Below are 54,366 nucleotides of genomic sequence, written 5' to 3' on the forward strand. Positions count from 1 at the left end.
TCATGCAGCTTGTCCAATAATCCATCAGATAGTTTTGCTTTTGTATGGCCGTACGGCTCCCAATCCTCCCGTTCCAGATCAAGCCCCGCAGCAATTTCTTCAATTGGTTTTAAATCAGCATCCTGCGCAATTTCGATGTCCGTTTTCATTTAATAACGCTCCCCTCCGGATCAATTAATTCCAGTGTAACTTAATGATTGCATTTTTAACATACTTTTCCCATATTTCATGAAGCGCTCTCATAAATTTTTGCCTATCTGTTGTTATTCTGTAAAACAGCGAAATAAATTGAGGCATTTTCTTGACTGAAAGCCTAAAATAAGCTATATTGGATACAAGCAAAGAAGATGTATGGAATCATTAAAGACAGGCAGCTTCTATGGAAGTGGATGCAATAGTGATCCAGCACTTCTGTAGAGCTGCTTTTTTAAATTCTGTTTGTCTGCTTTGTATTACCACGTTTTACGTGAAAAGTTTTTAGGAGGATTAATTACAATGGAAAACGGCGTAGTAAAATGGTTTAATGCGGAAAAAGGCTATGGCTTCATTCAGGTGGAGGAAGGAAATGACGTATTCGTCCATTATTCCGCTATCCAGGAAGAAGGCTTCAAAACGTTGGAAGAAGGTCAGAATGTTACATTTGAAATTGTTGAAGGCGATCGCGGCCCACAAGCTGCAAACGTTGTTAAACAATAATTGATTTGACCATATATGCAAAGCGGTAATCTTTCATGGTTACCGCTTTTTTTGTAACTTCAAAAAGTATAAATTCGGGATCCTCTTTTATTATTGAAATTGGCTGGTTCAGTGAATTCTTCAAGTCAGGTTCCCCACCTCTGATCCCTGGGGAAATCGAGACTGGGCATGAGTTTTTCCTGCTGTCGATCGCCTTTCATGAACCATCGGTGTAAAATAGATTTTATCCGTGATGCAAAATCCCGTGTTATAAAAATTATATGTGGCCAAAAATATGAAAAACCAGGGATAACAAGTACAAGAAAGTTATCGCTGGTTTTTCGTCTATGTTGCTCTGGTTAAAGCTTTTTCTTCCTGCAGTATTCTGACTCTTAATAACAAAAGGTGACAAACCGGGAATAGCAAAGCCGTCAGCTGTGCACCAACAAGCATCGGTATGACGAACAGTTCAACCCCCACAACGATATAGTTGGGATGTTTGATATATTTGTACGGTCCTTTTTTGATTAGAGCGACTCCAGGCAGCACAATCACTTTTGTATTCCAAAACTTTCCCAATGTATGAATGCACCATACCCTTACAGCCTGTGCCACCAAAAAAATAATCAGCAGAAAGTAGTTCACATTTGTCAATACATGCTTATTGATGGAAGTCTCGATAATGATGGATATAAAAAAGCAACAATGAAGCATGATAAACCATTTATAATGCTTTTCTCCTTTTTCAATGCCTCCTATACGTTTCATCCATTTTTCATTGCTTCTGGCAATCGACAGTTCGACCAGGCGCTGGATGATAACTGCCACAATAAAAAACCACATCCAAGTCGTCATGATTTATCCCACTCCAATAACAGTAGTTCTGAGCTGAATCCCGGCCCCAAAGCTGACAGGATACTTAACGTTTTGGGTTTAATCGCTTCCTGCATCCATTCATGCAGTACATACAGAACCGTTGCCGATGACATATTGCCATGATGTCGCAATACGTTATAAGAATGTTTTATCTTTGCCTGTGGAATCTCTAAAACATCCTCCATCGCTTCCAGCACTTTTTTGCCTCCAGGGTGCGCAATATAAGTGTGAATGGTTTGCCTATTCACATTCACTTCTTTCATGAAAGTGTCGTCATGATGCTTCCAAAAAGAACGTACAAGCGCCGGAATGCTCTTGGAAAAAATGACTTCCAGACCTCTGTCTGTTACATGCCAGCCCATTATGGAATGACTGTTTTTCTTTGTGAGCGAGCTTGTTTTGACTATTTTCGGCTTTATGCTTTTACTATATGGTAAATAAGTGGAATTATCCCCCATTACCAATGCCGCGCTGGCTCCATCACCGAACAAAGCAGTACCAACAATATTTCTTTTGCTGACGTCATCTTTTTGAAATGTCAGGCTGCACAATTCGCAGCAAACAACCAATACATTCTTTTCCGGATGTGCCGTAATCCAGTCAAATGCTCGCGACAGACCAATGGCTCCACCGGCACAACCGAGCCCCCAGAGCGGCATCCGTATGATATCCTCCCGAAACGGACGTTCGCTCATGATAAATGTATCCAGCGATGGAGTGGACAGCCCAGTGCTGGATACAAATATAATCAGGTCGACTGCTTCATATGGAACAGGATCTTCTAAAAACTGTCCATTGGCCAAACAAGCATCGATTGCTTGCAATGAATAGCGGATTGAAAGCTGCTGATAGAGGTCATTCTTTTCTTCAAATGAGTGGTCTTTTTTAAACCAGTCTGGTTCGACCGCAAACTGTCTCCTGTCAATTTGTGCATGGTCGAAAACACGCAAAAGCCGGTTAACTTGCTTTCCTTGCCCATTATTGAAAATATCTTTGACCAACGATTTAATATTCATTTGTCTTATGTCGTAAGGTGGAATCCCTAAACCAACAGAACTGATCAATTAATGATTCCCCTTTCAAACAGGGAAAAGATATACTTTCACGGAAATACCTGTCATGTGTTTTCTTTAATTAGTTTGGCTCTTTCCCGCAAATCTATAACAAACATTTTCACAGAGTTTTCAATTTGATTGACAAAGGATTGATAATTCCACTGATACGCGTATTCTTGAACTTAAGACAAAGCAAAAACCAGGGATGACAGGCCCTGGTTTTTGGCTTAAGATGATTTTTTTTATGCATCGCAGCAATACTCAAAGATGTTAATGCTTTTTTCCGAAATACTGATAATAGTTGGTTTGGATGAATCCGTTGAAAAGTTTTCGTTTCTTGGTGGCTTTTACACCATATTTTTGTTCAAATGCATGAAATGCCGTTAATATATAAACACTCCATGACGGGTGTTCTTTCATAATATTGCCCAGATCCTGATATATCTCCGCAGCATCATTCCGATCTCCTATACGTTGTCCATATGGCGGATTGCCGATTAAATAACCATTTTCTTTTCGGATGGTCAGGTCGCTTACTTGCATTTGTTTCCAGGAAATCAGATCACCGAGCCCGGCTTCGGTCGCATTTTCCTTGGCAATATCAATCATCTTGTGGTCAATATCCGACCCGGTTATATCAAGTTTCTGGTCATAATTCGCTTTATCTTCCACTTCTTCAAACGCATTTTCCCAATACCGGTTATGAATCCATTCCCAATTCTCGGAAGCAAACTCACGGTTAAACCCGGGAGCGATATTCTGACCAATTAAAGCAGCCTCGATCGGGATTGTTCCTGATCCACAAAAAGGATCCGTCAACGGATAATCAGGTTTCCAATTAGTCAGCATGATCAACGCTGCCGCCAATGTTTCTTTTAATGGTGCCTCCCCTTGCCCAACACGGTAACCGCGCTTATGCAAACCCGCACCGGATGTATCAATGGTTAACGTGGCGATATCTTTATGGATAGCGGCTTCAACTTTGTATAATGAACCCGTTTCAGGCAGTTTTCCGGCAACCCCATATTTTAATTTTAAACGTTCAGCAATCGCTTTTTTAACAATAGCCTGACAATCCGGGACACTATGTAAAGTGGATTTTACGGATTTTCCCGAAACAGGAAATTCACCGTCTTCCGTTATAACATTTTCCCACGGCAGCGCTTTTGTAGCTTCAAATAATTCTTCAAATGTAAGCGCTTTGAATTGACCAACTTGCAGTTTGACACGATCGGCACTACGCAGCCATAAGTTACAGCGGGGAATAGCTGATACAGGTGCATTAAACGTGACCTTTCCATTTTCAACATTCACATCATATCCCAGCTTTCTTACCTCTGCTGCCACAACCGATTCCAGTCCCATAGCAGCTGTTGCGATTAATGTAATATCATTGGACATATGTATTTCCTTTCATTTCTGAATTAAAGCAGTATTAGTTTACCACAATGACGTACAATTAAAAAACCTTTCTGAAAGGATCAGAAAGGTTCCGGTTAACCATTTTGGACCATTGAATACTTGATAAGCCATGTTCTGTACCGTTGTACTTCTACGGTGGTCAGCCTTGTACATCGGTCGTAATCATCTATCTACGGGTATTAACATGAATACCCGTCCCTCTTTCGGTTCATTTCCCTAATCAAGGGTGCCCCTACCAAATTTTTGGGTTGCTCACTCGCGGGGTTTACCGCGTTCCACCCGGACTGTTTCCAATCCGGCTGCGTCACTGTGGCACTTTCAAGTGTACTGATCCATGTCTTTCGAGTTAGGATGTTCCACTGCCGTTAACGTTTGACCGTTACCTTGACTTATGATTTCGTCAAGCACGAACACTACAGGCATCGCAGCCTGTGTGAGCATGGACTTTCCTCTGTATATGAATATATACAGCGATTACGCAAGTATTCAATTCATATCTAAAAAGATTATACCATATTTAAATGGCTTCTTCACTGGTAATTTAAAACATCATTCGGAATCGGCGTATTTGTTGCCGAATACAGCTTTTTCAAGATTGGAAACACGTTTTAAAATATCATAGTTGACTTGATGGTTTGGTGTTGCTTGGCGGCTCCTGGTCTGATCGGATTGTTTTCTGAGACGCTCATTTTCCTGTCGTAGTTTATCGATTTCCTGATTGAAGACTTCGTAGTCCTGAATAATTGTATCGAGAAACTCATCAACTTCTTCCTGATTGTAACCGCGCATTGCGGTCTTAAAATCTTTTTCCAATATGTCTTTTCCTGTAAGTTGAATCCGGTTTGTATTCATCTTCAGTCACCTCTGATTTTTCTTTTCATAGTCAAGAAAAAAGCATGTCCATTTTTATGTGTATTGCTATTCGTTTTCATATATGCACCATTTCTTCTGTTTTTAGTATAACATGATTCCTAACAGTTGTCTTATTGGATTGACATGGGGGTGTGTTCATCTTTATCGTTAATTTCGGTCCAAATATTTGCTTTCCGTGGAATCGCGCCAAGCTTCCCACCTTGATCTCATTCTTTGCTGCTTTTGGTGTCTTGAACCTTCCCGTCATGAGTTCCCGCGTCTTTCACTTCAAAAGCACGAAAAAGAGAAGCTGATTGATCAGCTTCTCTCGCCCATATCCTCTGCCTGGAAGGAAAATGGCAGTAATTCTTCCATTGTGACTGTTTTGGTTTCACTATGTATATCGGCTAAATGAATTGACATGTTGCTGTCAAAAAATTCACTCATCACTTGCCGGCAAGAACCACATGGTGGAACAGGACGTTCAGTATCAGCCACAACGGCCATCTCAGAAAAATCATGAGCACCATCAGCAATGGCTTTAAAAATGGCCACCCGTTCCGCACAGCAGCTGACGGGATATGCTGCATTTTCGATATTGCATCCCGTATATACTTTCCCTGAACGCGTTAAAACTGCTGCACCGACAGGGAATTTTGAATATGGGACATATGCTTTATTTTTAATATTTTTGGCCTCTTTGAGTAAATTCTGCTTATTCATACGCTTCTCCTATCTTACATAAGTGCGACGTTATTATAATCGAAATCGGCTTGATTTGTAAAGCGTTTAATCCTCCGCATGTAAGGGTCAGTAACATGCCAAAAAAACAGCGGCTGACTGACCCTGAATGCCCGATTCTACTCGGGCCTGAACGATGCAGGTCACAAAGGCGTTGCAACACGACGCCAAGTACTTAGCCTGTGTTCCTTAACCAGTCGGAAAAAAGCACCCGACTGAATGATGTTTCGCTTTATCCGCCTGGCAGATCAGATAACAGCTGGTCAAGAATGAAGTGTATGGAGTGATTCAATTCCATATACCGTTTCCGCTTGACATCAACATAATAACTGTTCATCAATAGTAATTCCATATTTTCACGTGTTGATGCAACCTGCTGCGGATGAAGATTCACCTTCCGTTCTTTGACAGCTTTGAGTGCATTCTTCTCCCATTCAGCAAGCAGTTCATAAACAGGTTCAGTACGTTCTTTCACCATTTGAAAAAATTGCTTGTCTTTTTTACTTTCTGGAGGATTATTTTCTTCATATATATTCTTTAATTGTTCAAGATGCTCCTTAAGGGCTTCGGTTTGCTGCATTAAATTCATAAAATATCCTGACCTTTACAAAATATTTTAGCTGACAAGCATATTTTATCATTCAGTTCGTTAAAAAGCACCCGTTACGACAGTCTTTTTTGCGATTGATTGGGGATAAACCGATTGTGCACTAGCTTCTTTCTTTTCATTCGCTGCTTTTGCTCCAGTTTGTTTATGGTATATGCAGTATGATAGAGGTCCTGGTGGCAGGTCTGAAATTCCTCCTCGATGGTGTTATCGGTCGCCATCGTAATTTTTTGATCGATTAAACGCAGCTGGTCAGTTATTTCAGCCAATGCATCTGTGAAATCGTGCTTCCGGTTCTTCCTCGTTTTTGTGTTGACTGTTGTTATTTCGGTCATGATACTCACCCTCATATTAAGATTTGTTATTCACTATTTCGGGATAGTAGGCCGCTTCCCTTCCCCTTCGACAAAACTAGAAGAATAACGGCAAAACAAGTGTAAATTCACTCACGTATACACAAACTAATGACAAAGGAGGTGATTGTCATGGATAAAAAACCATCACAGGAGAAGACTGAAAAACATCACCGCAAAAAAGAAAATCAAAGCCGCAGCAAAAAATTGGACGGCCCTAACCGTCCTTCAACCTAATCAATGCAGATAAGGATTTGTCCTGTGGCAAATCCTTTTTTATGCGAAAATATCTCTTAAATGATAGTAAGCATAAAGCAGTTTGCGTCTGTTATAAAACGTTTTTTGAATGCCTGGACTTTGTCGATCTCGGCAAAGGTTTTCAGTCCATTTTTGCTTGATGCCCCCGCTTTTATACCAGTCGCTCCGAATATTATCCTGATGGCTGATAACCGGATAAATGGTGCGTAAGAGAGGTGCTTTATCCATTTTGATGCCAAGAAAACGTTCATAGTCCATTCTTGACCCCGTATGTTCAACAGAACGTGCAAAGTCATACAATGCGTCATAAACGGTGGGGTTGAACATGATTGATGCAATCTTTTTCCCAAGCACAATTCGTTTATCGATATTCGTAAAGTCATGTACGAACGCTCCATAGAGTGTGGCTGATCTGATTGGCAGCAGAACAGCATTCAATGACAGAATGTCCTGTAAAAGATATGGCGGACGCAAAAACACCCGATACTTAAAATAATCCTGTTTAATGACAGGGCCATGGATCACATTCTGCTCATTGATAATCAGCGAAATCATCAATCGTTGTGTGTCTTTGTGCTTCCAGAAATAAGTCCATTCCTTTTGCATGAAACGGGACACATGAAGTTCCGGCAATAAATGGAACATCGGTTTGCTTAATTTCAAAGAAAGCTTATAAATCAGCAGCTGTGGATATGCATCGGAAAAAATAAGCCAGTTGGCGCGCTCATAGGTCATAAATAGACGCTCCCGCTGGGTATCTGACAGGATTGTCCGGAATGGCGGCAAGGCTAAATCAGTCATGTTCCAGCCTGCATTTCGCGACACCATACTCGCGAGGAAAGCCCATTTTATTTCAGGAAAAATCGTATAAAAGTTTTGATAGGCTTTTGTACGGGAAATGTTATCAAAGTTGTGCGCTTTTGTCTCAGATACTATATAATGGACATAGTCGCGTTTTTCCCGTTCAATCATCATATGAAGACCCCGTTTCATAGGATTTATAGTCAATTGCTGCATTTTTTGATATGATACTGTAATAAACTAGGGGGAGAATAAATGCGTTACCCAAATGGCCAAAAAAGAAAGAGTATCCAAAAGGCATCCAGGCAAATCCGTTCAATCGGGTTCGGTAACCGCGGCATGACATTGGAAGCGGATATCAATGCCACGAATGCCTTTTATCGGGATACAGATAAGGCAGTGATCCATAAAAAACCGACACCGGTACAGATTGTGAACGTCCACTATCCAAAAAGAAGTGCCGCTGTCATTACAGAGGGATACTTTAAACAGCCCTCCACAACCGACTATAATGGTTTGTACCGTCATAAGCATATTGATTTTGAGGCAAAAGAAACCAAAAATAAAACGAGGTTTCCACTTGCAAATATACATGGCCATCAGATTGATCACATGAAATCAATCGTAAATCACGGTGGTATTTGTTTTTTGATTATACGGTTTTCCATCTATAATGAGACATATTTGATGCCTGCTGACACGTTTTTCCCATATTGGGATAAGCAATTTAATGATGGGAGAAAATCGATTCCATACGAAACGATTCAACATAAAGGCTACAGCATTCCATTTCATTATCAGGCAAGGGTTGATTATTTAGCCATTGTCGACCAGCTTTACTTTTAGATTGGAGGAGAAAGCGTTATGGCAACAAACGGCCAATCTCGTACAGCAAGACGAAGACAAAAAAAAGCTGCAAAAAAACCATTATGGAAAAAGATTCTAATGATCATCGGTATTGCCATCTTGGCTATTGGAATCGGTGTTGGCGGACTGTTCACCTATTATATTGCCACAGCACCGGAAATTGATGCATCTAAACTGGATTCACCATATTCATCAAAAATATATGACAAGGATGGCGAACTGTTTGCCGATCTGGGCGCCGGTGAACAGCGAACAAAAGTTGAATATGAAGAACTGCCGCAGGTGTTGATTGACGCTGTTCTTTCAACCGAGGATGCACGATTTTTCGAACACCCCGGTATTGATGTATGGCGGATTGGCGGCGCTTTGGTTGCCAATGTGACAAATGGTTTTGGTTCAGAAGGTGCCAGTACGATTACTCAGCAGCTGGTTGAACAATCCTTCCTGTCACCGGAAAAGAAAATCAGCATCAAAGTTCAGGAAATGTGGCTGGCTCTACAACTGGAACGCCAGTATTCCAAAGAGGAAATACTGGAGATGTATTTGAATAAAATTTTTTACGGAAATGGCGCATATGGCGTTGGCAAAGCGGCAGAGGTTTATTTCGGCAAAACGGACCTGAGTGAACTGACGCTGCCTGAAGCAGCTATACTTGCCGGTTTGCCGCAGCGGCCATCTGCATATAATCCGTTTAAAAACCCTGATTTAATGAAAGATCGGATGAACACAGTTCTAAATTTGATGGTCGAAAATGATAAAATTTCGGAAAGTGAAGCTGAAAAAGCGAGCCAAGTGGATATCCCTTCACTGCTCACTGATGATACACCCGATCCTGTACGATATGAGGCATTTTTACAGCAGGTACGTAAAGAAGTTGAAGAAAAGGTCGATGGTGCGGATATTTATACAGATGGACTGGAGATCCATACAACACTCGATACCGATGCACAGGAACACGTTGAATTTTTGCTCTCCGAGGATAGCTCGATAAATTATCCGGCACCTGTTACCGATGAGGAAGGCAATGAACATGAAATGGAAGCGGGGATGACTGTACTTGATACTGAAACCGGCGCAATCCGAGCAATTGGCGGTGCCCGCGGCGGCCTGGAAAATGATGGGCTGAATTATGCGACGGATATAAGCCGTCAGCCGGCCTCAACGTTCAAGCCGATAATCGACTATGGTCCCGCCATTGAACATCTCCAATGGTCAACGTATCATCAGCTGAATGATGACGGCCCATATGATATTGCTGGTTCCGATGCCCAGATTAACACATGGGCCGGCCAGTACTACGGCTGGGTATCGATGCGGTATGCTCTGCAGCAGTCTCTGAACGTCCCGGCTGCCAAAACATTAGAGGAAGTCGGCATGGATACAGACAAAGAATTCGCGGAAGGTCTGGGCATCTCGATTGGAGACACGCCAATGGGGATAACCGATGCAATTGGCGGCGGACAAATTGGAACAAATCCGCTTGATCTTGCAGGCGCCTACCGAGCATTTGGAAATGGCGGTGTGTACAATGAGCCATACGCTGTAACTGAAGTTGTTTTCCCGGATACCGGAAGAACTGTTGATTTAACACCGGAACCTGAAGCAGCCATGTCCGAGTCTACGGCATATATGATCACTGACATGCTCAAGACCGCCATTACAGATGGAACCGGTGCACAAGCGAATGTTCCCGGCCTGCCGGATGCCGGTAAAACAGGTACCAGCACACACGATGAAGTAGAAGGTTCTCCTGATTCCTGGTTCACCGGGTATACGACGAATTATACGATTTCGATATGGACCGGGTACAATGACAACAGTATCACGTTACCGGATACGAAAATTCCGCACGCGTTATACAAAAATACCATGACCGAACTGTCCAAAGATATTGAAACGCCTGACTTTACACAACCTGACTCTGTTGTTGAAGTGCCGGTGGAAAAAGGGTCAAGACCTGCTAAACTGCCAAGTGATTATACACCTGAGTCTGAAATTGTAACCGAATTGTTCGTAAAAGGAACCGAACCAACCGAGACGTCAGAGCAATTTGATCAGCTTGACCCAGTGGAAGGACTGGAAGCAGCCTATGATGAAGAATCGGATACCATACAGGTTGAATGGGATTATGATTCAGATGAGGAAGTGTCCTTTGAAGTGAGCGCAAGTGTGGATGGCGGTCAGATGCAGGGTCTTTCGTCGACTGATGAGACGTCGATGGAAATTTCCAATGTGGAACCTGGGACAACGTACGAGATTCAGGTTGTCGCCGTAACAGATTCAAGTACCAGTGAACCTGCGACAACCACCGTTCAAGTACCAGGTGATGAAGAAGATGACGCGGAAGAAGAGGAGAATGGAGAAGAAAACGGAGAAGGAAACATTCCGGCGGTCAGCGGTCTCAGCGCCAGCCCATCCGGTTCGACGATTGATGTTTCCTGGCAATACAATGGTCCGCCTGCACAGTTTGAAGTCGTTGTGACACAAAACGGCAGCGAAATACAGCGGCAGACGGTACAGTCCGCAGGAATTATTATTGAAGGTGCTCAGCCAGGTGCTTATAACATTACGGTCACACCTGTCGGGCAAAATGGTGCCAATCAGGGTGTCAGAGGAGAACCGAGCAGTACCAGTGCCCAAGTCAATGAAGACAGCGGGGAAACTGGTGGTAATAACGAAGAAGAAAATGAAGAAGAGAACGAAGAAGAAAACGAAAACGGTAATGATGGGAATGGCGGTCAAAATTAATCGCCGTTAACCACAAAGAGGCAGTCTCATATTACTGAGACTGCCTCTTTTCGATTAATTCCCGGCTTTTTCCGCTTTTCTCATCCGCTTCTGCCCTTCCCGGCATAAATCAAGCAGCGGACATTCCGGACATTGCGGGTTTCTTGCCTTGCAATGATATCGCCCGAAGAAGATCATCCGATGATGGGTATCAGCCCACTCTTCTTTTGGCACTTTTTTCATCAGGGTCTGTTCGACTTCCAGAACGGAATCTTTCCAGCGGCAGATCGCTAATCGTTTGGCAACACGTTCGACATGTGTATCAACGGCGATCGCTGGTTCCTTAAACGCAACAGATGCTACAACGTTAGCGGTTTTCCGCCCTACTCCGGCAAGCTTCATCAATTCCGTTTTTGTTCTGGGCACTTTTCCATCATAGTCATCAATCAGCATCTGACAAAGTTTTCGGATATTTTTCGCTTTATTGCGGTAAAGACCAATTGATCTGATGTCCTGCTGCAACTCTTCTAAAGGAACTGCCAAATAATCCTCAGGTGTTTTATATTTTTTGAATAATGATGCCGTTACTTTATTAACCAAGTTATCTGTACATTGGGCAGATAATAACACAGCAATAACAAGTTCAAAAGGATTGTCGTGGTTCAGTTCACACTGTGCTTCCGGGTACATTTCCTTCATGACATCCAGACAGTGCTGAACCTGTGACTTATTAAGCATCCACTATTCCTCCTCCAGCCAGTTATAATAAATGGATGTATCCCGTTTTTTGGGCTTATTGTCTTTTTTAGCCGCCTGCTTTTCATGGAAAGCTTTGCTTGCATTACGTGCCTGTTCAACGGTATGAATCCCTTTCTTTTTCCACTCCCGGAGAATCCGGTCAATATATTTGAAATTAAGCTTCCCCATCAGCACAGATTCCCTTAACGCTGCTTTTATAAGCGCAGGGGCAAGTTCGTCTTCATCAAGCCATGTATTGATCATCTCAATCTCAAATGGTGACAGTGGTCTGCCAAACTCCTGTTCAAACAGTATAAATATGGTGCCATCACCTTCTGCCTGGTCTTCCTGCTTTTCTGCAAACAGTTTTTCCCAGAGCGGGTTGAGGCTGTATGATTCAGTAATCTGATTCGCTTCATTTTTCAATTGCTCAATCGATAAAAAGTTTTTCTGAATCAATCTGCGCAATATATTGGCACATTCTTTTTCGCTGATTGTCAAATGACTGGCCAGGTCGTTTGGTGTGGGAAAATCATTTTTTTCCTGTTGAAAGCGCAGCAGCTGTATAATGACCATGACTTCCTGTTCCTTAAGTCCCAACGTTGTAAATTGATCAAGTAATTGAACAGGTACTTGTATCTGGTTTAATAAAATATCCTGAAATGAAATGAATCTTGTCATAATGCACACCTCATTTCCAGTATAGCATGTTTCTTTCAGCTGCAGATGTTAAAATCCCTTGCTTTTTGATCGGCAAGGGATTGTGATGAAACGATCAATTATTAAGGATACAGCCGGTTCAGCAGTCTCGGAAATGGAATTGTTTCACGAACATGATCCACTCCGGCAATCCAGGCAACTGTCCGTTCAAGGCCCAATCCAAAACCTGAATGGGGCACGCTCCCATATTGGCGCAGTTCCAGATACCATTGATAAGCGGGACCTGTCAGATCATGTTCTTCATAACGCTGTTCCATGAGCTTAAAGTCATCAATGCGCTGTGATCCGCCGATGATCTCTCCATAACCCTCCGGGGCGATAAGGTCTGCACACAATACAACTTCCGGCCGCTCAGGGTGTGGTTTCATGTAAAATGCTTTTATATCAGCAGGGTAATTTGTGATAAATACTGGTTTTTCAAAGCTTTCAGCAATAGCTGTTTCATGGGGCGCACCAAAATCCACTCCCCATTCGATGTCATCAAAGCCTTTTTCCTTAAGTAATTTTATGGCATCGTCATAGCTGATTCTTGGAAATGGCGCCTTGATAGACTCGAGTTTTGTTGTATCCCGTCCAAGTGTCTGCAATTCAAGACGGCATTTTTCAAGAACAGATTGAACAACAAAACTGACATATTGCTCTTGGATTTCCAGACTTTCGTCATGATCAACAAAAGCCATCTCCGGTTCAATCATCCAGAATTCAATTAAGTGTCTCCGCGTTTTTGACTTTTCTGCACGGAATGTCGGGCCGAATGAAAATACTTTACCAAAAGCCATAGCCGCTGCCTCCATATACAGCTGGCCGCTTTGTGACAAATAAGCTTGCTCATCAAAGTATTGTGTATGGAAAAGTTCAGTCGTTCCTTCTGCTGAAGAACCTGTCAAAATCGGCGGATCTACTTTCACATATCCGTTATCATTAAAAAATTGATACGTTGCCCGAATGATTTCATTCCTTATTTTCATGATGGCATGCTGACGGCTCGAGCGCAGCCATAAATGCCGGTGATCCATCAGGAATTCCGTTCCGTGTTCTTTTGGTGTTATCGGGTAATCAACCGCTTCCTGAATCAGCTCAATGTCACTCACCTGCATTTCATAGCCGAATGGCGAACGTGTATCTTCTACAATCGTTCCTGAAATGTACATTGAGGATTCCTGTGTCATATTTTTAGCGAGCTGAAACACGTCGTCTGTCACATCATTTTTGGCTACTACGCCTTGAATAAACCCGGTACCATCCCTTAATTGCAAAAAAGCGATTTTACCGCTTGATCGTTTGTTGGCAAGCCACGCACCAATGGTCACAACTTGACCTTCGTATGCTGGTGTTTGTGAAATCGTTGTTTTCAAAATATTCCCTCCAAAACTATGATTGATGGTTTAGAACAAAATGTTTAATGCGTTTTGCGGCTTCTTTTATTTGATCGACTGAAACAGCATAAGACAAACGGACGTTTTCCGGAGCACCGAACCCGGTTCCGGGCACTAAGGCAACTTTTTCTTCCTCAAGCAATGCTTTCACCCAATCATCAACATTATCAAAGCCATTCTGACTGACAGCTTCCTGTACATTCGGGAACATATAAAATGCGCCTTTAGGTTTGACACATGATATCCCTGGTATATCTTTTAATAAGTCATAAAATAATTCAAGCCGTTCATTGAATATATTCCGCATTTCGGCATTGGGATCTTCATCTTTATTATAAGCGGCTAAAGCTGCGTATTGGGCAATTGATGTTGGGTTGGATGTCGAATGAGATGCCAGGTTGGTCATGGGCTTAATTATCTCAGCAGGTCCGGCGGCATACCCAATCCGCCATCCTGTCATCGCATGTGATTTCGACACACCATTAATAATGATGGTATTATTTTTCAGTCGGCTGGAAATTTCAGCTATTGAAACATGTTTGTCATTCGTGTATATCAATTTTTCATAAATTTCATCTGATACAATCAAAATATTATGTTTTAAGCAGATGTCGCCTAGCTCCTGCAGTTCTTGTTGATTGTACATCATGCCAGTCGGGTTGCTTGGCGAATTAATGATAACTGCTTTTGTTTTTGGTGTAATAGCTGCTTCAAGCTGCTCTGGTGTTATTTTGAAATCATTTGCCTCTTCTGCATTGATGAAGACCGGCTTTCCTTCAGCCAGTTTAACCTGTTCCGGATAACTTACCCAGTAAGGTGCAGGCACAATTACTTCATCCCCTTTATTTAACAGAACCTGGAAGAGTGTATATAGAGCGTGTTTAGCACCTGTTGTCACAATGATTTCATCGGTTGTGTAGGTAAGTTCGTTATCGCGGATGAATTTATTCGCAACCGCTTCCTTCAGCTCATTTATACCACCGGCTGGTGTATATTTGGTAAATCCCTGTCGCATAGCTTTTTCTGCAGCATCCAGTATATACGCCGGGGTATTGAAGTCAGGTTCACCTGCACCAAGCCCGATAACATCATATCCCTGGCTTTTTAACGCCTTAGCTTTCGCGGTAATCGCCAATGTCGATGATGGTGTTAATGTTTTCACTCGATTTGCAAGTTCCAATTTAATAGTCACCTTCCTAGTCAAAATAACTGGTTGTAACGAATTACTTCAATCATTGAACCGTCCTGAAAAGATAAATATGCCATTACATAGTAACCTGCATTATCTTCATATGTTATTTCCCATGCCGGCTGTTTTCCGTCATTCGAAATGACTGCTGGCTGTATATCAACCAGTGTACAGGCATCACACCGGTCGTTCCAATTGGCTCTAACCTCTTCTTTGGCAATTATATCCGACTGCTTGACACTTATTATATTGGCCGGGTTTCCATCAAATGGATAAAAAACAATCGCAGCCGCATCATTTTCGGTCTCCCCGTAAACCGTATAATATGCATTTTCACCGTGAAACCGTTCAATTTTACTGATTGTATTCAATTCGGTTTCCTCAAGCACGTGTGTTTCTACCTGGTCAAATGATGCTGTGCGATTATCCTGGATAGTCAGATACAGATAAATTCCAAAAATAAGACATGCAACAATCAGAAAGCCAATAATTCCCGACACCCATTTCAGCCATCCGGGAAATGTTCTCTGTGAAAATCGATTATTTCTCATTTGTCTCATCCCATGGTCGGTAAAATCCTGATTAGTATAGCCATTAATTGTCCTCCATGTCATAATTGCTGCTATTTTTATCATATTTTGCTACTTATATTGCTGCTGGTCACGCCCACACTATAAGTAACGTTGAAATTAAATAAGCAGTACACACTATATAGTATAACAAGCATTGCGGCAAATTGTTATTGATTTCAACAAAAAATTTCCCGGCCCCATACCGCTGGATACTGATGCATCGACTGGTGCATCAGTATTTTTTTAAGAATTCGCGTCATGCGTTTTCTTCTTAAAACCATTCGTTTGCTTTTTTCATGATGGCGTGTGTCGAATCATGTGTTATTGGCACATCCGGAATTGATTCGGTGAAATATTTTCCGTAACGGGCTTTCATGATACGTGCATCACAAACGAATACAATCCCCCGGTCATTTGTGGAGCGGATCAGTCTTCCAAAACCTTGTTTAAACCGGATAACGGCATTCGGCAATGCCAATTCAAAAAAAGGGTTTTTACCTTCATTTTTGAATTGATTCGATTTTGCTTCATACACTGGATGATTCGGAGGCTGGAATGGCAGTCTTACGATCATGAGACATGATAAATCCTGTCCCGGAATATCAACGCCTTCCCAGAAAGAACTTGTCCCCAGAAGTATTGATTGGCTGAATGTTTGAAAATTCTTTTTCAGCCGGGATCTGCTGCCGCTGGATATCCCCTGGGCTATCAGCATATATTCGCTGGTATCAATCGTGTCCCTTAACAGATAGTAACCTTTGCGAAGCATGTCATACGACGTAAACAAAACGAGCATTCGGCCATTTGTAATCTGAGCCAAAGATATAATGGCTTCACACACTGCGTGGACGAAATCATCCAGTGTGCTGTATCTGACATCAGGAAAATCGTCCGGAATCATGAGCTGCACCTGATTCTGATATGAAAAAGGTGAACTTATTTTAGCCGTGATCAGATTTTCCGGTGACAATCCGAGCCTGTTTTGACTGAATGAAAAAGAATCACGTATCGACAATGTCGCACTTGTTAAAATAACACTTTCCTTTTGACTGAAAAAGTCGTTTGCCAGCAATGTGGATATATCTGTCGGTTCACTGTACAAATATACAGCATTTTTGGCACCATATGCTTCCATTTCAATCCATTTCACCTCAGCATGGGCACTATCCGTCAAAAACAGCTGTTCCAGCCGGTCAATAATGGATTGGAGTTCTTCCATATGTGCTTTCAGATCTTCCGAATAATGATCGTTTACGCTGGATTCAACCTGTTGGTTTAATGATGAAAGCAAATGGATCATGTCGCGCAGGTAAAAGGTTAGTCTGTTCACCATTTCGATAATAGTATTCCATTGTGCGGGGTCTTCTTTATCACCATCAAACCGATATTGAATTCTCCCGGTATCACTTAACGATTTATTTTTCTGTTTCTGTTCGACAACATATTGGAACAGCATCCGGAAAAAATCATCCACTTCATATTTCGTTTTTCCAATAAGATCATCCCATAACGTTTTTGAAAAACTATCCGCATCATTGATCGGATGATCCAAAAGCAATTTTCCGATCAAGTCATTTTCGTCTGTTCTGCCTATTTGACTGAGCGTGTTTTGTACGTGGACATAATGCAGCCTCAAGCCATAATGTTTGGAAGCAGTTTCTTCCAGGTGATGTGCTTCATCAATGATTGCTTTATCATAGGATGGCAGCAATTGATAATCATTAAACATGTCTGTACATAATAAAGCATGGTTGGTAATTAGAATATCCGCTTTCTGTGCTTTTCTGCGGGCACGCTGATAATAGGACCGTGAAAACCAGGGTGATGACGGATCAATGATGCCCTCAGTATCTGTAGAGATTTGCTTGTAAAAAAAATAACCACTCGATGGCAGCTGAATCTCATCGATATCTCCCGTCTCGGTTTCTGTCAGCCATACGAGAAGCATGGCTTTCGTTAACGTTACATCATAATTATCCGTCTGTTCAGAAGCGAGTGCACGTTCAAATTTTTCAAGGCTTATATAATGCTTTTTCCCTTTAAGTAACGCGACATTAAAAGGAAATGATACAAGCCGGTTGATCAAAGGAATCTCCTCATCAAGCAATTGTGATTGCAATTGAGTCGTATAAGTGCTGATAACGATTTTTTTATTTTTGGTGACCGCTTCATAAATTGCCGGAAGCAAATAAGCCAATGATTTGCCTGTACCGGTTTCTGCTTCAATCAGTGCGTGATTTTTTGTCTGAAAGGCGTCAAATACCGTTTCAGACATTTCACGCTGTCCTTCCCGTTTTTCATAGTTGGGCATCTGTTGTTCCATGGTCCCATCAGCTTCATAAATAGCGTCAAGATAGCTGCCGAAAGATGTATCGATTTCCTGTTTTTGGGTTTTGACATCAGTCACTTCCTTTATAGCCAAACCTCTATAGATATCCATTCCTTCATTTTCATCACTGGAAAAGGCAAGTACCTGCTGCTGTTCGGACAATATAGCATGCAAATCTGATTTCAGACCTTTTTCCAGGCTGAGCAAATGGTTTATGGTTTCATAAGGCAGTTGTTTGAGCTTACGCAATAATGTCAACAGTAATTTTGCCGTCATATGAGCATCAGTAATCGCACGATGTGGCGCATCATGCGCAATACCCAGATAGTCTGCGAGTTGTCCCAATTTAAAACCCGGTGCCTGCGGGTAAAGGATACGGGCGAGTTCCACCGTGTCCAATACCGGATTATGCAGTTCAGGAAAATCGCTTGCTGCCAGCTCCTCATTCAGAAAGCCTAAGTCGAATGGCACATTATGGGCCACCAGGTAACTATTTTTAAACATGGCCGTTATTTCGGCAGCTTTGTCCCGGAGGACGGGGGCTTCACGAACGTCTGTATCAGTTATCCCTGTTAAATTAGTTATAAAAGGCGGAATCGGTCTTTCCGGATTTAGAAAAGTCGAATATTCTTGAGTAATGCCATTCTTTTCAATGACAACAATTCCAACCTCGATAATTTTATCAGGGTTCACCGGTGAATGTCCTGTCGTTTCCAAGTCGATTACAACATACTTCTCATTCATATTGCCACCTTACTCTCAATTAAACGTATTACAGAGGTTGTTCAAAAACTCCGACAAACATGACGCGTCGAATAAAGGATCTTCGGCCAAATACCGATAAGTCGCACAAACTGCTAAGTCACCACATCTATTGAAAGCTCTCATGTGACAATTTCTTTCTTTGGAAAAGAAGACACATTTCCTCCGTGGATGTCGTTTCAAGGTGATTTCCTTGTGTTCAAAACGATGCCACCTCACTTGCAGTCAAAGTTCACGACAACATTGGTTTTTTCTTCACAAAAACCATTCAACTTCTCCCGAATAAATTTTTCGTACGCCATCATTGTCGGTTTGCACAAGCAACGCACCATCTTCCGCAATGCCGGTAAAAGTTGCTTCCAGTTTTTCGCTGTTTGTACGAATCCGGATTGTCTCGCCAACCTTGTATCCATATGATTCCCATTTGTTTTTTATATCGGAAAAACCATTGCGGATAAACGCATTATAAGACCTTTCAAAATACAGCAATATTTGCTGAATGATTTGTACGATTGGTTGTTCCTCGCCGGTTTCCAATTTAAGCGAAGTAGCCTTTTGGCTGATCGATGAGGGAAAGTCTTCATCCGAGTGATTGACATTTATGCCAATTCCAGCAATAATATATTGGATCCGGTCCTGTTCAGCCTGCATTTCAGTTAAAATACCGGCTGTCTTTTTATGATTGATTAAAAGATCATTAGGCCATTTGATTTTTGGTTTTGCTGTTGTGCAATTTGTTATGACATCAGCCAGCACTGTGGCGGTTAGTAATGTCAGCTGTGGTGCAGCAGCAGGATGTATGGATGGGCGTAATAAAATACTCATCCAAATCCCCTTATTCCGGGTTGAGTACCACTGCCGTTCCATCCTCCCTTTTCCCTGTGTCTGTTCATCAGCAATAATGACAGTCCCATGTTCGGCATTGTCACGCGCAGCCTGATGAGCAACTTGCTGTGTGGATGGTGTCGTTGTTTTATGTAGGATATGCTTTCCCAGCCAGTTAGTTTTCAGCCCCCATGTTAGCGTGTTTTCACTTACTTTATCGGGTGATTTCACAATCCTATAGCCTTTTCGGCGAACACCTTCAATGTTATAACCATCTTTTTCCAATTCTTTCATATGTTTCCATACTGCACTGCGGGATATATTCAATTTTTCCGAAAGATACTGTCCGGAAACATATTGATGTCCGCTTGTTTCTAAAAGTTCAATTAATCGGTTACGTGTGGATTCCATTTTGTCCATTCCTTCAATACCTTTTCGTTATTCCTTAGATCCCCTGTAACGACTTTCATTTCCAGTCGCTTTAAAATATTTCCTATCCACGGTCCTGGTTGTCTGTCTGGAAAAAGTTTACATACGTCTTCACCATTTATCGCTAAATCCTGCTTCGAATGGATTGGGAGTGATCTTGCAATTTCCTTAACCCTTTTGATGGATAAGTCGTCATCAAACAGCATATTGGCCAGCACAGTAAAATCATTATAACTGTCCGAATGCAAACGGTACACGAGCCACCGATTCAACCCGTCATGCTTATAATGGTATAATGCTTCATCCAGAGATTCCGCTTCAAATTTGATCTTGTTGGAACACTTCCATCCTCTTATCCATGTATCAATTGTTATGGCTGGATCGATAAAATGAAACATGGCCATAACCGCCCCAAAAGACTGCAAAGGCTTGATTGGATTCGGCAGCCGTTCCAAAATGCAGGGGTTATCCGCTAAAACTGGCAGATGCTTCGCTAAGTTAATCATTTTAAAATAATACATACCGGTTTCGATATATGACCCTGCAAAAAATTTCGACGTTTCCTGCTGGATTCGTTCCACTGCTATTGAATTCAGTTCACTTAAAACAGATTCCATCGCTTGCAAAGTATGTTGATCAATGGAAAAACCAAGCTGACTCGAAAATCGGACTGCACGCATGATGCGCAAAGGATCCTCGTTAAATCGGTCATAGCCCTTTCCGACAGTCCGGATGATACCTTTTCGCAGATCTTCTTCGCCATTAAATGGATCAATCATTTTTCCGGATTTGTCCATTGCCATGGCATTTACGGTAAAATCACGCCGTTTTAAGTCCTGCTCAATCGATTCAACGAATTGGACCGAATCAGGATGCCGCTTATCTGTATAGTCATCGTCCACCCGGAACGTTGTTATCTCATATGACTGATGTTTGTGACGCACGATGACGGTTCCGTGTTCCACACCTACAGGGATGACTTTGCTGAAAATATCTTGGATGACGTCCGGACGGGCAGAAGTGGCAATATCGATATCGCCAATTTCCCGGTTCAGCAGCAGGTCCCGGACACACCCACCGACAAAATATGCCTGATGGCCATATGTTTCAATTCGTTCCAAAATCTCGATTGCTTGTTTGAATTGCTTGGTCAATCGCACAGTATCACCATTTTCAGTGTTACTTGATCAGCTGATCATACAAATCAATATATTGCCGTACAATATCCTTTGAATAGAAATGGGTTCTTGCATGTGTTAACGCATTTTCGGAAAACTGATGTAACAATGATTCATTTTGCAGTAACTCAGTTGCATGTGCTGCAGCCTGTTCGGTATCACCCGGTTCGACGATAAATCCCGTTTCATTATGTTTTATCACTTCTGGAATTCCGCCGACATTTGTACCAATACAGGGCACTTCACATGACATTGCCTCCAAAAGTACAAGACCGAAACTTTCTTTTTCAGACATTAATAATTTTAAATCGGATATCGATAACAAATCACTGACATTTTTTTGTTTGCCTAAAAATAATACCTTGCCAGTGAGCCCAAGCTTTGATACAAGCTGATACATTTCCGAGTATTCCGGGCCATCCCCGACTAACAGCAGTTTTGCACGTATTTTGTCCTGAATCTGTTGAAATGTATTGATAACATCCTGGACATGTTTTACTTTACGGAAATTTGAAATATGAATGATCACTTTATCATCCGGTTCAATACCATACTGATCCCTGATAGACATGACAGGTTTTTTCGTATATTCCGCTTCATTGACAAAATTATAGATCACATGAATAGCTTTATCAGCACCTACTGTCTCATGGGTCTGTTCGACAAGACTCCTTGAGACTGCGGTGACAGCATCCGATTGCTCAATACCATGTCGGATCATTTTCTTCAGGGAATGGTCAATGCCCAGCACAGTGATGTCAGTGCCATGCAGGGTTGTCACAATTTTTACATCGTGTTTGGCAATATCTTTAGCCAGTATAGCACAGATTGCGTGCGGCATGGCATAATGAACATGCAGGATATCAAGTTTTTCTTGATCAATCACTTCTGCCATCTTATTTGCCAGAGCCAAGTCAAATGGCGGATATTGAAAAACCGGATAATGATTAAGCTCCACTTCATGATAATAGATATTGGGATGGATTCGATTTAAGCGGAACGGGAGACTGGATGTTATAAAATGAATTTCATGTCCCGCTTCAGCCATCATCATGCCCAGTTCTGTGGCAATGATTCCCGATCCGCCAACCGTCGGATAGCATGTAATTCCAATTTTTTTCATGTTTTCTTACCTTCCTGCCGATTTTGTTTTACAATGTCACGCCATTCAAAATCGCCTCTTGCCAGCGCCTGTATCATGATTTCGGCTGCTGCAAGATTGGTTGCAAGCGGAATCAGATGGACATCACACAATCGCATCAGTGCACTGACATCCGGTTCATGCGGCTGTGCAGTCAGCGGATCCCTGAAAAAAATGACAGCATCCAACTCATTACTGGCAATTTTTGCACCGATCTGCTGATCACCACCCAGCGGGCCAGACTGAAACCGGTGTACCGGCAGTCCGGTCCCCTCAGCAATTTTTTTACCGGTTGTCCCTGTCGCAAACAGCTGATGTTTCTCCAACACATGTTTATACGCGATCGTGAATTGGATGATATCCTGCTTCTTTTTATCATGTGCAATCAATGCGATATTCATCGTAACTCCGCCTATTCAAGAATATTTTCCAATCCATAGACAAGTTCATTTAATTCCATCACTTTAGTGACTGATAATTTTACACCTTCCATAAATGATGCACGATTGTAAGAATCATGCCTAATTGTCAATGTCTGACCCGGACCGCCGAAAAGCACTTCCTGATGGGCAATCAGGCCTGGCAGACGAACGCTGTGAATATGGATTCCATCTGTGGAAGCTCCTCGTGCACCTTCAAGCGTTTCTTTCTCATCAGGATGCCCCTGCTGTTTGCTCTTTCGAGTTTCCGCTATCATGTTAGCGGTTTTGACGGCCGTACCGGAAGGCGCATCCAGTTTTTGATCATGGTGTTGTTCAACAATTTCAACGTCCGGTAAATATTTTGCCGCTTTTTTGGCAAACGCCATCATCAGCACTGCTCCCACAGCAAAATTAGGCGCTATAATGCACCCGGTGCCATGGGTGATCGATAAATCTTCCAAGGCATCGATTTGTTCTTTTGAAAAGCCTGACGTTCCCACAACCGGCCGTATATCATATAACAACGCAAGTTTTGTATGTTCAAAGCCAACTTCCGGAACGGTTAAATCGATAAATACATCCGCATCAATTTCCTGAAAACATTGCTCAGGATCTTCAAATATTGGAACATTCAGCGCAGGCAGCGACTCAATATCTTTTAATGTTTTACCGTCATTGATACGATCAATGCATGCTGCCAGTTCGAACGATGCTTCATTATGTACCATCCAAACAGCTTCTGATCCCATTTTCCCGCGTGGTCCGGCTATAATAATCTTAGTTTTCATGGTTCATACCTCCTGTTGAGTGGCTACTGAATCTATTTTTCCTTGCGCGTCCAACGATTTTTATCACGTGTTTCGATTTTGCCCATGGAACGTTCAAATGCTTCGGATAAATCAATATCAAGTGAATTGGCAAAACAGGTTAAAACAAAAATAATGTCACCAAGCTCTTCATCTACCGTTTTCTCTTTTTCGGATGTTTTCTTCGGTTTTTCGCCATAATAGTGATTGACTTCACGGGCCAATTCACCGGTTTCTTCGCTCAGTCGGGCCATCAAGCTTAATGGGGAAAAATAGCCTTCTTTAAACTGACTGATATAATCGTCAACCCGTTTTTGAATCTCTCCTGTTGTGTAATGTGGATGGTTTGCTGTCATTCAAATCCCTCTTTATTTAAATGTAATCTCTTTTTATGTTAGCTAAAAGGTCGTATTTTGACAAATCATTGGGCTTTTGATTTTACGGATAATTTGGCTATAATAGAAAAAGTATCCACATGTATGGGAGGTTCAGTTATGATATTCGGCTTAAAACTAAAAAATATCGTATTGATTTTATTTGGATCTGCTATTTTTTCATTTGGTATTGTTCATTTCAATATGCAAAATAACCTGGGTGAAGGCGGCTTTACCGGGATAACATTGCTATTTTATTTTTTGTGGAAATGGGATCCGGCCATTTCCAATTTTGTGCTTAATGTCCCGGTGTTTTTTATTGGATGGAAGTTTCTTGGACGCAATACATTCATTTATACGGTGATTGGGACATTGGCCGTTTCTGTATTTCTGGCTATTTTTCAGATCAATCCATTTGCAATTGACCTGGAGTCTGATATGACCTTGGCAGCACTGTTTGCCGGAGTGTTTATCGGTGTTGGCCTGGGTATTATTTTTCGCTATGGTGGTACAACAGGCGGTGTTGATATCATTGCTAGACTGGTTAATAAATACGCCGGGTGGAGTATGGGCAGAACAATGTTTCTCTTTGACTTACTGGTCATTTCCACCTCCATTGCCACATATCTTGACATGGTGCAAGGGATGTATACGCTGTTAGCTGTCTATATTGGAGCCAGAGTCATTGATTTTATCCAGGAAGGTGCCTATACAGCACGCGGAGCAACCATTATCTCCAGTCGAAGTGACCAAATAGCCGAGTCCATTATGAAGGAGATGGATCGGGGTGTAACGGTGTTGGATGGCCGCGGAAGTTTTACCGGCGAAAAACGGGATGTGCTTTACTGTATTGTCGGACGAAATGAAATTGTCCGGTTAAAAAATATCATTAATGATATTGATCCCCACGCATTTGTTGCAATGAGTTCGGTTCACGATGTCGTTGGGGAAGGCTTTACATTAGATGAAAATAAAAATCCGCTTGAATGAGCGGCAGACCAATACCAACTCCTCCACTGCCGTAACCCGTCTTCATAACTATAATCGGGTACAGGATGAAAAAAAGGGGCATCTAATTTTTATAAGATGATGCCCCCCTTTTGCCTGTATCTTTCGATTATAGCAGTGAGAAGGGATACATACTTAAAAGGGATGGCAATGAATGCCATCCCCGCATTTTTCAAATTGATAATAATACCGTGCAGTTATTCGTTGCTTGCAGCGTAAATCAGGATAAACCGGATCAGTTCAGCAACAGCTACGAGTGCAGCGGCAACATATGTTAATGCAGCGGCGTTCAGTACTTTCTTTGTTTCCCTTTCTTCATTATTTCGGATAACACCTGTTGATACAAGCTGGGCCATCGCTCTGTTGGAAGCGTCGAATTCAACAGGCAAAGTCACTAATTGAAAAAGCACAGCCGCCGACATGAAAATGATTCCAAGCAAAAGCATTTCGCTCATACCAAAAATAATCCCCGCAAATATGAGAAAAAACGAGAAGTTGGAGCCGGTGTTGGCAATCGGAACCAATGCATGTCTGAATCGCAAAAATGCATAATCCTGTGCATCCTGGATCGCATGCCCCACCTCGTGTGCTGCAATGGCAGACGAAGCCATGGATTGTCCATGGAAATTATTGCTTGAAAGGTTCACGGTTTTCTTTTTTGGATGGTAATGGTCTGACAGAAACCCTTTCGTTTCACGGACCTCTACATCGTAAATACCATTGTCGTTAAGGATCTTACGTGCGACTTCAGCTCCGGTCATACCGGATGATGTTGCTTTTTTGGAATATTTTTTATACGTATTTTTTACTTTGGACTGAGCCCATAAAGGGATAATCATCAACAGCGCAATATAAATCAAATATCCGCCGAGACCACCTAGCATGTTCATTCCTCCATCATTTAAGATATCTTGTAGCTTTCTAAGGTCAATTTTAGTCAAAAATGAACCATTCGTCAATTATTTGAATCGTCCTCTGTTTCCTTCTTTTTCTCTCCTTTGTATTTTTTCCAGCCGACGTAAGATAATGTAATGGCTATCGATCCACCAACGATTCCTACCATCCAATAAAAGGGAATCATGTTTACACTGGAGCCGGCTTTTGCTGTCAATGTATAAGGGTGATGTGCTGAGGCGATGATCGGTGCTGACAGTTGAATGAATATGTATATCCCGATTGCGGTCATCAGCATACGCTTTATGAATTTCATGGAGGTCACCTCACATACCATCTTCATCACTAATGTATGTGCGGATAAACCAACATATTACTGGTCATGATCTTGAATTTTTCGATTTAGTCGTCAATACATATGTGATCCATATCGATGCGATGCTCAGCCAAAATGTGAAATAGCCAATTTCATTCATGTATACTGTTAATGATGAATATGTCGGCATTTGGCCAAACACATAATCAATGACATCATTATGGAGTGTCCAGACGGCCGCAAAGACAATGTGGCGTAATTTGATTGCATAAAAGGGGGCATACAATATTCCCTGGATCGCCATTGCCCCATGGGAGAACATCAGCATATAGCCTGTCCAGCCCAATGATCCCTCAATTAATAGGGTCAGGAAATTCATGACAACTGCCCAGATGCCATATTTGAATAGTGTCATCAAGGCAAGTGCTTCAATGTATGGTATATTTTTTTTAATCAGAAAAAAGAATAATACAATCGTAAAAAATAAACTTGCAGTCGGACTGTCAGGAACAAACATCAGAAAAATATCTGACGTTTCGGATAATTGATGGCGATACCAGTAAAAACCGTAAACAGTTCCCAATAAATTAATGAAAAACAGAAGGAATAAAAACCATTTATCAAGAAGTATGTATTTAATCATTTAAAAATCCCTTCTCCACCACTTATATTAAAAACACCTTCACCAAATCTGTTTGGCAAAGGTGTTTTCAAACCATATTATTGTTCTTCATTCACCGAAACAATGAATTCAGCAAGTTGATTCAGTTCTTCTTCAGAGCCTGAAAACTGGTCCGGCGGCATTGAACCGATACCATTCTGAGCGATGTCTTTAATTTCATCAGCTGAACGATCGATACCGATTAATGACGGCCCGGCGGCTCCACCTTGAAGATCTTCACCGTGACAGCTCATACAGTTACTTTCATATACGGCATATCCCTCAGCATCCTTATCAATATTGGCTTGCTCTGATGGCGGAACTGGTTTATTGGATTCAGCACGGCCTGCCCAATCGACACCTGATGCTGATTCATAAGTAAGCCAGATAACTGAGGTCAAAGCCAAAAGCATCATACCCACTGCAATTGGACGCTGGTGTGGCCGTCTGCCCGGACCTTTATCAAGAAAAGGTGCCAGCAGCAAACCGCCGAATGCCAAACCAGGGATGATAATGATGCCGAATAATATATATGGCCCACTGGCAAAGTCGTATTTTAACAACTCATATAGGAATAAGAAGTACCAGTCCGGCAAAGGTATATAACTTGCATCAGTCGGATCGGCCATTCCTTCGAGCGGGGATGGGTGTGCTAACGTCAAACATAAAAAGCCGACTAAAAACACGGATCCGGCCAGCCACTCTTTTAATAGGAAATTGGGCCAAAATGCTTCAGTCCTGCCGGGATATTCTGAGTAATCTTTTGGTATATTCGGTTTGCGTTCCGCGGAGATTCGGGAATCCCCGACGAACTTCATTCCCTTACCCTTATGCACAGCTTAACCTCCTCTTTTTATAGTGGTCCGGATATTCCTTGTTTACGGATTAATATAAAGTGTACACCCAATAAAGCGAACAAAGCAGCAGGCAGGAAGAAAACATGGATGGCAAAGAATCGTGCCAATGTCTGTGCACCGACAATTTCGTCATCTCCAGCCAGCAATGTTTTTAATTCATCTCCAATTATCGGTACATCCGCTGCAATGTTCAGACCAACTTCTGTTGCAAAGTATGCCTTATTGTCCCATGGCAGCAAATAACCGGTAAACCCTAAACCAAGGATGATGAAGAATAAAAGTACGCCAACCATCCAGTTAAGTTCACGTGGTTTTTTATATGCGCCCTGGAAAAATACACGCATTGTATGTAGCAATAGCATAACGACAACAACACTGGCGCCCCAGTGGTGCATACCGCGTACAATCTGCCCGTGTGCAACTTCTGTCTGCAAATAGTAAACAGAGCGCCACGCATTTTCAATGTCCGGAACATAGTACATGGTCAAAAACATGCCCGACAGTATTTGGATAACCACTACGAAAAATGTCATTCCGCCAAAACAATAAACAAATGCGGAAAAGTGATGGGCCGGATTAACATGTTCCGGAACTTCGTGGTCTGCAAGGTCACGCCATAAAGGGGTGATATCGACACGCTCATCAATCCAGTCGTAAATTTTTTGCAGCATTAACTGTTACGCCTCCTCTCTCGGTTGTGCTTTACCAATATACAACATTCCGTTTTCAATTTTGTGCTCATAAATATCCAAACCTGCTGTTGGTGGTGTTCCCGGAACGTTCATACCATCCTTATAATACAGTCCATCATGACATGGGCAGTAAAATCGCTCCGGATGTTCATCGCTGCCTTCCCATGAAACAACACAGCCAAGGTGTTTACAAATCGGGGAAAGTGCAACTACCTCACCATTGTCATCTTTATAAACCCATGCTGTTTGGCTGACAGTGGATTCATACCAGCCATCAACTTGTTCAACTTCCCAGTCTATACGCTGAGGCTCTGTTGTAATATCTTCTTCAGCCAGCTTAACATTGGTAAAATCACCTTCAGATGACCCTTTCTGAAGGACGGGATCAATTGCCATCCTTAATGGCGAAACCATCAATCCGGCTGCCATAAAGCCTCCTACACCTGTAAGTGTGTAATTCAAAAATTGTCGACGGGATACTGGTTGTTTGTCATCACTCATGATTTTCCCCCCTCTATACATTTTTCACGGACAAGTTTATTAAATCAGATTACTAGGACAATACCATGATAGCGCAATCTGTTAAACGGGTCAATATAAATCCATCTGCGCTTTCATCAGTTGTCATTATTTAGTCATTTTAAGAAAGTATACCAAATATTTTGTCTGAAACCGAAAAAATAATACGTTATTTGTTATCTTTCCAATATGAACGGATAAGCTCAGTGACTTGCTGTACTTGACTGTGGATAACCGACTGCCGTTCCCTGGCTTTTGTAGATTCTGTCACGATTGCCGGAAGCCAAATCAATGTTCCCTGCATGTCTTGTTCAAGTTTTTTCCACCCGGAATCGGCCGTTATGAAAAAGATATGGTGGAATGGTTGATACCGAATATCTTCAATCCATGCGTTAATTCTTTCAGCTTCCGCTTCCTTACCGGCTGATTTTAAATAATGATAATCAGGGAACAATAGAATCCGACCGCTTAATTCCCTTTCCAGTTCACGGGTGAATAGAGACATGACCTCACGCTGAAGCGCATCTTTTCCAAGACCGGCATCATCCGATATATGAAAGGGGATTAAAGGTACAATAACTGTGTCAACATATTCTTTTGCCTGAACATATTGGTCCAGATCCTGTCTTGTCCATTTCATAGTATACTACCTGCCTTCCTGTCTATTCTTCAATATCCATATAAATTACATGTTATCTTAGTGGCACAAAAAAAATCAACCTATTGCCTATGTCAATAAGGTTGATATGTCATGTCACGTTCCAGCTTATACAGCTGTTTGGATAACTGTATGAAAGTCTGCCGGTCACGTTCATCCAAAGCATTATCTATTTTTTCACGCAGCCATTTCCGTCGTGAGTCAATAATGGTTTTATCCAATAATTGTTTTGCCATTTTTTGATCCTTCTCTGTTATGAAGTACTCATCAGGAATGAATGGATTCTCAACAAGTACCGCTGCATAATAAATATTTTGATACGATTTATTAAAATTCAATTGAATGTATAATGGTTCATGCTGATTCATGCGAATGTCATGAAACGTTTTTTCGGCATCGGTTGTGACCAGCTGTTTTTTATAAAAACGGAACGGTACTTCATCCGAACAGTTGCTGGTCATGATTAATCCCCGCGGGCAAAATTTGGCCTCACGCACAAAATGGATATTTGATAGCAGCTTTTGATGGTTGACAATATAATTAAGTATCCACACACTTTCCCGTTTTTTTAATTGATAGTGGTTCAAAAACCATTGAATAAAACTTTTTTTGTCCTTTACAGATACAGGAGTTTGCATTTAAAAAACGAACCTCCTCTTTTATAACGTTCATGTGGACTACATTTCACCAGTCTGCTTTAATCGTTCTACAAATTCCTCGATTTCAGGGTCCAGCGGCTGCTGCTGCAAATACGCTTCGAATATTTGGATGGCGTTATGGATCCTTCCCTCCTCTGTCAGGAAATAACCGTATTCTTTCAGGAAATCACTATCCTGGTTTAGGCTATTATATGCTTCCTGGTAATGCTTTAATGCATTGTTATATGATTCCAATTCGTTATACGCACGGGCAAGCTCCCATTCATAGAGAGGATCGCTTGCTCCCATCTTTTTGATATCGTGAATCAGATCAACAATACCATCCTCGTTTCCCTGTTGTTTAAATAACTCAATTAAAAATAAAATCGCTTCTTTGTAGTCGGGATCGAGTGTGATGGCTTCCCGCACCCATTTTTCACTTTCATCATCTTTATTTAACTGGTGTGCCATTGAACCTGCAAGGAAGTAAAGTTCTTTATTGAATTCATCGACTTGAATACCTTGTTTGGCTGTTTCATACGCCTCATTGACCATCTCTTCACCCTCGTAGGCTTTTGCCAATTCGTAATAGGCTGTATGGTAATACATATCCTGTTCAATCACATGTTTCCATGCCTGGATGGCGATATCACTGCGTCCTGCATGCAGGGCAGTGAACCCATATTTAAACAAAGTATCCGGATCCTCGCTGTCAATATCCTGGTAAGTCTCCAGAGCGATTTCATATTCTCCGGAAGCCGCGTATGCTTCTGCCAGCCGGTCATTAATCGAAATGTTGGCAACTTCTTTTGCAACAGGGCGTACTTTTTCATAATACGTGATGGCTTGCCGGTAGTCCCCGTTTGAAAAAAGCAATTCGCCAAGCGCAAAATCAATAATCGGTTCATTCGGTTCATAATGTTTGGCCGTTAATAATTTTTGCTCGGCTACTTCGACTAAACCCTGAGCTTGATATAAATCCGCTAATTGCATGAGCGTTTGTACATAAGCCGGGTCATCTTCTTCAATATCATTCAATAAGTTAATGGCTTCTTCATCATTATCCTGTTCAATATAAACATCTGCCAGCATGACCTTTATTTCACTTTCATTTGGAAATTGGTGCATCAATTCCCGTAAAATATCAGATGCTTCAGTTAGGAATCCCCATTGAATATATAATTCTGCAATCGTAAATTTTTCTTCATCATCTGCTTTTGGCAAATAATCTTCAAGCATTGAAATCGCCTTATCCGACTGCTTTGCCTCCATCAGATGAACGGCTTCCATAATCGTGCTGTCCATGAAGAACATCCTTTCATTCGTTCGTGCATATCTTCTGATTTTTTTATCATATCGAAAACAGTTCACTTATTCAAGGACAAAAGCGGAAATGCAGCTCGATATGTCGTCCCAAAAACTTCAAAGGTTTAACTTAAACATAACAGGAAGGAACCTGTAACGTGACAGATTCCTTTTCGTTCATTTTCTTGTTAACATGTTTAAATGCTCAAAAAAGTCAGGATAGGATATCGCAATTGATGACACATCATCTATGATGACATTTTGTTCCGTGATTAAAGATGCAATGGCAAGCATCATGGCAATCCGGTGGTCGTCATATGCGGCCACCTTTCCCCCGGTCAGCCCAGAAGTACCTTTAATGACCATACCGTCTTCTGTTGGTTTGATATCCGCACCGAGCCTGGTTAACCCATCCGTCACGGCTTTGATGCGGTCTGTTTCCTTGAACCGGAGTTCTCTTGCATCACGAATAATCGTTTCACCTTCTGCTTGGGTGGCGGCTAGAGCGATTACCGGCAGCTCATCGATTAACCTCGGAATGATGTCACCTTCTATGACAATCCCTTTAAGTTTTTGATAGGTAATGGTAACATCACCAAATTTCTCACCACCGGTCGTTTGTTCATTTAAAATCTCTATCAATGCTCCCATTTCCTGTAATACGTCAATGATTCCCGTTCGGCTGTGATTAAGCCCAACATTTGTCAATGTCAATCTGCTGCCTGGGACAATCGCTGCAGCTGTCATGAAAAATGCCGCTGAAGAAACATCACCCGGTACATAAACATCGGCAGCCTTTAAAGGTTTTTGGTTTGTTATTCGAATATGGTGATTCGTTTCCGTGATATCTGCCCCGAATGCCTGCAGCATTTTTTCAGTATGATTTCTGGAAGCCGTCTCTTCCATCACCTCTGTAACACCTTCTGCAAATAACCCAGCCAGAAGCACGGCTGATTTCACTTGCGCACTTTTAATCGGCAGTGTATAGCGGATACCTTGAAGATGACCGCCTCTGATCGCCATCGGGAAGTTGGAGCCATCTTTTCGTCCATCAAACCAGGCACCCATTTTTCCCAGTGGCGAAACCACCCGATCCATAGGGCGTGCAGCTAAGGAAGTATCACCATATACGGAAGTGAAAAATGGCAAACCTGCCAGTACGCCAAGCATCAGCCTGGCAGTGGTGCCTGAATTGCCGAAATAAAGGGGCGATTCAGATTCGGTAAAATGGCCGGGACCTTGGCTGTCGATGGCAAGTGAATTGCCATCTTGCTCAATTGATACGCCGAGATGTCTGAATGCGTCCACGGTCCGCATGCAATCCTCACCGGTTAAAAAGTTTCCGACGGTCGTTTTCCCTTCTGCAAGAGAACCCAATATCACCGCCCGATGGGATATCGATTTATCCCCCGGCACTTGCAGCTTCCCGGTCAGCGGTGATGAAACAGGGCTTAATGTAACCTCTTTCATCTGTGTCACTTCCCTTCCCCTCTGTTTCATTATTCCTCAAGCATTAATTCATAGCCATGGCGCTGTAAAATCTGGTAGCTTTTCAGCTGTTCATCTTTTGTCGAAACACTTAGTCGCAAAACACCTGTCATGCCTTCCCGTATCTCGAGTATTCTTATGTTGGTGATACTGATATCTTCTTCGGCCAGCAGGTTGGCAACAGAAGCAATGGCACCTGTCTGGTCACGAATGTCGACATATAGGTCATAAAAAGCCGGAATGGCACCTTTTTCCTTGGAACCCAGCCCGTCCCGGTAATCCTTTGCCTGCTTAAGGTAGGCTATCAGATCTGCCTTGCTGTCATTCTGGAGCAGCTCTTTTAAGGACGTCATTTCATTGGTCCAATCCTCAATCAGCCGCACCATTTTCGATTTGTTGTGATAAAAAATATCTTGCCACAGTTCCGGGTTACTCGATGCGATTCTCGTTACATCGCGAAAACCGCCAGCAGCAAGCTTCGGAATGTACTCATGTGTATCCCCCCACTTTTTCGCCTGCTGAACCAGTGCAGAAGCAATCAGATGGGGAAAATGTGAAATAACACCTGTCATTTCATCATGTGCTTCTGCCTTTAACTGGATAATGTGGCTTTTTGTACTCTGGAGCAACTTTTCCAGGGTGTCAATGGCTGATATCGAGCAATTTGAGGCAGGAGACAGCACATAAATGGCGTTTTCAAACAAGTGCCCTTTGGCCGCTGTAATCCCTCGTTTATGCGAACCTGCCATCGGGTGGCCGCCGATGAACTGGATATGCTGATTGGTCAATGTGTTTGCAGTGTCGACGACTGGCTTTTTGACTGAAGACACATCTGTCACGATCACATCCTGCTCAAAACTGATTTTTTCAAGCTGATTCAGATATTCAATCGTTTCGGTAATCGGTGTTCCCAGGATGATAATATCTGCTTTTTGAGCGGCTTCTGCTACATTTGGGCTGGATTCGTCAATTATTTCATTCATTAATGCGAATTCAAGTGTTTTTTGATTCATGTCACAGCCGATAATATAACAGTCTTTGGATTCATGAAGGCTTTTAGCCAAAGAACCGCCAATCAAGCCAAGTCCGATAATGACAACTGTTTTTTTCACGTCAGCGATCCCTCGTTTATTTTCGTGTGCAGCTGGTATAACACTTCCTGTAAATCCTGCATATCCGTTTCATTGCCGATTGTTACCCGGATAGTTTTTGAGACACCAAGTCCTTCACCGGGACGGACGATAAAGCCATTTTCCTGCAAATATTGGAACACCCTGTCACCGCTGATTGGCGTTGAAACAAGCATAAAGTTTGTTTGCGAATCAAAGTAATGCCAGCCGATAGAATCCAGAAATTGCCCGAATGATTTTTTGATTGCGTTATTCCGGGAGACTGTATCTTCTATAAATTCATCATCTTCCAAAGCCACTAATGCTGCTTGTTGGGCAAAGGATGATGTATTGAATGGACCTCTGACAACATCCAGTCCTGGTATAAGTTCGGGATTTGTAATACCATAGCCAATTCTTAGCCCTGCCAGCCCATATGCTTTGGAAAACGTTCGCAACACCACTAAGTTTTTGTATTGCTCCAAATAGCTTAATATTTCCGGCTGGAGCTTTTTATCAGCATATTCAAAATACGCTTCATCCAAAACAATCAGGACATCCGACGGGCATTTTTCGATAAACCTATATAAATCATCCCGCGGAATCAGGCAGCCCGTTGGATTATTCGGTGAACACAGCCAAATAACATTTGTTTTATCGTCAATGGCCGCCAGCATCCCATCGAGGTCATGATAACCGTTAATGGTAGGCACTTCTTTCACTTCAGCACCTTCCACCAATGCATTGTGTTTATACTGTGGAAATGTCGGCATTGCCATGACTGTATTGGCACCCGGATATAAATAGGCGCGTCCAATCATTTGGACAATCTCGTCAGTTCCATTTCCGAAAATCAACTGGTTTTCCGAAACACCCAGTTTATTGGCAAGTGCACGCCTTAACTCAGTCGTATAGCCATCCGGATATATGTTAAGTGCTGGTTTATGGCTGGAAAGATAATCAGCCACTTTGCCGGAATAACCAAACGGATTTTCATTTGATGCCAGTTTGACAATCCTATCCAGTCCATACTCTCTTTTGACTTCCTCTATTTGTTTCCCGGGCTGATATGGTGTCATTTTGTTTAATATATGTTTGCTTTTCATTCCGTAGCCCCCTCATTCATTGATTTCTTTGTGCTAGTTCTTCCAGGAAATCATCTAAATAATCCAGTAAAAGGATATCACTTATTTCCTTTAAAGATGGCTTGGCGACATCCTCCAAAAGGACCATTTGAATCGTCGACCGCAATGTTTTTTTATCTTTCTTCATTTTTGTCAGAATCTGCTCAGGTTCAATATATGGAAGATTTAGTGGGTACCCATTGCTTTTGAGCCAGGTGTATAGTTGTTCATACGGCAATTCCATAGAAAATGTTTTTTCACTTACCCTGAAAGCAAACAATAAGCCGATCGCCACTAATTCGCCGTGTGTGCGATAACCATAACCGAGTATGGATTCCAGAGCATGACCTAACGTGTGTCCAAGATTAAGACATTTACGAATGCCTGATTCACGTTCATCAATCTCCACAATCCCAGCTTTGATATTGATCCCTCTGACTAATTTGTCAGCAAGTTCTTGGCTGGTTAGCGACGAAAGCTGGTTCATGATTAATGACTGATACAACTTCCGGTCGGCAAGCAGTGCTTCTTTCAATAACTCTGCGTATCCAGATCTGATTTCGTTATCAGATAATGTATGAAGTGTTTGAACATCATAGATAACCGCCACAGGGGCATAAAAATTCCCGATCAGGTTTTTCCCGTGTTCATGATTGATTGCGACTTTTCCGCCTACACTGCTGTCGTGTGCAAGAATTGTTGTCGGCATTTGGATGAAATCAATCCCACGCATAAACGTTGCAGCAGCGAATCCGGCAACATCTCCCACGACACCGCCGCCAAGGGCGATAATGAGCGACTGTCTGTCAAGTCCAAATTCAATGGCTTTCGTATGCAGCTGATAAAAGGTATCAATGCTTTTGGCCTGTTCCCCTGCCGGAATCACATGGGTAAAAACAGTTTCCTGTGACAGGCTTTTTTCAACATCCTGTAAGTAATAAGGAGCTACGGTCTCGTCCGTAATGATCAATATAGATGAATAGGATTTTGATAGATATTCACCTGTCCGGTGACGAAGATTTTCACCGATATATACCGGATAGGAATGGTTCTGTGCTTTGACGGTCGTTTGATACATCAGAAACACCTGATTTCTTCACGGTAATCATCGATTGCTTGTTTAAGCTTTGGAAATTGATCACTCGAAAATTGTTCGGTGATGGCTTTTGCCACTTCAAATGCAACAACGTGTTCCATGACAACCGATGCAGCGGGCACCGCGCAGGAATCCGAACGCTCAATACTTGCGCTGAACGGTTCTTTTGATTCAATATCGACACTTTTCAAAGGCTTATAAAGTGTCGGAATCGGCTTCATGACACCTTTAACAACAATCGGCATACCGGTTGTCATCCCGCCTTCGAATCCGCCGAGACGATTTGTTTTCCGGTAGTAGCCGTCTTGTTCATTCCAGGCTATTTCATCGTGCACCTCACTTCCGTTTTTCCGGGCTGCTTCAAATCCGAGACCGAATTCGACACCCTTAAAGGCATTGATACTGACAACACTGCCGGCTATCCTGCTGTCCAGTTTCCGGTCATACTGAACATATGATCCGATACCGGCGGGTACCCCTTCAATATAAACCTCGGCAACGCCGCCAATCGAATCACCGTCTTTTTTCGCCTGATCAATCGCATCCATCATGACCTGTTCGACACGTTTATCCAATGTACGAACCGGGGATGCCTCAGATACTTGCTGGCGTTCTTTAATGGTGAAAGCAGGTTGATCTTGAGCAACTATACCGCCTATTTCCTTGACATAACCAGCTACTTCAATTCCCAGCTGTCTCAGCAGCGTTTTCGCTACAGCCCCGGCAGCAACACGTGCAGCCGTTTCTCTTGCGGAAGATCGTTCCAGTACGTTGCGCATATCACGATGACCGTATTTTAATGCACCATTCAGATCAGCGTGACCCGGTCTGGGACGAGAGACAATCCGTCTTAATTTCCTGTCCGCTCCTTCTTCAATCGGATTCTCACCCATTATATCCACCCAGTGTTTAAAATCATCGTTATGTATAACAAGTGAAATAGGTGACCCCAACGTATAGCCATGTCGAACCCCACCGGTGATTTCGGCCAAATCCTTTTCAATCTGCATTCGTTTGCCCCTGCCATGGCCTTTTTGTCTTCGGCGCAATGACTGATTAATATCATCCTGAAGCAGCGGCATGTTGGATGGAACGCCTTCAATAATCGTTGTTAATTGCTTACCGTGTGATTCTCCTGCTGTCAAATAACGCATGGAATATCCTCCTTCAAAAAAATGATTCTTCAATTATTTGTATTACTATATCATAAATTGCTGTTTTTTTGTTACATTTTAAGAAATTTCAAAACTCAGGGCTAAAGTATATGTGTGTGTCCAAACCCAAACTTCCTGCATATCTATGTTTCTTAAAAATTCAGGAAACCTTGAATGCATCAAAAAATACGTTTGCTGTAACAACAAACGTATCGCTAATCCTTATTCTTTTGATAAAAAAATGTGTCGATCAGGGTTAACCGGTATTGTTCAGGGTTGAATATTTGCTCTGTACTCCCCACAAATAATATCCCCTGTGACTTCAAAGAGCGAGATATTTTGTCATAAACAGCTGATTTTGCTTTATCGGTAAAATAGATTAAAACATTCCGGCATATAATTAAATCAAACTTACCTGGATAGTTATCAGTTAATAAATCGTGTTTTTTGAATTGTACATGCCGTTTAATTGTGTCATTTATGTGATAGTATTTTTGTACTTGTTTAAAATACTTTTGACGGAGTTGAGCCGGCAGTAATTTCAACGATGCTTCCGGATAGATGCCGGATTCGGCTTTTTCAAGGACGTGATTGTCGATATCGGTTGCCAGAATGTGAAAATCAGCATCCGGATAGTGTTCCTCCAGCATAATGGCAATGCTGTACGGCTCTTCACCTGAAGAACAGGCGGCACTCCAGATAAATAACTTCCGATTGTTTTTCATTAATTGCGGGAGCACAAGTGTTTTCAATACTTCCCATCTCTCCGGATTTCTGTAAAAGCTGGAAACGTTAATGGTTATACGATCCAAAAATTCCGCCTTGAGCGATTTATCCTCGTTTATGGCAGACAAATAATGGCGAAAGCTTGAATAGCCATTTTTGTTGCGCAATGATGTGAGCCGCCGTTTCATCTGAGCTTCTTTATATGAAGCCAGATCAATTCCCAGCTTGTTTTTGACATCCGAGACAAACGCTATATAATCATCCGTCATTTTAATTAACGCCTCACTCATACCCATCTTATTGATAATCGTCTTGTGCATTGAAAACCTCCGTCTGAAAACGGAGGTTCCTAAGTTTTTCGAAAAACAGTATTAAATTTTTGTGAATCATTTAATTTTTATGTTTTTAATAAATCCATTCACTGTCTTGTTTAGAGTAGGTCAGCATTTCATCGTTATTAAAAAACAGGTTAATTTCTTTTTCTGCACTTTCAGGTGAGTCAGAACCATGAATGACATTTTTGCCCACAGTCATGCCAAAATCTCCGCGGATCGTACCAGGGGCAGCTTCAAGCGGGTTTGTTTTTCCCATCATGTCACGGGCGGTTGCAATTACGTTTTCGCCTTCCCAAACCATGGCGAAAACAGGACCGGACGTAATGAATTCAACCAGTTCTCCGAAAAATGGCTTGTCCTTGTGTTCACCATAATGCGTTTTAGCTAATTCATCGGATATTTGCATTAATTTGGCACCAACCAGTTTGAAACCTTTGCGTTCGAATCGATTTACAATTTCACCTGTTAAATTACGTTGGACACCATCCGGCTTTACCATTAAAAATGTTTGTTCCATATTCTGCACCTCTTTTGTATGTATTTGTATTATCAGCCTTCAAAAGTTTAACAAATTTTGATCAAAATAACAACGAATCTATGAGCGCCTTTTTCCAATATAGTTTGCAATGCTTTGGAGCGTGCGTTTTGCCTTATGATCCGGTATAACCTCCAGTTCGTTTAGTGCTTTTTGCAAGTATTGATCACTGACCCGGTAAGATTTCGGGATTGCATCCGTTTCTTTCAGTTTGGCAACTAAAGGTTTCATATCAATGGCGGTAGCGTCATCCGGATCAGAAAATGTATCGTTTAATAGCTTGTTAAAAGTTTTATCCTCCATAGCAAATAATACCGGCAGTGTGACATTTCCCTGTAGAAGGTCATTGCCCGCAGGCTTGCCCAATTCCGTCTCTGTAGCCGTGAAATCAAGAATATCATCGATGATCTGATAGGACATGCCAATATAGTAGCCGTATCGGAACAGTTTTTTTGCGTATTCTGCCGGAGCATCTGCAGCAATCGCGCCCAATTTACAGCTCGTCGCGATAAGTAAAGCGGTTTTTCGCTTAATTCTGCGGAAATAATCACGCAAATTCTGCTCCCAATTGTACTTGTCCCTGATCTGTTCAATTTCACCTGAAGAAAGCTGTACCATTGTATTGGAAAGAACGCGATGGGCTGCAGGGTCGGAAAGATTTGTAATGTTCTCGAGCGCCCGTGCTAAAATAAAATCACCGGTATACATCGCAACACGATTGCCATATAACTGCTTGATCGTCGGCTTGCCGCGCCGTAGAGGGGCATCATCGATCACATCATCGTGCACCAGTGATGCCATATGTATCAGTTCAAGTGAAACTGCAACGGTTTTCACCCGTTCGAAATCATAATGGCCAAGCTGTCCGCATAACAAGACAAAAACAGGGCGGATTCGCTTTCCCCCTGCCTGCAGCAATTTTGTGGAAGATTCACGTAAAACATCATGATCAGACTGAATTGCCTCGGTTAAAGCATGTTCAATTAAATCAAGTTCTCTTTTTAGATACCCATATGTTTTCGTTAATTTCATGCACGTCACCTTTAAATTTCTTCTTTTGTCCCGCATCTCACTGGCAGTAAGCCCCATTTTCCTATTATAAGATGACCCGGAAGAGTAAATAGAGGGGGCAACTGCCAGTAAATGTCCGATTCTGTTCGGGCCTGCAGGAGGCAGGTCACAAAGGCGTTGCAACAGGACGCCTGAGAACTTAGCCTTTGTTCTCCTTATTCAGCGGGGGAAAAAGCACCCGCTGAATGACGTTTCACTTTCCCCCGCATGTAATGGTCAGTAACCCGCCAAAATACAGCGGCTAACTGACCCTAAATGCCCGATTCGGTTCAACTAACATTCAGCGGGAAAGCGTCCCGCTGAATGACGTTTCACTTTATACCCATATGCATTGCGGCAACACCGCCTGTATATTGTTTTACACTGACTTGTGAAAAACCCGCGGAATAAAACATCTGCTTAAGCTTTTGTTTATCCGGAAAATTCTTTGCTGACTCGTACAGCCAGGCATATTCTTGATAGCTTTTGGCGAGCAATTTCCCTAACAAAGGCATGATAAAACGGAAATAGAGATAGTATCCCTGCCGGAAACCAATCAGCGTTGGCTGTGACGTTTCAAGGCATACCGCTTTTCCCCCTGGCTTCAGCACTCGATACATTTCTTTCAAAACTGTCATATAGTCCGGAACATTGCGCAATCCAAACCCAATCGTAACATAATCAAATGAATCATCATCAAAAGGAAGTTCCATCGCATTCCCCTGGATAAAAGACAGCTGATCATATTTTAGTGATTTATTTTTTTCCTTGGCAACGGATAGCATATTGTGACTGAAGTCCAGTCCGATAACTTGTCCGTTACTGCCGGCGGCTTCAGCAAGGGAAAAGGCCCAATCGCCGGTACCACAGCATACATCAAGCGCTTTTGTACCTTTCGTAACATTCATACGCTTCATGGCATCTTTCCGCCATACTTTATGACGCTTGAAAGAAATAATGGAATTCATAGAGTCGTATTGGCCATATATTTTTTCAAAAACTCGGTGAACCCGTTCTTCTTTTGTCTGTTGCATATATTACCCTTCTTCCGCCATTGAACTGTTACTTGATGCAGATGCTCTTAACGCATCTATCATACAGGACTTGATTGCTGAAAGATATGCTGGAAAGTGTGCCAGACGATCTTCCATCAGTGATGTTTCTTTATGGATGAATACTTCAATCGCGTGCAAAACTTCCTTGTCGCTGTTGCCAGGGATTTGTTCAGACCAGTGGCCAAAAGCCATATCAATGGCGGGATGGTCCGTGGTGTTTCTTGCATTTATTAATTTCTTCACAATTAGCCATTCCGCCGCAATACTGCTGATGTCTGTTTCCCCCACGAATTCTGCAACCCGGGTAATCAGGAGTGTTTCCAGCTTTTTAAAAATATGAATAAACGTTGCAAATGAATCGATATTTTTATAATATAATTGCATTTTATGTTCATTGATTTCTGTTATGGCATTTGCCAGAACTTGAATCATTCTGACGTCTTCTATTTCCGATAAAAGAAAATAATATAATCCGCTATAGTAATCACCTGCAAGTACGGCTAACTGCTTTGATTTTTCATCGTTACCGGCTGACGTGCAATTATCTGAATTCGGTACCAGGTCATGTGTGTCCAAGGCCGTCTGAACAAGCATTGCCGTACCGATATAACGTTCTTTTTTATATTCAGGTAAAGCAGTATTATTTAAAATTAAAGTCAGGACATATAATTTATCCTCATTCAAATTCGGTGTCTGTACGTGCTGTTCGATATAGGTATGTTGCATTTTATCTTTGATCAATGCTTTAAGTCTATTTATTTCCACACTGGAAGTCTGCAAACCAACCACCTGTAACCTTTCATCCATTTCAGAAATCGTACTGTCATTATAGCATATTATGACGTTCTTCCATAACTATAAATTGAAACTTTCTTCAGTGGAACAGTGTTCACCACTGAAGAAGAGGAACAAGGAACCCGGGCGTCCTGCTGCAGCTCCTTTTTGTGATCGTGCAGGCCCAAATCGGCGGCTTACTGACCTTTATATGCGGGATAAAGTGAAACTTCATTCAGCGGGACGTTTTTCCAGCTGAATGTTAGTTGAACCGAATCGGGCATTTAGGGTCAGTCAGCCGCCGTTTTTTGGCGGCTTACTGGCCTTTATATGCGGGATAAATAAGCAGGCGCACGAACTAAACAGAGATACCGTTATCTAATTATTGTTGATTTCGCCGTGACTGGTCTGGATAACAGCTTTACCCCTGATTTTTACAGCAGAGGTATGTTCGGTAAATTGTGCAATCATCACTTCATTTTCATCCAGTTTTTCTGAATGATGGAATCGTGTATCTGAGCCCCTTGTTAACCCAATAACATTTACACCGTCCTCCAAAGCTTTAATGACAAAAAAATCATTATGTTCCATAGCAAACACCTCTGCATCATTCTATTTATTGCCATTCGAATACCTTAACGAATAACTTGTTATGGTCAAGGTTAGATGTGTCCAAAGTGAAAAAAGAGCACGCAGATCACGTGCCCTTTTAAACCAGCCCTATGTAAGAAAATTTTATTTAACACTTTCTTTAAGGGCTTTTCCTGGTTTGAATGCAGGAACTTTACTTGCAGGAATTTTAATTTCTTCCCCTGTTTGCGGGTTACGTCCCTTACGTTCAGAACGTTCACGTACTTCAAAGTTCCCAAATCCAATCAGTTGTACTTTTTCACCTTTTTTAAGGGAATCCTGTACAGATTCGAAAACTGCATCTACAGCTTTTGTCGCATCTTTTTTGGAAAGGTCGCTTTTTTCAGCAACAGCATTGACCAAGTCTGTTTTATTCATGACATTCACCTCCTCCCAAAATGTCTGCATTGACATTGGAACAAACTGTAAACATATCACCATTTGTTCCCGATTTGTCCTATTTTATACTTAATGCCATCAAAATCATTGATGACATGGCTTATGTTAACCGAGATTGGTACAAAATTCAACAATAAATGCCTAATTTATCGGGTTTTATTTCACTTTTGGCTACATTTTCCAATATTTAGGTGGTGATTACAAAATAATTCGAAAATAAAGCGACCCTTCTATCAGTGGGGTTTTTAATCCCCCACTGATGGAAAAGAACAAAAGCTGAAACTTCGGGTTCCTGTTGCAGCACCAATATGAGCTGCATCGTAAATGTCCGAGCAAATCGGGCATTTACGATGCACACGTGCTGATGTCGATAATGTGACAGAACAAGGAATATTTCGCAGCGATACATTACACGAAGCGAAAATGTATTTTCGAGATCATCGTGTTTATTGTCAGCCTGCCAGTTAAGTGCTGGATGAACTGTTTTATGGCGGCCTTTGTTTATAATATACGATATCAATACCTAAACTCCTGCCTATAAAAGAAAAAAGTTTTATTTTAACGCAAAAAAATAGCAACTATTGATAGCTGCTATAAAATAATGGCTATTAACCCTCCGGAACCTTCGTTAATGATCCGCTCCAGTGTATCCTTTAATTTATACCTTGCATTTTCCGGCATTAATGAAATCTTTGCTTGAATACCTTCCCTGACAATCGAACTCAGCGACCTGCCGAAAATATCTGATTCCCAGATCGATAGTGGATCCTCCTCGAAATCTTGCATCAGATACCGGACTAATTCCTCGCTTTGTTTCTCGGTTCCGATAATTGGAGCAAACTCGGATTCAACTTCCACTTGTACCATGTGGATGGAAGGTGCAATAGCTTTCAGTCTGACACCGAATCTGGACCCCTGGCGAATGATTTCCGGTTCGTCCAACTTCATATCTTCCAATGTCGGCGCGGCTATGCCATAACCGGTCTGTTTAACCATCTGCAGAGCACCAGCCACCTGATCATACTCGCGCTTGGCATGGGCAAAATCCTGCATCAGCTCCAGCAAATGATCTTTCCCGCGGATCTCTTCCCCGACAATCTCTTTCAACACTTCATCATATAAATAATCCGGGGCATGCAAATCAATTTCGGCTATGCCATCCCCCATTTCCATACCGGCAATATTTGCTCTGTCAATATAGTCATAATCAGCAAAATCACCCACGATATGGTCGACATCGCGGAGACGTCTAATATTTTTTACAGTAGACTGAATGGCATCCTGATAATTTCGCTGCAGCCAATGGTCCTCATTCAGAACCATTACCCAGCTCGGCAGGTTAACATTAACTTCCAGAACCGGAAATTCATATAACGCTTCACGCATGACATTATAAACATCATGTTCAGTCATTGTTTCCACATTCATTGCCAGCACAGGAATATCATATTTTTCCATGAGTTCCTGGCGCAATAATTCAGTTTCATGGCTGGTTGGCCTTGCAGAATTGATAACCATAATAAAAGGTTTGCCAACTTCTTTCATTTCTTCGACAATTTTTTCCTCTGGTTCCTCATAATCAGTCCGTGCGATCTCTCCAAACGTTCCATCGGTTGTTACGATAACACCGATTGTGGAATGTTCCTGGATAACTTTTCGTGTCCCGATTTCAGCTGCATCATGAAACGGTATCGGATCTTCATACCAAGGCGTGTTAATCATCCTTGGACCATTTTCATCCTCAAACCCTTTGGCGCTTTCAACGGCATATCCAACACAATCCACCAGACGGACGTTGACGTCAAGTCCTTCATCAACGTGTACTGATACAGCCTGATTAGGAATGAATTTAGGCTCTGTTGTCATGATGGTCTTACCTGCAGCACTTTGCGGTAATTCATCCTGTGCTCTGCCGCGTTCGCTCTCATCCCCAATATTCGGCAGAATCCCCAGTTCCATAAAATGTTTAATAAACGTTGATTTTCCTGTCCGGACAGCGCCTACAATACCCAGATAAATATCTCCATTCGTCCGTTTCGAAATATCATTGAAAATATCAACTCTCTCCAAACGATCCCCTCCCGATCTCCTTTTCAAAAATCAAAAACAACATGCGAATGATTGACATTACAAGTCTATGATGTTGTCCTATCAAATTATGACTCAATTATTCCTAAAAGAGGCAAAAAGGATATAAAATAATATTCAAAGCTATAAATCCCTTGCAACACAATATATGTCGCAAGGGATTTATTATGATTAATTATTTTAACTGGATGATAATTGGAAAACAGGTTCCCCGTCCCGAATCGTATAAGGAAGCGAATAGGCCGGCACGAATGGTGTATTTTCAGCTAACAGATAGCGTATGTCATCCCCTTCTGCAAAATCATGTTCATATTCGTCAAGCGCTCTGTTTAAATCAATCCGGTAATCAACATAAAGATTGCCTTCCGTATCCATTACGATTGGAAGGTTTTCCTGCGAATACGGACTTACAACATACGGCTGGGAATCAAGTCCCAGCTTTTCATGATCAATTTGAAAAATACCTTCAGCAATTTCTTTGCCGAATGGGGGATAAATATGTTCGTTGCGATAGACATTAAGTTTCACAGCTACTTCCCTGATAGCATCGGAAATCCGTAAATCGATCAGTTTTACGCGTGGATCATCTTCCGGCGTCATAATAGTATATTGATAAATGCCGCCATTTTCATAGGCAGTTCCAGGGATTTCAGTCATAATGTTTTGTTCTTTTAACGCTTGGAAGTCAATCAAATATTTTTGAAAAATAGGTGTATCGCTGTCCTTTGTTTTAATCGGTAATAACCCATCTGTCTGTTCGTGGTATTGGTCAACTGCTGATTGTACTTTTTCCAACTGGGAATTGTTTGGCTCTTTGTTTTTTGATAATTCACTTTCCGGATAAAGACAGCCGGTCAAGAGAAATATGATCAGTATTGGCGAGAAAAGCCGGATATATGTATTGTTCATGACCTTGACCCTCCTATGCTGTGGGACCCGTAAACACGATATATAAAATAATGATTGTACCAAATAGCAATGATAAATACGCCATTAGTGACACAATTCCTGAGAATATACCTTTTAATTTATACCTGCTCAGCAATATGAGTCCCATTGCCAAGAGCAGCAAACCCATTCCCACGAATGAGATCCACATATTCAGCATACTTTCTGACATTTCATTCACTCCTGTTTCAACATGCAAATCGTATTATAACATATGAAAAGTGGACGAGCACGAAAAAAAGTCCGGGATGAAGGGGGCTGACTTCATCCCGGTTTGACTAAATAATACCCACAGCAACTCTATCCATGAATGCTTGTGCGATTTATTTTATGCGAGCATACTGACCAGTGTATCCTCATTTGCCCAGTTAGCCCTATTTTTTAAACATTTTATTCAATGTCTGCATATCCATCGGCATGTTATTTTTGGTTATTGATTCAACAATCTTGTCTTCTTTGGCTTTGGATATTGGTTTGTTTGCCATTTTTGCCAATCGCTGTACAAGAGCTCTGACTGTCTTTTCATCCGAAAAATCGGCATTTTTTACAGAATTTGCCACTTTATAAACTTCATTTGGGCTGATATCTGAATTCTGCTGAACTTTATCAAACAGATTGTCTTGGAAGTTACTCACATGCTCGCCTCCTTGCATATTCATTTCAACATAGTATATGCAAAGCGGCGATTAAGTGTCATTCCGCGTAATTTGCACGCAGGAATGAAGCAATATCTTCCATTTCATCCCGTTTATTCCGGTTCATTAACTGCTCGACAACCACTTTGGGTTTTTTATCATCAAAAAGAATCTGATACAGTCCTTCCGTAATCGGCATCTCAATCTGCTGTTCCCGGGCAAACTGGTAAGCTGCTTTAGTAGTTCGGACCCCTTCTACAACCATCCCCATTTGTTGCAGGACCTGATCCAGTTTTTGTCCTTTGCCCAACAGGTTGCCTGCACGCCAATTCCGGCTATGGGGGCTTGTACATGTGACAATCAGATCACCGACACCTGTCAAGCCCAGAAATGTTAATGGGCTGGCGCCGAGCGAGGCTCCCAGTCGGGTTATTTCAGCCAGTCCTCTGGTAATCAGGGCTGCTTTTGCATTGTCACCGTAACCTAACCCGTCGGAAATGCCTGCTCCTAGTGCAATAATATTTTTTAAGGCACCGCCCAATTCAATGCCAACCATATCATTACTTGTGTAAACACGGAATGATTCATTAATGAACAGATCCTGGGCAAATGCTGCATTCCGGCTGTTTTCCGATGAAACTGTCACCGTCGTCGGCTGCCGTTTGCCGACCTCTTCTGCATGACTTGGTCCCGAAAGCACGACAACGTCCTTATCATCATAATCGCCCATTTCCTCACCAATCATTTGGGATACCCGTTTCAGTGACTCCGGTTCAATCCCTTTCGTTGCGTGAATAATGGTTGGAGGGTTTTTCAGTGTTTTGTCCAATTCTGAACAAACTTCACGGATTGCCTTTGTTGGTACAACGATAATAATGGCAGAAACATCTTCAATTGCTTTATCCAGTGTATTAAATGCCATAATCTGCTCAGGGATATCTGTATCCAGATATTTTTCATTTTTATGTGTTTTGTTGATCGTTTCAGCCTGTTCTCTGCGATGTGTCCACAACCTGACATCGTGTCCGTTATCGGCCAGCACCATACTTAATGCCGTTCCCCAGCTCCCAGCACCTAATACTGCTACTTTAGACAATGTTGTTCCTCCTTACTGTCGCTTTCTCGCAAATATCTTTATCGGTGTTCCCACAAATCCAAATGCATCTCTGATTCGGTTTTCCAAAAATCGTCGATATGAAAAATGCATTAAATCGGGATCGTTAACAAATATGACAAAACTTGGCGGTTTCACAGCAACTTGCGTTGCATATAACACTTTCAGCCGTTTTCCTTTAACTGTCGGCGTCGGGTTCATGGCCAGTGCGTCCAAGATGACATCATTCAGTACGTTTGTCGGTACGCGTTTCGTATGATTTTCACTTGCTGTTTTAATGGCAGGAATTAACGTATGTAATCTTTTCCTGGTTTTGGCGGAAAGGAAAACAATTGGCGCGTAATCCAAGTACTGAAATTGTATTCGGATTTTTTGTTCAAATTCTTTCATCGTTTTTTCGTTCGTCTCCACTGTATCCCATTTGTTGACGACAATAATGATACTGCGCCCAGCTTCGTGTGCATAACCAGCAATTTTTTTATCCTGTTCTCTTATGCCTGTTTCAGCATCGATTAAAACCAAAACAACATCTGAACGTTCAATCGCTTTTAATGCCCGCAGTACGCTGTATTTTTCAGCTGCTTCATATACTTTACCGCGCTTGCGCATACCAGCCGTGTCGATAATCACAAAGTCCTGGTCATCTTTGTGCAGGTACGTATCCACCGCATCTCGTGTCGTCCCTTCCTGTTCGCTCACAATGACACGTTCTTCATTTAATAGAGCATTGACCAATGAAGACTTGCCGACATTCGGTCTGCCAATCAAACTGAAATAGATCGTATCTTCATCCGGTTCTTCATCGTTCATTTCCGGAAAATAACCGACAACTTCATCCAACAAATCGCCAAGCCCAAGACCGTGGACCCCGGAAATGGGAAACGGCTCACCAAATCCCAATGCATAATATTCATAAATTTCATCGCGCATTTCCGGGTTATCGATTTTGTTCACAGCAATGACCACCGGTTTATTGGATTTATATAAAATTTTTGCCACCTCTTCATCAGCGGCTGTTATACCTTCGCGGCCATTCAGTAAAAAGATGATCACATCCGCTTCTCTGATGGCTATTTCTGCCTGCTCGCGCATTTGAACAAGCAATGGTTCATCACTCATTTCAATGCCGCCTGTGTCAATGACATTGAATGTGGTTGTCAGCCATTCAGCTTCTGCATAGATCCGGTCACGTGTCACCCCTGGCGTGTCTTCCACAATCGAAATCCGCTCGCCAACAAGCCGGTTGAAAATGGTTGATTTTCCTACATTTGGTCTGCCCACAATTGCTACAACTGATTTTCTCATGAAAGGAACATCCTTTCCGCATCTCTCTTTATCTTTTTGACCAACCTCTTTAGTACACACTTTTATTAATTCTAGCAAAAGAACTCGTTAACCACAATTATTATTGGGCCTGCTTTCTGAAAAATGGTTTTGATTTTGCAGCTGAAGTTCGGAATTTTTTGGCTAATTTTAACTTCAACCTTAAGGCAGAGTCGTGACAGACGGCAACAACCATCAGCACAAGCATTAAATCCAAAAATCGTTTATCACCAATGACGTTTGGTATTGAAAAATCAGCGATGATAATACTGTAAAGCAATTCGCCGCCTGCCATTCCGAGCAGACCACACGCCAATCTACTCCAGAACCCCGTTGTCATGGCAGCCATTAAAATGTAAAGGAAACATGAAATGATCAGCATTGGCGGGAAAAAATGTTCCAGCGGGAGCTGATTCTCCCAAATAAGAACGCCAGTATATCCAATCATAATTGTGAGTGATACAAAAACATGAAAGTATATTCTGGGAATTTTGGTATGTAAAATAAGAGCTCCAATTAGAATCAGCGGATAACTTAAAGACAGTTTAAAGCCATCTAGGGATAATTGAAAGCCGGAACATAGAATCAATAGCAATAGCCAGCAAGCCAGAACTAATCTGTATTTGTTTTTCCGCATAAAAAAAGTAACTAAAATCCATAAGATCCAGGAAAACCAATAAAAAAGAAGTCCGTTGCTCATAACTTCACCACCCGCCACTACCATTATGGCTGCCTCGTGAGAATTCTAAACAAAAAGAGCTCTTTCGGAATGGAAAGAGCTCGCAATGTTAACATTATTTGTATTTATTGAGTTCATCACCGACAAAATCACCGAGCTGGAATCCTGACTGGTCGTCATCTTTTTCGTATTGTTTCACTTCTGAGGCTTCCTTATCCTGTTCAAGTTCCTTTATGCTCAAGGAGATGCGTTCTTCTTGTTCATTGACATCCAAAACTTTCACTTCGATTTGCTGACCGACTTCAAGAACTTCCTGAGGTGTTCCAATATGCCGGTTGGCAATTTGTGAGATATGGACTAAACCTTCAACTCCCGGGAAAACTTCAACAAACGCACCAAAATTGACAAGGCGTTTCACTTTACCTACAAGCACTTCTCCACGCGCTACACGGTCTTCAATGTTTGCCCATGGGCCGGGAAGTGTTTTCTTGCGTGAAAGTGAAATCCGCTCATTATCCCTGTCAATGGCCAATACTTCTACTTTAATCTTGTCCCCTTCAGAAACAACATCCGAAGGTTTTTCGACATGTTCATGGGCAAGCTGTGAAATGTGGACAAGTCCATCAATACCGCCAAGGTTAACAAAAACGCCAAAATTGGTCAGACGCTGGACAGTACCTTCAAGTACTTGTCCTTCTTCCAATGATTGCAGCACTTCCTGTTTTTTCGCATTCATCTCATCCAGAACAACGTCTTTATGGGACAGGATGATGCGATTTTGTTCACGGTCCAGATCAACAATTTTAACGGTAAGCGGTTTGTTTATATAATCGGAAAAGTCCTCAACGTAATAGGTTTCCACCAGTGAAGCCGGCATGAACCCGCGAACACCGACATCAGCTACAAGACCGCCTTTTACGACTTCTTTTATCTCGGTCTCAAAGACGTCACCGTTCTGATATTTTTCCTCGAGATCTTTCCATGCACGTTCAGCATCCACTGCTTTTTTGGACAAAATGACTTCATCATCATCCAATTTTTTTACATATAAGGTCAGTGAGTCTCCCTCTTCAACGGCATCACCAGCCTTTTCAATATGGAGACTTGATAATTCACCGATTGGCACAATGCCTTCCGTTTTATAGCCAATATCAACAAGAACTTGTTTATCTTCCACTTTTATTGCTGTTCCTGTTACAATATCTCCTATGTTCAATTGCGTCATTCCATTACTGGATTCAGTCATACCATTAGCCCTCCTTAAAATACATAACAACAGAAAATCAAAATACCCTTTTTTATAACTTCTAATATTTATAATTATTTGTCAAGCGAAGTATCCTGGGAATGATAATTTTCAATCAAATTTTCGATTTCGATCATAATGGCCTCCGCGGCATCTTTCGCTGATGCTTTTGTGTCACGGTAAGCTTCCATATTCATCGCCTCGCCATAAATGACAGTCAGTTTTTTGCCTGGTTTATATGGACCGATAATCGCACACGGAATGATTGCTGCGTTGGATCTTAATGCAAAAAAACCAGCTCCGGCCAGCGGTTTTCCAAGCTGGCCCGTTTTGCTGCGAGTTCCTTCAGGGAACAGCCCCAGTGTATTGCCATTTTTCAGAATTGCCAATCCTTTTCGAAGTGCATTCCGGTCACTCATACCTCTTTTCACCGGGAACGCATGGATGCCTGACAGGAGTTTTCGCAAAAACATTTTTTCAAACAATTCACCTTTTGCCATAAAATAAATATCACGGGGTGAGGTGATTCCAACGACAGGTGGATCGAGATTGGAAATATGATTGGAACAAATGATGACAGGACCGCTTTTTGGAACATTTTCCTTTCCGATGACCCGGATGCGGAACAGTGGAAAGAATAAGACTGATACAACCACTTTGGCTACTTTATAAAGACTCATCCGTATTCCCTCGGGTCCCGCATTGCCTTTTCCGCCTCACTCAGAATGGCTTCTGCAACTTCCTTGATTGATAAATTGGTGGTATCCAATTCAATGGCATCGTCAGCCTTTATTAATGGCGCAACATCACGCATTGAATCAATCCGGTCCCTTTGCTCAATCTCCTGTTTCAACTGCTCAAAGTCCGGGGCGAATCCTTTTTCGACATTTTCATCATATCGGCGTCTTGCCCGTTCTTCTACAGAGGCTTGTAAAAAAATCTTCACCTCTGCATCGGGGAGAACCTGAGTTCCGATGTCGCGGCCATCCATGACTACCCCCCGCTTTTTGGCGAGTTCCTGCTGCCTTTTGACCATTTCTTTACGCACACTGGCATGCTTGGATGTGTAGGAGACATGATTGGTCACCTTCGCAGAACGAATGTCATTAGTCACATCCTCACCATCAACCAGGACATGCTGCTGAGTGTCCCCCTGCACAAGCGCTATGCTCGTCTCAGCCAAAAGGCCGGATAGTTTGTTTTCATCTTCCAAAGAAACCCCTTCACGCAGTGCCTTAAAAGTCAAGGCTCGATACATTGCCCCAGTATCAATGTATATAAATGAAAGTTCCTGTGCGACGATTTTGGAAACAGTACTTTTACCTGCTGCCGCAGGGCCGTCGATTGCGATAGCTATTCCATTTGTATTCATGACGATCTTTCATTCCTTCGTTAATTATAAGATGGGTGGCACATTTAAACATGCCAGTAAAAATCATTATCAAATTAAGCTATGTAAACTTATATTTAGAATCATAACATACATCATAATAAAAGTTCTACTGATTTTCCACCCCTCCCTGTCCTCCTTATGATAAATTCATTTTTTATCTTGCATTACCCTTTTTTGAAATGAACACACGGAAAGCTTGATCCGAACCTATATGGGTATTTTGATGTGAGTGGGTGCTACAAAATATAGTGTCTTATATGTTTCGTCATCAATTGATAAATCGTTAACATAATGTACATTTTTTCGGTAACTTTACTGCGCTTCTTTCAGGTTGTATATCGCCATGGTAAGCTCCGGGCCTATTTTCCTAAAACCCCTCCGAATGCGTCTTTATACCAATTATGGCAAAACATAAACAAAGGGAAAGACTTAAGTCCTTCCCTGTGAAGCGGATGCATAATTAATTTCAGTTCCATCCAGTTTTTCCACTTTTTCTTCAGTTCCATCCATGGCATTGATGAATATCCGGTATGTCTCGTTATCGAGAACCCCGAGAAATTCATAGACCAGCACTTCGTCGCCAACATCATTATCAATAACGGCCATGTATTCTTCGTTAATTTTTACGTCCGGATTGACTTTTTCTTTTGCTTCTTCAATGGTAAGCTCCGGTTCAGGAATATCCCGCTCCTTATGGTTCATAAAGTAATTTCTCGCCGTTATGCCGAGCAGCTCACCGTTATCCAATCCCACTTTCAGCTCGATTGCATCCGAGTAAATCCGTACACCATCCTGATTGTAAAGAAAGGAATAGACACCGGTATTGTCAAACTGATTACTGGTAAAAACGTCCATATCTTCAAAATTATATTGTTTTAAATAGCTTTTTGCCTTTTCCAGTCCTTCATTCAGACTGATTTTTTGTTCCTGGACATCCCGGTTAATCAACAGTGTGAGCGGATGCCCCCCTTGTTTGGTTATATCCAGGTAACCATTTTTGTCGCCATTTTGATATGAAATGCTGTATATCGGTACATCGGCTCCCTTGCCGCTTTCTGTCACAGTCAGGTTACCAGCATTTTCGACATTCAATAATTCCTGACCTCGTTTTGCTGCTGCTTCTTTATTAATTTTTTGACCAGTCAAGTTCTGATATTCATGTTCCTCTGATGATGTGCCTGTTAACGCGGAGTCCACATTACTCTCGGCAAATCCCTCGACTTTCTTTTCAACTGTCTTAAATCCATCGACAATTGTATTATCCGATTGTTCATCCTGGGTGGCTAAGGCTAATTGCACATCCATCCATCGGAGATTTTCATCCAACACGGTATGCTGTACGTTCCTTAATTCATCTTTCAGCTCGCCGGATTGTTCATATAAATTATTTAGCGTCTTTATTTCCTTATCGTTCAACGGTTTTTCCTGTAAATCTCTGACAGCTGTCCGATAGGTAAATTCACCTATTTTTGAAAGAAATTCTTCTGTTTTGTTAAACGGCATTAAAGTCAGCGGGAGCTGTCCGACATTGGACGTCGCCTCTGATGTCAGTCTCCAAATTTCAACCATTTGCGGTGAGAGTTGTTCCCTTGAGTTCATTGCCAGCGCTGTGCCAATCTTATCATGCATTAGATCCATGTGATAAGAAAGCTCATGAAATGCCCTTTGATAATTATTTTCGGCTTGTATTAAAACCGCATTTTTCTCCTGATGCTCCTGATATCCCCAGAAACCTACACCGGCTATTCCCAGTGTAAGAATGCCTATTAAAATCCAACGTCCCATTTACTTCACTCCTTCCTATTTGGCAAATATGTGTTTT

Annotated in this window: 57 protein-coding genes and 1 other RNA gene; 4 read left to right on the top strand and 54 right to left on the bottom strand. The window is 41.9% G+C overall.

Annotation, left to right across the window (positions count from 1 at the left end; translation table 11 throughout):
* A partial coding sequence (locus tag VK080_RS04265) for a formate--tetrahydrofolate ligase (protein ID WP_324223583.1) occupies window positions 1-149 on the bottom strand: 149 nt, incomplete at its 3' end.
* Window positions 150-495: 346 nt separating this feature from the next.
* Between VK080_RS04265 and VK080_RS04270 the strand changes: the two genes are divergently transcribed.
* Entirely contained in the window at window positions 496-696 is a 201-nt protein-coding gene (locus VK080_RS04270; protein WP_324223527.1) for a cold-shock protein, read from the top strand.
* A gap of 324 nt (window positions 697-1,020) precedes the next feature.
* Here the strand turns inward: VK080_RS04270 and VK080_RS04275 are convergent, their stop codons facing one another.
* From VK080_RS04275 to VK080_RS04315, 9 genes are all read right to left on the bottom strand, one after another.
* Window positions 1,021-1,530 (bottom strand): isoprenylcysteine carboxyl methyltransferase family protein, encoded by a 510-nt coding sequence (locus tag VK080_RS04275; RefSeq protein ID WP_324223528.1) that lies wholly within the window; start codon window positions 1,528-1,530, stop codon window positions 1,021-1,023.
* Window positions 1,527-2,615, bottom strand: a complete 1,089-nt coding sequence (locus VK080_RS04280; RefSeq protein ID WP_324223529.1) for a type III polyketide synthase — start codon at window positions 2,613-2,615, stop codon at window positions 1,527-1,529. Before VK080_RS04280 ends, VK080_RS04275 begins: the two co-directional genes overlap by 4 nt.
* A gap of 261 nt (window positions 2,616-2,876) precedes the next feature.
* Window positions 2,877-4,007 carry a class I SAM-dependent RNA methyltransferase gene (locus VK080_RS04285; RefSeq protein WP_324223530.1) on the bottom strand — a complete coding sequence of 377 codons (1,131 nt, stop codon included), beginning with the start codon at window positions 4,005-4,007 and terminating at the stop codon, window positions 2,877-2,879.
* Window positions 4,008-4,126: 119 nt separating this feature from the next.
* Window positions 4,127-4,514, bottom strand: an RNA gene (gene rnpB / locus VK080_RS04290) — RNase P RNA component class B.
* A 63-nt stretch (window positions 4,515-4,577) separates the two neighbouring features.
* Window positions 4,578-4,880: a cell division regulator GpsB gene (gpsB, locus tag VK080_RS04295; protein WP_324223531.1), complete on the bottom strand. Its 303-nt coding sequence runs from the start codon at window positions 4,878-4,880 to the stop codon at window positions 4,578-4,580.
* A gap of 318 nt (window positions 4,881-5,198) precedes the next feature.
* Complete coding sequence (locus VK080_RS04300; protein ID WP_324223532.1) at window positions 5,199-5,603, bottom strand: cytidine deaminase; 405 nt, start codon at window positions 5,601-5,603, stop codon at window positions 5,199-5,201.
* A 250-nt stretch (window positions 5,604-5,853) separates the two neighbouring features.
* Window positions 5,854-6,210, bottom strand: a complete 357-nt coding sequence (locus tag VK080_RS04305; protein ID WP_324223533.1) for a DUF1798 family protein — start codon at window positions 6,208-6,210, stop codon at window positions 5,854-5,856.
* Window positions 6,211-6,284: 74 nt separating this feature from the next.
* On the bottom strand, window positions 6,285-6,563 hold the full coding sequence (locus VK080_RS04310) for a hypothetical protein (protein WP_324223534.1): 279 nt from the start codon (window positions 6,561-6,563) through the stop codon (window positions 6,285-6,287).
* 294 nt (window positions 6,564-6,857) lie between these two features.
* Window positions 6,858-7,814, bottom strand: coding sequence for a DUF2515 family protein (locus tag VK080_RS04315; protein ID WP_324223535.1), 957 nt, complete (start codon window positions 7,812-7,814; stop codon window positions 6,858-6,860).
* 81 nt (window positions 7,815-7,895) lie between these two features.
* Here VK080_RS04315 and recU point away from each other — a divergent pair, with 81 nt between their 5' ends.
* Window positions 7,896-8,486, top strand: coding sequence for a Holliday junction resolvase RecU (gene recU, locus VK080_RS04320; protein ID WP_324223536.1), 591 nt, complete (start codon window positions 7,896-7,898; stop codon window positions 8,484-8,486).
* A gap of 18 nt (window positions 8,487-8,504) precedes the next feature.
* Window positions 8,505-11,255, top strand: a complete 2,751-nt coding sequence (locus VK080_RS04325; RefSeq protein WP_324223537.1) for a PBP1A family penicillin-binding protein — start codon at window positions 8,505-8,507, stop codon at window positions 11,253-11,255.
* Between the two features lie 54 nt (window positions 11,256-11,309).
* Here the strand turns inward: VK080_RS04325 and nth are convergent, their stop codons facing one another.
* The 12 genes from nth to VK080_RS04385 all read right to left on the bottom strand — a co-directional run bounded on the left by nth (window position 11,310) and on the right by VK080_RS04385 (window position 24,077).
* Entirely contained in the window at window positions 11,310-11,972 is a 663-nt protein-coding gene (gene nth / locus VK080_RS04330; protein ID WP_324223538.1) for an endonuclease III, read from the bottom strand.
* Window positions 11,973-11,975: 3 nt separating this feature from the next.
* Window positions 11,976-12,653 (bottom strand): DnaD domain-containing protein, encoded by a 678-nt coding sequence (locus VK080_RS04335; RefSeq protein WP_324223539.1) that lies wholly within the window; start codon window positions 12,651-12,653, stop codon window positions 11,976-11,978.
* A gap of 101 nt (window positions 12,654-12,754) precedes the next feature.
* Window positions 12,755-14,047 carry an asparagine--tRNA ligase gene (gene asnS / locus VK080_RS04340; RefSeq protein WP_324223540.1) on the bottom strand — a complete coding sequence of 431 codons (1,293 nt, stop codon included), beginning with the start codon at window positions 14,045-14,047 and terminating at the stop codon, window positions 12,755-12,757.
* Between the two features lie 16 nt (window positions 14,048-14,063).
* Window positions 14,064-15,248, bottom strand: a complete 1,185-nt coding sequence (locus tag VK080_RS04345; protein WP_324223541.1) for a pyridoxal phosphate-dependent aminotransferase — start codon at window positions 15,246-15,248, stop codon at window positions 14,064-14,066.
* Window positions 15,249-15,268: 20 nt separating this feature from the next.
* The gene (locus tag VK080_RS04350; RefSeq protein ID WP_324223542.1) at window positions 15,269-15,808 is read right to left on the bottom strand and encodes a DUF5590 domain-containing protein; all 540 of its coding nucleotides are present in this window, start codon (window positions 15,806-15,808) and stop codon (window positions 15,269-15,271) included.
* A 292-nt stretch (window positions 15,809-16,100) separates the two neighbouring features.
* A complete protein-coding gene (dinG, locus tag VK080_RS04355; protein ID WP_324223543.1) occupies window positions 16,101-18,902 on the bottom strand; it encodes an ATP-dependent DNA helicase DinG in 2,802 nt (933 codons plus the stop codon).
* A gap of 273 nt (window positions 18,903-19,175) precedes the next feature.
* A complete protein-coding gene (locus VK080_RS04360; RefSeq protein ID WP_324223544.1) occupies window positions 19,176-20,156 on the bottom strand; it encodes a biotin--[acetyl-CoA-carboxylase] ligase in 981 nt (326 codons plus the stop codon).
* Complete coding sequence (locus tag VK080_RS04365; RefSeq protein WP_324223545.1) at window positions 20,132-21,334, bottom strand: CCA tRNA nucleotidyltransferase; 1,203 nt, start codon at window positions 21,332-21,334, stop codon at window positions 20,132-20,134. Before VK080_RS04365 ends, VK080_RS04360 begins: the two co-directional genes overlap by 25 nt.
* A 19-nt stretch (window positions 21,335-21,353) precedes the next feature.
* Window positions 21,354-22,475 (bottom strand): N-acetyl-alpha-D-glucosaminyl L-malate synthase BshA, encoded by a 1,122-nt coding sequence (bshA, locus tag VK080_RS04370; protein ID WP_324223546.1) that lies wholly within the window; start codon window positions 22,473-22,475, stop codon window positions 21,354-21,356.
* Window positions 22,472-22,894, bottom strand: a complete 423-nt coding sequence (gene mgsA, locus VK080_RS04375; protein WP_324223547.1) for a methylglyoxal synthase — start codon at window positions 22,892-22,894, stop codon at window positions 22,472-22,474. The genes bshA and mgsA overlap by 4 nt, the downstream gene beginning before the upstream one ends.
* An 11-nt stretch (window positions 22,895-22,905) precedes the next feature.
* A complete protein-coding gene (dapB, locus tag VK080_RS04380; RefSeq protein WP_324223548.1) occupies window positions 22,906-23,703 on the bottom strand; it encodes a 4-hydroxy-tetrahydrodipicolinate reductase in 798 nt (265 codons plus the stop codon).
* Window positions 23,704-23,735: 32 nt separating this feature from the next.
* Window positions 23,736-24,077 carry a nucleotide pyrophosphohydrolase gene (locus tag VK080_RS04385; RefSeq protein WP_324223549.1) on the bottom strand — a complete coding sequence of 114 codons (342 nt, stop codon included), beginning with the start codon at window positions 24,075-24,077 and terminating at the stop codon, window positions 23,736-23,738.
* Between the two features lie 138 nt (window positions 24,078-24,215).
* Between VK080_RS04385 and VK080_RS04390 the strand changes: the two genes are divergently transcribed.
* A complete protein-coding gene (locus tag VK080_RS04390) occupies window positions 24,216-25,085 on the top strand; it encodes a YitT family protein (RefSeq protein WP_324223550.1) in 870 nt (289 codons plus the stop codon).
* Between the two features lie 215 nt (window positions 25,086-25,300).
* Here the strand turns inward: VK080_RS04390 and VK080_RS04395 are convergent, their stop codons facing one another.
* The 32 genes from VK080_RS04395 to ypeB form a co-directional block, all read right to left on the bottom strand.
* Window positions 25,301-25,987 (bottom strand): zinc metallopeptidase, encoded by a 687-nt coding sequence (locus VK080_RS04395; RefSeq protein ID WP_324223551.1) that lies wholly within the window; start codon window positions 25,985-25,987, stop codon window positions 25,301-25,303.
* A 71-nt stretch (window positions 25,988-26,058) separates the two neighbouring features.
* Window positions 26,059-26,313 (bottom strand): sporulation protein YpjB, encoded by a 255-nt coding sequence (locus VK080_RS04400; RefSeq protein ID WP_324223552.1) that lies wholly within the window; start codon window positions 26,311-26,313, stop codon window positions 26,059-26,061.
* A gap of 64 nt (window positions 26,314-26,377) precedes the next feature.
* Entirely contained in the window at window positions 26,378-26,956 is a 579-nt protein-coding gene (locus VK080_RS04405) for a DUF1405 domain-containing protein (RefSeq protein ID WP_324223553.1), read from the bottom strand.
* Between the two features lie 77 nt (window positions 26,957-27,033).
* Complete coding sequence (locus tag VK080_RS04410) at window positions 27,034-27,810, bottom strand: menaquinol-cytochrome c reductase cytochrome b/c subunit (RefSeq protein WP_324223554.1); 777 nt, start codon at window positions 27,808-27,810, stop codon at window positions 27,034-27,036.
* Window positions 27,811-27,827: 17 nt separating this feature from the next.
* Window positions 27,828-28,502 carry a menaquinol-cytochrome c reductase cytochrome b subunit gene (gene qcrB, locus VK080_RS04415; protein ID WP_324223555.1) on the bottom strand — a complete coding sequence of 225 codons (675 nt, stop codon included), beginning with the start codon at window positions 28,500-28,502 and terminating at the stop codon, window positions 27,828-27,830.
* 6 nt (window positions 28,503-28,508) lie between these two features.
* Window positions 28,509-29,024 (bottom strand): ubiquinol-cytochrome c reductase iron-sulfur subunit, encoded by a 516-nt coding sequence (locus VK080_RS04420; RefSeq protein WP_324223556.1) that lies wholly within the window; start codon window positions 29,022-29,024, stop codon window positions 28,509-28,511.
* Between the two features lie 187 nt (window positions 29,025-29,211).
* Window positions 29,212-29,682: a YpiF family protein gene (locus VK080_RS04425; protein WP_324223557.1), complete on the bottom strand. Its 471-nt coding sequence runs from the start codon at window positions 29,680-29,682 to the stop codon at window positions 29,212-29,214.
* A gap of 92 nt (window positions 29,683-29,774) precedes the next feature.
* Window positions 29,775-30,338 (bottom strand): ReoY family proteolytic degradation factor, encoded by a 564-nt coding sequence (locus VK080_RS04430; protein ID WP_324223558.1) that lies wholly within the window; start codon window positions 30,336-30,338, stop codon window positions 29,775-29,777.
* A gap of 39 nt (window positions 30,339-30,377) precedes the next feature.
* Window positions 30,378-31,643 carry a tetratricopeptide repeat protein gene (locus VK080_RS04435; protein ID WP_324223559.1) on the bottom strand — a complete coding sequence of 422 codons (1,266 nt, stop codon included), beginning with the start codon at window positions 31,641-31,643 and terminating at the stop codon, window positions 30,378-30,380.
* 177 nt (window positions 31,644-31,820) lie between these two features.
* Window positions 31,821-33,113 carry a 3-phosphoshikimate 1-carboxyvinyltransferase gene (aroA, locus tag VK080_RS04440; RefSeq protein WP_324223560.1) on the bottom strand — a complete coding sequence of 431 codons (1,293 nt, stop codon included), beginning with the start codon at window positions 33,111-33,113 and terminating at the stop codon, window positions 31,821-31,823.
* 29 nt (window positions 33,114-33,142) lie between these two features.
* Window positions 33,143-34,243 carry a prephenate dehydrogenase gene (locus VK080_RS04445; protein ID WP_324223561.1) on the bottom strand — a complete coding sequence of 367 codons (1,101 nt, stop codon included), beginning with the start codon at window positions 34,241-34,243 and terminating at the stop codon, window positions 33,143-33,145.
* Window positions 34,240-35,346, bottom strand: coding sequence for a histidinol-phosphate transaminase (hisC, locus tag VK080_RS04450; RefSeq protein WP_324223562.1), 1,107 nt, complete (start codon window positions 35,344-35,346; stop codon window positions 34,240-34,242). The genes VK080_RS04445 and hisC overlap by 4 nt, the downstream gene beginning before the upstream one ends.
* A 16-nt stretch (window positions 35,347-35,362) precedes the next feature.
* Entirely contained in the window at window positions 35,363-36,442 is a 1,080-nt protein-coding gene (gene aroB / locus VK080_RS04455; protein WP_324223563.1) for a 3-dehydroquinate synthase, read from the bottom strand.
* Entirely contained in the window at window positions 36,442-37,614 is a 1,173-nt protein-coding gene (gene aroC, locus VK080_RS04460) for a chorismate synthase (RefSeq protein ID WP_324223564.1), read from the bottom strand. The genes aroB and aroC overlap by 1 nt, the downstream gene beginning before the upstream one ends.
* Before the next feature lie 215 nt (window positions 37,615-37,829).
* A complete protein-coding gene (locus VK080_RS04465; protein WP_324223565.1) occupies window positions 37,830-38,660 on the bottom strand; it encodes a protein-glutamate O-methyltransferase CheR in 831 nt (276 codons plus the stop codon).
* Window positions 38,661-38,745: 85 nt separating this feature from the next.
* Window positions 38,746-39,192, bottom strand: coding sequence for a nucleoside-diphosphate kinase (gene ndk / locus VK080_RS04470; RefSeq protein ID WP_324223566.1), 447 nt, complete (start codon window positions 39,190-39,192; stop codon window positions 38,746-38,748).
* 78 nt (window positions 39,193-39,270) lie between these two features.
* Window positions 39,271-40,242: a heptaprenyl diphosphate synthase component II gene (gene hepT / locus VK080_RS04475; protein ID WP_324223567.1), complete on the bottom strand. Its 972-nt coding sequence runs from the start codon at window positions 40,240-40,242 to the stop codon at window positions 39,271-39,273.
* 350 nt (window positions 40,243-40,592) lie between these two features.
* On the bottom strand, window positions 40,593-41,294 hold the full coding sequence (locus VK080_RS04480) for a demethylmenaquinone methyltransferase (protein WP_324223568.1): 702 nt from the start codon (window positions 41,292-41,294) through the stop codon (window positions 40,593-40,595).
* Between the two features lie 3 nt (window positions 41,295-41,297).
* Entirely contained in the window at window positions 41,298-42,122 is an 825-nt protein-coding gene (locus VK080_RS04485) for a heptaprenyl diphosphate synthase component 1 (RefSeq protein WP_324223569.1), read from the bottom strand.
* A 345-nt stretch (window positions 42,123-42,467) separates the two neighbouring features.
* Window positions 42,468-42,680: a trp RNA-binding attenuation protein MtrB gene (gene mtrB, locus VK080_RS04490; protein WP_324223570.1), complete on the bottom strand. Its 213-nt coding sequence runs from the start codon at window positions 42,678-42,680 to the stop codon at window positions 42,468-42,470.
* Window positions 42,681-42,824: 144 nt separating this feature from the next.
* A complete protein-coding gene (locus tag VK080_RS04495; RefSeq protein ID WP_324223571.1) occupies window positions 42,825-43,097 on the bottom strand; it encodes an HU family DNA-binding protein in 273 nt (90 codons plus the stop codon).
* A 612-nt stretch (window positions 43,098-43,709) separates the two neighbouring features.
* The gene (spoIVA, locus tag VK080_RS04500) at window positions 43,710-45,188 is read right to left on the bottom strand and encodes a stage IV sporulation protein A (protein WP_324223572.1); all 1,479 of its coding nucleotides are present in this window, start codon (window positions 45,186-45,188) and stop codon (window positions 43,710-43,712) included.
* Window positions 45,189-45,386: 198 nt separating this feature from the next.
* Window positions 45,387-46,115: a hypothetical protein gene (locus VK080_RS04505; protein ID WP_324223573.1), complete on the bottom strand. Its 729-nt coding sequence runs from the start codon at window positions 46,113-46,115 to the stop codon at window positions 45,387-45,389.
* Window positions 46,116-46,128: 13 nt separating this feature from the next.
* Window positions 46,129-46,326, bottom strand: coding sequence for a DUF2768 domain-containing protein (locus tag VK080_RS04510; protein ID WP_324223574.1), 198 nt, complete (start codon window positions 46,324-46,326; stop codon window positions 46,129-46,131).
* 202 nt (window positions 46,327-46,528) lie between these two features.
* Window positions 46,529-46,789, bottom strand: a complete 261-nt coding sequence (locus tag VK080_RS04515; RefSeq protein WP_324223575.1) for a stage VI sporulation protein F — start codon at window positions 46,787-46,789, stop codon at window positions 46,529-46,531.
* A gap of 58 nt (window positions 46,790-46,847) precedes the next feature.
* Window positions 46,848-47,885, bottom strand: a complete 1,038-nt coding sequence (locus tag VK080_RS04520; RefSeq protein ID WP_324223576.1) for an NAD(P)H-dependent glycerol-3-phosphate dehydrogenase — start codon at window positions 47,883-47,885, stop codon at window positions 46,848-46,850.
* Between the two features lie 12 nt (window positions 47,886-47,897).
* The gene (der, locus tag VK080_RS04525) at window positions 47,898-49,208 is read right to left on the bottom strand and encodes a ribosome biogenesis GTPase Der (RefSeq protein WP_324223577.1); all 1,311 of its coding nucleotides are present in this window, start codon (window positions 49,206-49,208) and stop codon (window positions 47,898-47,900) included.
* Between the two features lie 100 nt (window positions 49,209-49,308).
* Complete coding sequence (locus tag VK080_RS04530; RefSeq protein WP_324223578.1) at window positions 49,309-49,926, bottom strand: YphA family membrane protein; 618 nt, start codon at window positions 49,924-49,926, stop codon at window positions 49,309-49,311.
* A 94-nt stretch (window positions 49,927-50,020) separates the two neighbouring features.
* Window positions 50,021-51,151, bottom strand: a complete 1,131-nt coding sequence (gene rpsA, locus VK080_RS04535) for a 30S ribosomal protein S1 (protein ID WP_324223579.1) — start codon at window positions 51,149-51,151, stop codon at window positions 50,021-50,023.
* 74 nt (window positions 51,152-51,225) lie between these two features.
* Window positions 51,226-51,831, bottom strand: coding sequence for a lysophospholipid acyltransferase family protein (locus VK080_RS04540; RefSeq protein ID WP_324223580.1), 606 nt, complete (start codon window positions 51,829-51,831; stop codon window positions 51,226-51,228).
* Complete coding sequence (gene cmk, locus VK080_RS04545; RefSeq protein ID WP_324223581.1) at window positions 51,828-52,523, bottom strand: (d)CMP kinase; 696 nt, start codon at window positions 52,521-52,523, stop codon at window positions 51,828-51,830. The genes VK080_RS04540 and cmk overlap by 4 nt, the downstream gene beginning before the upstream one ends.
* Before the next feature lie 450 nt (window positions 52,524-52,973).
* A complete protein-coding gene (gene ypeB, locus VK080_RS04550; RefSeq protein WP_324223582.1) occupies window positions 52,974-54,329 on the bottom strand; it encodes a germination protein YpeB in 1,356 nt (451 codons plus the stop codon).
* Window positions 54,330-54,366 lie beyond the last annotated feature (37 nt).

The organism is Lentibacillus sp. (genome assembly GCF_035301925.1).
GTDB lineage: Bacteria > Bacillota > Bacilli > Bacillales > Amphibacillaceae > Lentibacillus.

Bases quoted from the DNA above. Each gene is read 5' to 3' on its own strand.
- VK080_RS04270 (WP_324223527.1), top strand. From the start codon at position 496: ATGGAAAACGGCGTAGTAAAATGGTTTAATGCGGAAAAAGGCTATGGC.
- VK080_RS04275 (WP_324223528.1), bottom strand. From the start codon at position 1,530: ATGACGACTTGGATGTGGTTTTTTATTGTGGCAGTTATCATCCAGCGC.
- VK080_RS04285 (WP_324223530.1), bottom strand. From the start codon at position 4,007: ATGTCCAATGATATTACATTAATCGCAACAGCTGCTATGGGACTGGAA.
- gpsB (WP_324223531.1), bottom strand. From the start codon at position 4,880: ATGAATACAAACCGGATTCAACTTACAGGAAAAGACATATTGGAAAAA.
- VK080_RS04300 (WP_324223532.1), bottom strand. From the start codon at position 5,603: ATGAATAAGCAGAATTTACTCAAAGAGGCCAAAAATATTAAAAATAAA.
- VK080_RS04305 (WP_324223533.1), bottom strand. From the start codon at position 6,210: ATGAATTTAATGCAGCAAACCGAAGCCCTTAAGGAGCATCTTGAACAA.
- VK080_RS04310 (WP_324223534.1), bottom strand. From the start codon at position 6,563: ATGACCGAAATAACAACAGTCAACACAAAAACGAGGAAGAACCGGAAG.
- VK080_RS04315 (WP_324223535.1), bottom strand. From the start codon at position 7,814: ATGATGATTGAACGGGAAAAACGCGACTATGTCCATTATATAGTATCT.
- recU (WP_324223536.1), top strand. From the start codon at position 7,896: ATGCGTTACCCAAATGGCCAAAAAAGAAAGAGTATCCAAAAGGCATCC.
- VK080_RS04325 (WP_324223537.1), top strand. From the start codon at position 8,505: ATGGCAACAAACGGCCAATCTCGTACAGCAAGACGAAGACAAAAAAAA.
- nth (WP_324223538.1), bottom strand. From the start codon at position 11,972: ATGCTTAATAAGTCACAGGTTCAGCACTGTCTGGATGTCATGAAGGAA.
- VK080_RS04335 (WP_324223539.1), bottom strand. From the start codon at position 12,653: ATGACAAGATTCATTTCATTTCAGGATATTTTATTAAACCAGATACAA.
- VK080_RS04350 (WP_324223542.1), bottom strand. From the start codon at position 15,808: ATGAGAAATAATCGATTTTCACAGAGAACATTTCCCGGATGGCTGAAA.
- dinG (WP_324223543.1), bottom strand. From the start codon at position 18,902: ATGAATGAGAAGTATGTTGTAATCGACTTGGAAACGACAGGACATTCA.
- VK080_RS04360 (WP_324223544.1), bottom strand. From the start codon at position 20,156: ATGGAATCCACACGTAACCGATTAATTGAACTTTTAGAAACAAGCGGA.
- bshA (WP_324223546.1), bottom strand. From the start codon at position 22,475: ATGAAAAAAATTGGAATTACATGCTATCCGACGGTTGGCGGATCGGGA.
- mgsA (WP_324223547.1), bottom strand. From the start codon at position 22,894: ATGAATATCGCATTGATTGCACATGATAAAAAGAAGCAGGATATCATC.
- dapB (WP_324223548.1), bottom strand. From the start codon at position 23,703: ATGAAAACTAAGATTATTATAGCCGGACCACGCGGGAAAATGGGATCA.
- VK080_RS04385 (WP_324223549.1), bottom strand. From the start codon at position 24,077: ATGACAGCAAACCATCCACATTACACAACAGGAGAGATTCAAAAACGG.
- VK080_RS04390 (WP_324223550.1), top strand. From the start codon at position 24,216: ATGATATTCGGCTTAAAACTAAAAAATATCGTATTGATTTTATTTGGA.
- VK080_RS04395 (WP_324223551.1), bottom strand. From the start codon at position 25,987: ATGCTAGGTGGTCTCGGCGGATATTTGATTTATATTGCGCTGTTGATG.
- VK080_RS04400 (WP_324223552.1), bottom strand. From the start codon at position 26,313: ATGAAATTCATAAAGCGTATGCTGATGACCGCAATCGGGATATACATA.
- VK080_RS04405 (WP_324223553.1), bottom strand. From the start codon at position 26,956: ATGATTAAATACATACTTCTTGATAAATGGTTTTTATTCCTTCTGTTT.
- qcrB (WP_324223555.1), bottom strand. From the start codon at position 28,502: ATGCTGCAAAAAATTTACGACTGGATTGATGAGCGTGTCGATATCACC.
- VK080_RS04420 (WP_324223556.1), bottom strand. From the start codon at position 29,024: ATGAGTGATGACAAACAACCAGTATCCCGTCGACAATTTTTGAATTAC.
- VK080_RS04425 (WP_324223557.1), bottom strand. From the start codon at position 29,682: ATGAAATGGACAAGACAGGATCTGGACCAATATGTTCAGGCAAAAGAA.
- VK080_RS04430 (WP_324223558.1), bottom strand. From the start codon at position 30,338: ATGCAAACTCCTGTATCTGTAAAGGACAAAAAAAGTTTTATTCAATGG.
- VK080_RS04435 (WP_324223559.1), bottom strand. From the start codon at position 31,643: ATGGACAGCACGATTATGGAAGCCGTTCATCTGATGGAGGCAAAGCAG.
- aroA (WP_324223560.1), bottom strand. From the start codon at position 33,113: ATGAAAGAGGTTACATTAAGCCCTGTTTCATCACCGCTGACCGGGAAG.
- hisC (WP_324223562.1), bottom strand. From the start codon at position 35,346: ATGAAAAGCAAACATATATTAAACAAAATGACACCATATCAGCCCGGG.
- aroB (WP_324223563.1), bottom strand. From the start codon at position 36,442: ATGTATCAAACGACCGTCAAAGCACAGAACCATTCCTATCCGGTATAT.
- aroC (WP_324223564.1), bottom strand. From the start codon at position 37,614: ATGCGTTATTTGACAGCAGGAGAATCACACGGTAAGCAATTAACAACG.
- VK080_RS04465 (WP_324223565.1), bottom strand. From the start codon at position 38,660: ATGCACAAGACGATTATCAATAAGATGGGTATGAGTGAGGCGTTAATT.
- ndk (WP_324223566.1), bottom strand. From the start codon at position 39,192: ATGGAACAAACATTTTTAATGGTAAAGCCGGATGGTGTCCAACGTAAT.
- hepT (WP_324223567.1), bottom strand. From the start codon at position 40,242: ATGAAATTAACGAAAACATATGGGTATCTAAAAAGAGAACTTGATTTA.
- VK080_RS04480 (WP_324223568.1), bottom strand. From the start codon at position 41,294: ATGCAACAGACAAAAGAAGAACGGGTTCACCGAGTTTTTGAAAAAATA.
- VK080_RS04485 (WP_324223569.1), bottom strand. From the start codon at position 42,122: ATGGATGAAAGGTTACAGGTGGTTGGTTTGCAGACTTCCAGTGTGGAA.
- mtrB (WP_324223570.1), bottom strand. From the start codon at position 42,680: ATGGAACATAATGATTTTTTTGTCATTAAAGCTTTGGAGGACGGTGTA.
- VK080_RS04495 (WP_324223571.1), bottom strand. From the start codon at position 43,097: ATGAATAAAACAGACTTGGTCAATGCTGTTGCTGAAAAAAGCGACCTT.
- VK080_RS04505 (WP_324223573.1), bottom strand. From the start codon at position 46,115: ATGAACAATACATATATCCGGCTTTTCTCGCCAATACTGATCATATTT.
- VK080_RS04510 (WP_324223574.1), bottom strand. From the start codon at position 46,326: ATGTCAGAAAGTATGCTGAATATGTGGATCTCATTCGTGGGAATGGGT.
- der (WP_324223577.1), bottom strand. From the start codon at position 49,208: ATGAGAAAATCAGTTGTAGCAATTGTGGGCAGACCAAATGTAGGAAAA.
- VK080_RS04530 (WP_324223578.1), bottom strand. From the start codon at position 49,926: ATGAGCAACGGACTTCTTTTTTATTGGTTTTCCTGGATCTTATGGATT.
- rpsA (WP_324223579.1), bottom strand. From the start codon at position 51,151: ATGACTGAATCCAGTAATGGAATGACGCAATTGAACATAGGAGATATT.
- VK080_RS04540 (WP_324223580.1), bottom strand. From the start codon at position 51,831: ATGAGTCTTTATAAAGTAGCCAAAGTGGTTGTATCAGTCTTATTCTTT.
- cmk (WP_324223581.1), bottom strand. From the start codon at position 52,523: ATGAATACAAATGGAATAGCTATCGCAATCGACGGCCCTGCGGCAGCA.
- ypeB (WP_324223582.1), bottom strand. From the start codon at position 54,329: ATGGGACGTTGGATTTTAATAGGCATTCTTACACTGGGAATAGCCGGT.